Annotated in this window: 51 protein-coding genes; 34 read left to right on the forward strand and 17 right to left on the reverse strand. The window is 63.8% G+C overall.

Annotation, left to right across the window (positions count from 1 at the left end):
• On the forward strand, positions 1-706 hold a 706-nt coding region (locus tag L981_RS00905; RefSeq protein ID WP_043610888.1), incomplete at its 5' end, for a substrate binding domain-containing protein.
• Between the two features lie 4 nt (positions 707-710).
• Here the strand turns inward: L981_RS00905 and L981_RS00910 are convergent.
• Positions 711-1,112 carry a helix-turn-helix domain-containing protein gene (locus tag L981_RS00910; RefSeq protein ID WP_043610890.1) on the reverse strand — a complete coding sequence of 134 codons (402 nt, stop codon included), beginning with the start codon at positions 1,110-1,112 and terminating at the stop codon, positions 711-713.
• Between the two features lie 137 nt (positions 1,113-1,249).
• On the opposite strand from L981_RS00910, the gene gstA reads away from it, so the two are divergent.
• The 5 genes from gstA to L981_RS00935 all read left to right on the forward strand — a co-directional run bounded on the left by gstA (position 1,250) and on the right by L981_RS00935 (position 5,322).
• Entirely contained in the window at positions 1,250-1,864 is a 615-nt protein-coding gene (gene gstA, locus L981_RS00915; protein ID WP_043610892.1) for a glutathione transferase GstA, read from the forward strand.
• Positions 1,861-2,256: a nuclear transport factor 2 family protein gene (locus L981_RS00920; RefSeq protein WP_043610893.1), complete on the forward strand. Its 396-nt coding sequence runs from the start codon at positions 1,861-1,863 to the stop codon at positions 2,254-2,256. The genes gstA and L981_RS00920 overlap by 4 nt, the downstream gene beginning before the upstream one ends.
• A gap of 9 nt (positions 2,257-2,265) precedes the next feature.
• Positions 2,266-2,478: a 4-oxalocrotonate tautomerase family protein gene (locus L981_RS00925; protein WP_043610895.1), complete on the forward strand. Its 213-nt coding sequence runs from the start codon at positions 2,266-2,268 to the stop codon at positions 2,476-2,478.
• 146 nt (positions 2,479-2,624) lie between these two features.
• A complete protein-coding gene (locus tag L981_RS00930) occupies positions 2,625-4,733 on the forward strand; it encodes a S9 family peptidase (protein WP_043610898.1) in 2,109 nt (702 codons plus the stop codon).
• Positions 4,734-4,803: 70 nt separating this feature from the next.
• Positions 4,804-5,322: a DUF1697 domain-containing protein gene (locus L981_RS00935; RefSeq protein WP_043610900.1), complete on the forward strand. Its 519-nt coding sequence runs from the start codon at positions 4,804-4,806 to the stop codon at positions 5,320-5,322.
• Positions 5,323-5,379: 57 nt separating this feature from the next.
• On the opposite strand, the gene L981_RS00940 is transcribed toward L981_RS00935, so the two are convergent.
• Entirely contained in the window at positions 5,380-5,994 is a 615-nt protein-coding gene (locus L981_RS00940) for a TetR/AcrR family transcriptional regulator (protein WP_043610901.1), read from the reverse strand.
• A 238-nt stretch (positions 5,995-6,232) separates the two neighbouring features.
• Here L981_RS00940 and L981_RS00945 point away from each other — a divergent pair, with 238 nt between their 5' ends.
• The 8 genes from L981_RS00945 (at position 6,233) to L981_RS00980 (ending at position 15,158) form a co-directional block, all read left to right on the forward strand.
• Positions 6,233-7,189 carry a homocysteine S-methyltransferase family protein gene (locus tag L981_RS00945; RefSeq protein ID WP_043610904.1) on the forward strand — a complete coding sequence of 319 codons (957 nt, stop codon included), beginning with the start codon at positions 6,233-6,235 and terminating at the stop codon, positions 7,187-7,189.
• Between the two features lie 153 nt (positions 7,190-7,342).
• The gene (locus L981_RS00950; RefSeq protein WP_043610906.1) at positions 7,343-8,848 is read left to right on the forward strand and encodes a YdiU family protein; all 1,506 of its coding nucleotides are present in this window, start codon (positions 7,343-7,345) and stop codon (positions 8,846-8,848) included.
• Positions 8,849-9,297: 449 nt separating this feature from the next.
• Positions 9,298-11,631, forward strand: a complete 2,334-nt coding sequence (locus tag L981_RS00955; protein ID WP_371258811.1) for a glucose/quinate/shikimate family membrane-bound PQQ-dependent dehydrogenase — start codon at positions 9,298-9,300, stop codon at positions 11,629-11,631.
• Between the two features lie 104 nt (positions 11,632-11,735).
• Positions 11,736-12,203 (forward strand): hypothetical protein, encoded by a 468-nt coding sequence (locus L981_RS33150; protein ID WP_052201516.1) that lies wholly within the window; start codon positions 11,736-11,738, stop codon positions 12,201-12,203.
• Positions 12,204-12,429: 226 nt separating this feature from the next.
• Positions 12,430-13,305, forward strand: a complete 876-nt coding sequence (locus L981_RS00965) for an alpha/beta fold hydrolase (protein ID WP_043610908.1) — start codon at positions 12,430-12,432, stop codon at positions 13,303-13,305.
• 123 nt (positions 13,306-13,428) lie between these two features.
• Entirely contained in the window at positions 13,429-13,842 is a 414-nt protein-coding gene (locus tag L981_RS00970) for a helix-turn-helix domain-containing protein (RefSeq protein ID WP_043610910.1), read from the forward strand.
• Between the two features lie 214 nt (positions 13,843-14,056).
• Positions 14,057-14,560 (forward strand): GNAT family N-acetyltransferase, encoded by a 504-nt coding sequence (locus tag L981_RS00975; RefSeq protein WP_043610912.1) that lies wholly within the window; start codon positions 14,057-14,059, stop codon positions 14,558-14,560.
• A gap of 10 nt (positions 14,561-14,570) precedes the next feature.
• Positions 14,571-15,158, forward strand: coding sequence for a DJ-1/PfpI family protein (locus tag L981_RS00980; RefSeq protein ID WP_043610914.1), 588 nt, complete (start codon positions 14,571-14,573; stop codon positions 15,156-15,158).
• A 53-nt stretch (positions 15,159-15,211) separates the two neighbouring features.
• On the opposite strand, the gene L981_RS00985 is transcribed toward L981_RS00980, so the two are convergent.
• From L981_RS00985 to L981_RS01000, 4 genes are all read right to left on the reverse strand, one after another.
• Entirely contained in the window at positions 15,212-15,886 is a 675-nt protein-coding gene (locus tag L981_RS00985) for a nitroreductase family protein (protein WP_043610916.1), read from the reverse strand.
• Positions 15,887-15,945: 59 nt separating this feature from the next.
• Positions 15,946-16,860, reverse strand: coding sequence for a cytochrome c (locus tag L981_RS00990; protein ID WP_043610918.1), 915 nt, complete (start codon positions 16,858-16,860; stop codon positions 15,946-15,948).
• A gap of 105 nt (positions 16,861-16,965) precedes the next feature.
• Positions 16,966-17,412 carry a cytochrome c gene (locus L981_RS00995; RefSeq protein WP_043610920.1) on the reverse strand — a complete coding sequence of 149 codons (447 nt, stop codon included), beginning with the start codon at positions 17,410-17,412 and terminating at the stop codon, positions 16,966-16,968.
• 229 nt (positions 17,413-17,641) lie between these two features.
• The gene (locus L981_RS01000) at positions 17,642-18,277 is read right to left on the reverse strand and encodes a LysE family translocator (protein WP_043610921.1); all 636 of its coding nucleotides are present in this window, start codon (positions 18,275-18,277) and stop codon (positions 17,642-17,644) included.
• Between the two features lie 131 nt (positions 18,278-18,408).
• On the opposite strand from L981_RS01000, the gene L981_RS01005 reads away from it, so the two are divergent.
• Entirely contained in the window at positions 18,409-19,104 is a 696-nt protein-coding gene (locus L981_RS01005; protein WP_043610923.1) for a YafY family protein, read from the forward strand.
• Positions 19,105-19,184: 80 nt separating this feature from the next.
• On the opposite strand, the gene L981_RS01010 is transcribed toward L981_RS01005, so the two are convergent.
• Positions 19,185-19,787, reverse strand: a complete 603-nt coding sequence (locus tag L981_RS01010; protein WP_043610924.1) for a superoxide dismutase — start codon at positions 19,785-19,787, stop codon at positions 19,185-19,187.
• A gap of 218 nt (positions 19,788-20,005) precedes the next feature.
• On the opposite strand from L981_RS01010, the gene L981_RS01015 reads away from it, so the two are divergent.
• The 4 genes from L981_RS01015 to L981_RS01030 all read left to right on the forward strand — a co-directional run bounded on the left by L981_RS01015 (position 20,006) and on the right by L981_RS01030 (position 22,331).
• On the forward strand, positions 20,006-20,344 hold the full coding sequence (locus L981_RS01015) for a hypothetical protein (RefSeq protein WP_043610975.1): 339 nt from the start codon (positions 20,006-20,008) through the stop codon (positions 20,342-20,344).
• A 215-nt stretch (positions 20,345-20,559) separates the two neighbouring features.
• Positions 20,560-20,901, forward strand: a complete 342-nt coding sequence (locus L981_RS01020; protein WP_043610925.1) for a hypothetical protein — start codon at positions 20,560-20,562, stop codon at positions 20,899-20,901.
• A 148-nt stretch (positions 20,902-21,049) separates the two neighbouring features.
• Positions 21,050-21,631, forward strand: coding sequence for a TetR/AcrR family transcriptional regulator (locus L981_RS01025; protein WP_043610927.1), 582 nt, complete (start codon positions 21,050-21,052; stop codon positions 21,629-21,631).
• A gap of 184 nt (positions 21,632-21,815) precedes the next feature.
• Positions 21,816-22,331, forward strand: coding sequence for a hypothetical protein (locus L981_RS01030; protein WP_043610930.1), 516 nt, complete (start codon positions 21,816-21,818; stop codon positions 22,329-22,331).
• Positions 22,332-22,406: 75 nt separating this feature from the next.
• Here the strand turns inward: L981_RS01030 and L981_RS01035 are convergent, their stop codons facing one another.
• Positions 22,407-23,288, reverse strand: coding sequence for a branched-chain amino acid aminotransferase (locus L981_RS01035; RefSeq protein WP_043610932.1), 882 nt, complete (start codon positions 23,286-23,288; stop codon positions 22,407-22,409).
• A 151-nt stretch (positions 23,289-23,439) separates the two neighbouring features.
• Between L981_RS01035 and L981_RS01040 the strand changes: the two genes are divergently transcribed.
• The 6 genes from L981_RS01040 (at position 23,440) to tam (ending at position 28,095) form a co-directional block, all read left to right on the forward strand.
• Positions 23,440-23,973 carry a GNAT family N-acetyltransferase gene (locus L981_RS01040; protein WP_043610933.1) on the forward strand — a complete coding sequence of 178 codons (534 nt, stop codon included), beginning with the start codon at positions 23,440-23,442 and terminating at the stop codon, positions 23,971-23,973.
• Positions 23,970-25,010, forward strand: coding sequence for a zinc-dependent alcohol dehydrogenase family protein (locus L981_RS01045; RefSeq protein ID WP_043610934.1), 1,041 nt, complete (start codon positions 23,970-23,972; stop codon positions 25,008-25,010). Before L981_RS01040 ends, L981_RS01045 begins: the two co-directional genes overlap by 4 nt.
• 96 nt (positions 25,011-25,106) lie before the next feature.
• Positions 25,107-25,790 (forward strand): YoaK family protein, encoded by a 684-nt coding sequence (locus L981_RS01050; RefSeq protein ID WP_043610936.1) that lies wholly within the window; start codon positions 25,107-25,109, stop codon positions 25,788-25,790.
• A gap of 106 nt (positions 25,791-25,896) precedes the next feature.
• Positions 25,897-26,457, forward strand: coding sequence for a phosphatase (locus tag L981_RS01055; protein WP_043610939.1), 561 nt, complete (start codon positions 25,897-25,899; stop codon positions 26,455-26,457).
• Between the two features lie 190 nt (positions 26,458-26,647).
• A complete protein-coding gene (locus tag L981_RS01060) occupies positions 26,648-27,310 on the forward strand; it encodes a haloacid dehalogenase type II (protein WP_034789254.1) in 663 nt (220 codons plus the stop codon).
• Positions 27,311-27,321: 11 nt separating this feature from the next.
• Positions 27,322-28,095 carry a trans-aconitate 2-methyltransferase gene (gene tam, locus L981_RS01065; protein ID WP_043610941.1) on the forward strand — a complete coding sequence of 258 codons (774 nt, stop codon included), beginning with the start codon at positions 27,322-27,324 and terminating at the stop codon, positions 28,093-28,095.
• A gap of 21 nt (positions 28,096-28,116) precedes the next feature.
• Here the strand turns inward: tam and L981_RS01070 are convergent, their stop codons facing one another.
• A complete protein-coding gene (locus L981_RS01070) occupies positions 28,117-29,010 on the reverse strand; it encodes a LysR family transcriptional regulator (RefSeq protein WP_043610943.1) in 894 nt (297 codons plus the stop codon).
• Between the two features lie 138 nt (positions 29,011-29,148).
• Between L981_RS01070 and L981_RS01075 the strand changes: the two genes are divergently transcribed.
• The 3 genes from L981_RS01075 to L981_RS01085 all read left to right on the forward strand — a co-directional run bounded on the left by L981_RS01075 (position 29,149) and on the right by L981_RS01085 (position 32,631).
• Complete coding sequence (locus L981_RS01075) at positions 29,149-30,330, forward strand: MFS transporter (RefSeq protein WP_043610945.1); 1,182 nt, start codon at positions 29,149-29,151, stop codon at positions 30,328-30,330.
• Between the two features lie 104 nt (positions 30,331-30,434).
• Positions 30,435-31,271 carry an aldo/keto reductase gene (locus L981_RS01080; protein ID WP_043610947.1) on the forward strand — a complete coding sequence of 279 codons (837 nt, stop codon included), beginning with the start codon at positions 30,435-30,437 and terminating at the stop codon, positions 31,269-31,271.
• Between the two features lie 199 nt (positions 31,272-31,470).
• Positions 31,471-32,631 carry an MFS transporter gene (locus L981_RS01085; protein WP_043610950.1) on the forward strand — a complete coding sequence of 387 codons (1,161 nt, stop codon included), beginning with the start codon at positions 31,471-31,473 and terminating at the stop codon, positions 32,629-32,631.
• Here L981_RS01085 and L981_RS01090 read toward each other — a convergent pair.
• A complete protein-coding gene (locus L981_RS01090; RefSeq protein WP_043610978.1) occupies positions 32,628-33,539 on the reverse strand; it encodes a LysR family transcriptional regulator in 912 nt (303 codons plus the stop codon). The two genes, L981_RS01085 and L981_RS01090, sit on opposite strands and share 4 nt — an antisense overlap.
• Positions 33,540-33,644: 105 nt before the next feature.
• On the opposite strand from L981_RS01090, the gene wrbA reads away from it, so the two are divergent.
• Together wrbA and L981_RS01100 are read left to right on the forward strand one after the other, a co-directional pair.
• The gene (gene wrbA, locus L981_RS01095) at positions 33,645-34,277 is read left to right on the forward strand and encodes an NAD(P)H:quinone oxidoreductase (RefSeq protein ID WP_043610952.1); all 633 of its coding nucleotides are present in this window, start codon (positions 33,645-33,647) and stop codon (positions 34,275-34,277) included.
• The gene (locus tag L981_RS01100) at positions 34,277-35,479 is read left to right on the forward strand and encodes a CynX/NimT family MFS transporter (RefSeq protein WP_043610955.1); all 1,203 of its coding nucleotides are present in this window, start codon (positions 34,277-34,279) and stop codon (positions 35,477-35,479) included. The genes wrbA and L981_RS01100 overlap by 1 nt, the downstream gene beginning before the upstream one ends.
• A 73-nt stretch (positions 35,480-35,552) precedes the next feature.
• Here L981_RS01100 and L981_RS01105 read toward each other — a convergent pair whose 3' ends face one another.
• A complete protein-coding gene (locus tag L981_RS01105) occupies positions 35,553-35,945 on the reverse strand; it encodes a hypothetical protein (RefSeq protein ID WP_043610956.1) in 393 nt (130 codons plus the stop codon).
• A 250-nt stretch (positions 35,946-36,195) separates the two neighbouring features.
• Between L981_RS01105 and L981_RS01110 the strand changes: the two genes are divergently transcribed.
• On the forward strand, positions 36,196-37,770 hold the full coding sequence (locus L981_RS01110; RefSeq protein WP_043610957.1) for a helicase HerA-like C-terminal domain-containing protein: 1,575 nt from the start codon (positions 36,196-36,198) through the stop codon (positions 37,768-37,770).
• A 149-nt stretch (positions 37,771-37,919) separates the two neighbouring features.
• Here L981_RS01110 and L981_RS01115 read toward each other — a convergent pair whose 3' ends face one another.
• Positions 37,920-38,162 carry a hypothetical protein gene (locus L981_RS01115; RefSeq protein WP_043610959.1) on the reverse strand — a complete coding sequence of 81 codons (243 nt, stop codon included), beginning with the start codon at positions 38,160-38,162 and terminating at the stop codon, positions 37,920-37,922.
• A 147-nt stretch (positions 38,163-38,309) separates the two neighbouring features.
• Between L981_RS01115 and L981_RS01120 the strand changes: the two genes are divergently transcribed.
• Positions 38,310-38,597 (forward strand): DUF1236 domain-containing protein, encoded by a 288-nt coding sequence (locus L981_RS01120; protein WP_043610961.1) that lies wholly within the window; start codon positions 38,310-38,312, stop codon positions 38,595-38,597.
• Positions 38,598-38,676: 79 nt separating this feature from the next.
• On the opposite strand, the gene L981_RS01125 is transcribed toward L981_RS01120, so the two are convergent.
• Complete coding sequence (locus L981_RS01125; RefSeq protein ID WP_043610962.1) at positions 38,677-39,099, reverse strand: organic hydroperoxide resistance protein; 423 nt, start codon at positions 39,097-39,099, stop codon at positions 38,677-38,679.
• 116 nt (positions 39,100-39,215) lie between these two features.
• On the opposite strand from L981_RS01125, the gene L981_RS01130 reads away from it, so the two are divergent.
• Positions 39,216-39,692, forward strand: coding sequence for a MarR family winged helix-turn-helix transcriptional regulator (locus tag L981_RS01130; RefSeq protein ID WP_043610964.1), 477 nt, complete (start codon positions 39,216-39,218; stop codon positions 39,690-39,692).
• Positions 39,693-39,765: 73 nt separating this feature from the next.
• Here the strand turns inward: L981_RS01130 and L981_RS01135 are convergent, their stop codons facing one another.
• The 4 genes from L981_RS01135 to L981_RS33155 all read right to left on the reverse strand — a co-directional run bounded on the left by L981_RS01135 (position 39,766) and on the right by L981_RS33155 (position 45,063).
• Entirely contained in the window at positions 39,766-40,554 is a 789-nt protein-coding gene (locus L981_RS01135; RefSeq protein ID WP_043610966.1) for a L,D-transpeptidase family protein, read from the reverse strand.
• A gap of 137 nt (positions 40,555-40,691) precedes the next feature.
• A complete protein-coding gene (locus L981_RS01140) occupies positions 40,692-43,025 on the reverse strand; it encodes a bifunctional diguanylate cyclase/phosphodiesterase (RefSeq protein ID WP_043610967.1) in 2,334 nt (777 codons plus the stop codon).
• Between the two features lie 174 nt (positions 43,026-43,199).
• A complete protein-coding gene (locus L981_RS01145) occupies positions 43,200-44,570 on the reverse strand; it encodes a PepSY domain-containing protein (protein ID WP_052201517.1) in 1,371 nt (456 codons plus the stop codon).
• Between the two features lie 124 nt (positions 44,571-44,694).
• Complete coding sequence (locus tag L981_RS33155; protein WP_156133936.1) at positions 44,695-45,063, reverse strand: hypothetical protein; 369 nt, start codon at positions 45,061-45,063, stop codon at positions 44,695-44,697.
• Between the two features lie 197 nt (positions 45,064-45,260).
• Here L981_RS33155 and L981_RS01155 point away from each other — a divergent pair.
• On the forward strand, positions 45,261-45,548 hold a 288-nt coding region (locus L981_RS01155; RefSeq protein WP_043610968.1), incomplete at its 3' end, for a glutathione S-transferase N-terminal domain-containing protein.

A 45,548-nucleotide genomic window follows, 5' to 3' on the forward strand; every position in this document is an offset into this window, starting at 1 on the left:
CGTACATGAGCTGGAGCTTGCCGCCGCCGCCGTATCGGCACTCAGCGCCGAGCCGCGCGGGCCGCTGAAGATCGCCTCGTCCGTCGCCTTCGGCCGGCATGTGGTTGCGCCGCTCGTTCCCTCCTTCGCCGCCAGGTACCCGGATGTCTCGATCGAGCTCGTCGTCACCGACCGGGAGATCGACCATATCGGCGAAGGCATCGACATCAGTGTGCGCTTCGGCCTGCAGCTCGAACAGGGGCTGATTGCCCGCAAGCTGGCCTCCGTGCCGATGATCATTTGTGCCGCCCCCACTTATCTGGAGCGGCGCGGCCGCCCGCAGCGGCCTGAAGATCTCGTGCACCACGATTGCCTCGTCTACCGCTATGCCGGGCATGGCCGGATCTTTCGCTGGGCGTTTACCCGCGACGGCCTGCGCTTCGAGCCGGAGCTGAAGGCGACGATCGTCAGCAACGATATCGACACGCTCGCCGAGATGGCGATCGCCGGCGCCGGCATCACCCGGCTCGGCGCCTTCATCGCAGCGCCCTTGATCGAGCGCGGGCTGGTGGTGCCGCTCTTCGGCGAACTGCCGCAGGAGGGATTGGCCAGCACCGACCACGAGCCCTTCGACTTCTACGCCTGTTTTGCCGACCGCCAGGCGCAAACGCCGAAGGTGCGCGCGTTCATCGAGCATGCGGTGCAGAGCCTGAAGGGGCGCTGGTAGGTCTTTATCCACCGGTGGCCGGGACCGGAGCGGCAGGCGTTTCCTTGCGCACGACCTCGACGCCTCGCCGCTGCTTCAGCCGATAGCCGACCTCGACGATGGCGTGGATGGCCGGGATGAACTCCGCGCCGAGCTCACTGAGGCTGTATTCCACGGAAGGCGGCGACGTCGGCATGATCCGCCGCTCGACAGCGCCCTTCTCCTCAAGCTCCTTCAACCGCGTGCTCAGCACCTTTGCCGAAATACCGGGTACGTCGATCCTCAGTTCGCTGAAACGGCGCGGGCCGGCGCTCAAGGACCAGAGAATGTTCGGCGTCCATGCGCCACCGAGCAGCACCATGCACTCGCCGACCGGGCAGTTCGGCGGCAAGGCCGCAGCCCGATTTTTCCGAATTTTCAAGCTCATGGGCAAAACTTTCCAGTTACCGCCGGGAAACCGGAAAGGGAGGTAACATAAGGTTATCTGATATACAAAGGTTATCGCTTCGGCTTAGGTTCCGCCGTCCTCGACAAACGGGCAATCATTTCAGAAGGAACCAGATCATGAAGCTCTATTACGCCCCCGGCGCCTGCTCGCTTTCCCCCCATATCAGCCTGCACGAGGCCGGCGCCGACTTCGAGATCGTCCGGGTCGATACCAAGACGCATCGCACCGAGACCGGTGCGGATTACAAGGCGGTCAACCCCAAGGGCTATGTGCCGGCGCTGGTGCTGGAAGGCGGCGAAGTCGTTACCGAAGGTGCTGCCGTGGTGCAGTACATCGCCGATCGCTTCCCGGCGGCTAAGCTTGCGCCTGAAAACGGCACGCTGGCGCGCACCCGCCTGCAGGAACAGTTGAACTTCATCGCATCGGAACTGCACAAGGCCTTCTCGCCGCTGTTCAACCCGAACGCATCCGCCGAGGCAAAGGAGGCAGCCACGCTGCAGGTGGCGAAACGCTTCAGCCATGTCGAAAGCCTGCTTGCGGACGGACGCCTTTACCTGCTCGGGGAGGCCTTCTCGGTCGCCGACGCCTATCTCTTCACGGTCGTCAACTGGAGCGGCGGCACCGGGATCCCGCTCACGCAATGGCCGCATCTCACCGCCTACATGCAACGGATCGGCGCACGTCCTGCCGTGCGCGCCGCAATGCAGGCCGAAGGCCTGGTCGCGGCATGAGTGCGTCACCGAAGGATCCGCAGTTTACAGCCGTCATCGACGTCCTCCAACGCTACTTCGACGGGCTCTATCGCAGCGACACCGACATTCTCAGGCAGGTCTTCCACCCGAAGGCGCTCTATGCCACCGCGACGGACGGAACCCTGCTCGAACTCGACATGGACAGGTACTTTCCGATCGTCGAAAAACGTCCCTCGCCCGAAAGCCGAGGCGAAGCGCGCATCGACCGTATTCTTTCGATCGAATTCGCCGGCCCCGTAACCGCGTTTGCCAAGGTGCAATGCGCCATCGGCGAGAAGGCCTTCACCGACTTTTTGTCCCTGGTCTTTCTTGACGGCCGCTGGCAGATCATCGCCAAGGTCTTCCACTACGACATCGCATCAGCGCAATAGGAGAAGCTTGTGCCCTACGTAAACATCAAGATCACCCGCGAGGGTGCAACCGCCGAGCAGAAAGCAGCCCTGATCAAGGGTGTCACCGATCTGCTTCACACCGTGCTCAACAAGGATCCGGCCACCACCTTCGTTGTCATCGACGAAGTGGCGCTCGAAGACTGGGGCGTCGGTGGATTGCCGGTTGATGCGTACCGGCGAAAGGTCGGCGAAAAATCGTAGCAACACGCTGCCCCTCCCACCACGATGGAAGGGGCAGCAGCCCACCCGATGCCGCGGTGATCCGCGCGTAGCTCGATTGCGCTTGATCGCTTTCGACATGGTCTCTATCTCATTGTCTCCCGCCGCATTGATCCCGGAGACGTATCTTGTCCGTATTCAGCAACCTCCCCAAAGCTCCCGTCGCCGCAAAGAAGCCGGTCAGCGACACGCGCCACGGCATTACCCGCACCGACGACTATGCCTGGCTGCGCGCGGACAATTGGCAGGCGATGTTCAAGGATCCCTCGATCCTCGATCCTGATATCCGCAAGCATCTGGAGGCCGAAAACGCCTACATGAACGCGGCGATGGACGACACGAAGGCGCTGCAGAAGACGCTGTTTTCCGAGATGCGCGGCCGCATCAAGGAGGACGACAGCTCGATCCCGGTCAAGGACGGTCCGTTCGCCTATGGTCATGCCTATGTCACCGGCGGCGAACAGCCGCGCTACTTCCGCATTCCCCGTGACGGCGACCACAAGGACGAGGCAATCCGGCAGTTGCTGCTCGATGGCGACAAGGAAGCGGAAGGCAAGGCCTATTTCCGCCTCGGCGGCCTCGACCATTCGACCGACCACAGCCTCGGCATCTGGGGCTATGACGACAAGGGTTCGGAGTATTTCACGCTCCGGGTGCGCGACCTCGCAACGGGCGAGGACCTGGCCGACGTGATCGAGAACACCGGTGGCGGCGGCGCCTGGGCGCCGGATGGCAAGAGCTTCTTCTACACGGTGCTCGACGACAATCACCGCCCGTCGAAGATCTTCCATCATATCCTCGGCACCGCCCAGGCTGACGACCGGCTGGTTTTCGAGGAGACCGATCCGGGCTTCTTCATGTCGGTCGGCGGCTCGCTGCTCGACGACTTCATCTACATCGACATCCACGATCACGAGACCAGCGAGTACCGGCTGCTCTCGACCAAGGATCTTCTGGCTGAGCCGAAGCTCGTCGCCGAGCGCGTTACCGGCCTCGAATATGCAATGACCGAAGGCGGCGACGTCTTCTACATCCTCACCAATGCCGGTGGCGCCAAGGACTTCAAGATCGTCGAAGCGCCAGTTGACGCACCGGCCAAGGAGAATTGGCGCGAGGTGGTGCCGCACAAGCCGGGCACGCTGGTCCTCAGCCACATGGCCTATGCCCGCCATCTCGTCTGGCTGCAGCGCCGCGAAGGCCTGCCGGAGATCGTCATCCGCGACCGCAAGACCGGCGAGGAACATGCGATCGCCTTTGACGAAGAGGCCTATTCGCTCGGCCTTTCGGGCGCTGCCGAATACGACACCGACGTCATCCGCTTCTCCTATTCCTCGATGACCACGCCGTCGCAGCTCTTCGACTACAACATGGCGACACGCGCCCGCACGCTCCTGAAGACCCAGGAAGTGCCTTCGGGCCACAACCCGGACGACTATGTCACCCGCCGCGTCTTCGCCCCCTCCTGGGATGGCACCGAAGTGCCGGTGACGCTGCTTTACCGCAAGGACACGCCGCTCGACGGTTCGGCGCCCTGCCTGCTCTATGGCTACGGCGCCTATGGCATCACCATTCCGGCCGGTTTCAACACCAATTGCCTGTCGCTGGCCGATCGCGGCTTCGTCTATGCCATCGCCCATATCCGCGGCGGCAAGGATCGCGGCTTTGCCTGGTACGAAGACGGCAAGATGGCCAAGAAGACCAATACCTTCAAGGATTTCATCGCTGCCGCTGACTATCTGAATCAACAGAAGTTCACGTCCTACGCGAAGATCGTCGCAGAAGGCGGCTCGGCCGGCGGCATGCTGATGGGCGCGATCGCCAACATGGCGCCGGAGAAGTTCACCGGCGTTATCGCGGCCGTCCCCTTCGTCGACGTGCTCAACACGATGCTCGACGACACCCTGCCGCTGACCCCGCCGGAATGGCCGGAATGGGGCAACCCAATCGAGAGCCGCGAGTTCTACGACATCATCGCCGGCTACTCGCCCTACGACAATGTCGAGGCGAAGTCCTACCCGGCGATCCTGGCGCTCGGCGGCCTCACCGATCCGCGCGTCACCTATTGGGAACCGGCGAAGTGGGTCGCGCGGCTGCGCGAGAAGACGACCGGCAGCGCGCCAATCCTGTTGAAGACCAACATGGATGCCGGCCACGGCGGCGCTTCGGGACGCTTCCAGCGGCTCGAGGAGATCGCCTTCGAATACGCCTTCGCCATCAAGGTCGCCGGCAAGATCTAATCGGATCGGGATGAGGAAACGCGTTTGCGGTTTCCTCATCCCTTTCTCACCTGATCCCGGAGGTCCCGCCATGTCCGTCCACGTCGCCCTGCTGCGTGCCGTCAATGTCGGCGGTACGGGATCACTTCCAATGGCCGACCTCAAGGCGATCTGCGAGGGGCTCGGCTTTGCCGACGTCAAGACCTACATTCAGAGCGGCAACGTGCTGTTCCGCACTGATCTGCCGGCGGCAGAAGCAGCCGCAATGCTGGACAGCGCCCTTCAGGAAAAGCTCGGTAAGGCGCCGGGCGTAATGAGCAGGAGCGGCGCGCAATTGCAGGCGATCGCCGATCAGGCACCCTTCCCGAACGCCAAGCCCAATCTGCTGCTTGTCGTTTTCCTGCGCGAGCCGGCACCATCAGACGCGCTCGACAAGCTTGTGGCACCCGATGGCGAAGAAGCCCAGGTTGCCGGAACTGAGATCTATATCCACTTCCCGAACGGCTCCGGCCGGTCGAAGTTCAAGCTGCCGGCGGCCAAGTCCGGCACGGCGCGCAACCTCAATACGGTGCGCAAGCTTGCTGCGATGGCGCTTGAGATGGAAGGCTGACGCTCCTCAAAGGCGTCGTTCCGAACGGAAGACCGCTTCACACTTTTCTGGAAGTGCTCATGCCGCCGGCTGGAACAGCAGCCGGACAAAGGAGCGGAGCACCAGCAGTTGCTGTGGCAGGCTTTCAGGCTGCTTCAGCGCCTTCGACAGGATGATCCCGCCTTCAACCACGGTCGAGACCATGTCGGCAAGCTGGTCGACGTCAAGCGGTTCGCGTGGCCGGTAGACCTGCATGATCGCCTCGAACATCGTGCCAAAGCGCCGACGCCACTTCAGCGCCGCCTGCCGGTTGATCTCCTGGATCTCGCGATCGAAAGCACGCTCCTGCGTGCACATGACAGCGACCAGGCAGCCGGGATGGCCGTTCGGCAGGTCGGCGAGAATTTCCGACAGCATCTTCAGTCCCAGGAGAAACGCCTGCAGCGGGTCGTCGGACAGTTGATGGGCGCGGCCGAAGATCTCGTCGTAGATGCGCTCGTCGTTCTCGATGTAGCGCTCGAGCAGAGCCCGCGCGAGCTCGTTCTTGTCACGAAAATGGTAGAAGAATCCGCTCTTGGTGATGCCGGTTTCGGCGATCAACTCGTCGATCGACGTCGCGCCGAACCCCTTGGCAAGCACCGCCGCCTCGGCAACGTCGAGGATTCTGGCGCGCGTTTCCTCACCCTTTCGCATTAGCTGCTCCCTACCATTGGTACGGTTTCCAGCAATTACTCGGCGGCCAGCCCCTAGCGCAGCGACGGCAACAGGACAGTAAGTCACTGATTTTACGACAGTAATTCAGTATATTAGCAATAGTATACCGCAAGTCGTCTAGTTTAGAAGATGATCATAAGGCAGAAATTTACTTGGCTCTGCGGTGTTGGAGGCATCCGCGGGCCCTTCAGCCAAGACTGAACCGGTGGAGACCGATATGGCCAAATACAGACGCAGCCTGCCGCTCTTGAAGGGTGGACTGTTCCTGAGTGACGGCGGCATCGAAACGACGCTGATCTTTCATGAAGGCATCTCCCTCCCGCATTTCGCCGCTTTCGTGCTCATTTCGACGGCGGACGGGCGGCGACGCTTGCTCGACTACTACAAGCGATACCTCGCGATCGCCCAGCAGCACGGCACCGGCTTCGTGCTCGACACGCCCACCTGGCGCGCCAGCGCCGACTGGGGCATGAAGCTCGGCTATGACGCCTCGGCCCTCGCCGAGGTCAACCAGAACGCCATCTACATGTTGGCGGAACTGCGCACCGAGTACGAACGTCCGCAAGCACCGATCGTGCTGAGCGGCGCCATCGGGCCGCGCGGAGACGGCTATCGCCTGGGCCGCATGAGCGCGGACGAGGCCGAGGATTATCACGGGCCACAGATCTCGGCCTTTGCCGCCAGCGACGCCGATATCGTCGGCGCCTATACGCTGACCAGCATCGACGAGGCGACCGGCATTGCCCGGGCGGCCCAAAGCCATGGCATGCCCTGCTCGATCGCCTTCACGGTGGAAACCAACGGCCAGCTCCCAGACGGCCGTACCCTTCAGGCCGCGATCGAAACGGTGGATGCAGAAACCGGCGGCTATCCCCACTACTACATGGTCAATTGCGCCCATCCCGATCATTTCGAGACCAGCCTTGATACGGGGAGTGCCTGGGCGCAGCGCATTGCCGGTATCCGCGCCAACGCCTCCAGGATGAGCCATGCCGAGCTCGACAACAGCGAGACCCTGGATGCCGGGGATCCCCTCGACCTCGGCCAGCGTTATCGGACACTGACGACCCATTTGCCACGACTGCGCATCCTTGGCGGTTGCTGCGGCACCGACCATCGCCACATCGCGGCAATCTGCGAGGCCTGCCTTCCACCGACGGCGCTCAGCGCCTGAGGCGCGAGGCCTCGCCCTCCCCGGCCCTCTCGCAAGCAATTGCGGGAGGGCGCCCTCTCGTCGCCACCCTCGCGAAAGCGATAGCGGTCGTGTAGACTTGGGCGGAAAGGACGGCAGCCGGACATCCCGGCAAGAGCCGTTGACCGCATCGTCATGAATTACGCTCCCCCGTCGCCGACCGGAAATGCCGAAGCCTTTGCCTTCGACAACAGCTACGCGCGCCTGCCGCAGCAGTTTTTCGCGCGCGTCGCGCCCACTCCGGTGGCGGAGCCCTGGCTGATCAAGCTCAACAAGCCATTGGCCGAGGAGCTCGGTCTCGACGTGGCGACGCTCGAACGCGAGGGCGCCGAGATCTTTTCGGGCAACCGACTTCCCGCCGGTGCCGATCCGCTTGCCATGGCCTATGCCGGCCACCAGTTCGGCACCTTCGTGCCGCAGCTCGGCGATGGCCGGGCGATCCTCCTTGGCGAGGTGATCGACCGCAACGGAAAGCGGCGCGACATCCAGCTCAAAGGACCGGGCCAGACGCCCTTCTCACGGCGCGGCGACGGGCGCGCGGCACTTGGCCCCGTGTTGCGCGAGTATATCGTCAGCGAGGCGATGTACGCACTCGGCATTCCGACGACACGGGCGCTTGCCGCCGTCGTCACCGGACAACCGGTCTACCGCGAGCAGATCCTGCCGGGCGCAATCGTCACGCGGGTTGCGGCAAGCCATATGCGCGTCGGCACCTTCCAATTCTTCGCAGCGCGCGGCGACATGGAATCGGTGAAGGTGCTTGCCGACTACGCGATCGATCGCCACTACCCCGAGGTCAAGGACGCTGAACGACCCTATCTGGCCTTCTACAAAGCGGTGACCGCGCGCCAGGCGGAACTGATCGCACGCTGGCTGCATGTCGGCTTCATCCATGGCGTGATGAACACCGACAACATGACGATCTCGGGCGAGACGATCGACTTCGGCCCCTGCGCCTTCCTCGACGCCTACGATCCGAAGAAGGTGTTTTCCTCGATCGACCAGGTCGGTCGCTACGCCTATGCGAGCCAGCCGGCGATCGGGCAATGGAATCTGGCGCGGCTGGCCGAAACGTTGGTGCCGCTGTTCGACGACAACCAGGATACGGCGGTGGAACTGGCCAACGATGCGCTCGGCGAATACGGCGCGATCTTCCAGCGCCACTGGCTGGACGGCATGCGGCGCAAGATCGGATTGGCCATGAGCGAAGAGGGAGACCTTGACCTGTTGCAGGCGCTGCTGACGGCGATGCATCAGGGAGAGGCGGATTTCACCCTCACCTTCCGGCGGCTGTGCGACAGCGCTAGCGACCCGGCCGCCGACGCCGTGCTCACCTCGACCTTTGCCTCGGCCGAGGCAATCGGCCCGTGGCTGCAGGACTGGCGTCAGCGTCTCAGCCGCGAGCAGGCGACGCCGGATGAACGCGCGACCGCCATGAGGGCGGTCAACCCGGCCTATATTCCGCGCAACCACCGGATCGAAGAGGCGATCGCTGCCGCGACCGAGGATGCGGACTTTTCGCTGTTCGAGACCCTGGTCGAGGTGACCGCCAACCCCTATGCCGACCAGCCGCAGTTTGCCCGCTACCAGGCTCCGCCGAGCCCGCAAGAGGAAGTCCAGCGCACCTTCTGCGGCACATAGGCGCCATGTGGGGGCGCCATACGGGGGCGCCGTGCGGGAATGCGGCACCCCCATGCCTGTGTTCCCGCAGTCCCTGGGCATCCGCTGCCAGACAGATTCACCCAATCGCTCTATGTCGCTGTTTTTACGCGATGACCTTCGGCCGATCGCTCTCGGGCGACGCGCTATCCGCAGCGGTTCAACGCGCGTGGCTCACGCTCGGCCGGCCCTCGCTTGAGCGCAAGTTTATTGCGGACCTGCGAAAATTTCCGCGTTGCGGAATGTGGCTATTGAAAGGCAGAGGTGGCGCGTTAGGTGCTAGAAGGACAGGCGCTCTGCGCCTTGCCTGACCGGGCGGCCGCGACATGCGCGACCGCCGCCTCAAAGCCCACCTGTCTCACGCGGTCCGGCGAGGACCGCCGCAATGGAAAGGTGCCACGGCACCGTTCTTCGATGCGGGAGTTCCCATCATGCTCGTACTGACGGCCATCGTCTTTGCTCTCATCGGCCTCGCGCTTGGCGGCGGCGGCGCCAAGCTGCTGATCCTTGGCGGCAGCCCCTATTACCTCGCAATCGGTATCGGCTTCCTGCTGACGGCAGTGCTGTTGTTCACGCGGAAGTCGGCGGCGATCTGGCTTTATGCGTTCATGATCCTGGGCTCGCTCGGCTGGGCGATCTCGGAGGTCGGGTTCGACTGGTGGCAGCTCGGGCCCCGTGGCGGCGTGATCGTCCTTCTGGGGCTCTGGCTGCTGTTACCGGCCGTGCGCCGGCCGCTCGGCTTCGAAAGCCCGACAGGCGAGCGTTATGCCGTGAGTGCCTGGCCGCTGGCCTTTGCGGTGCTGGTGTCGGTCGGTGTCGCCGGATACGCGATCATGCAGGACCCGCACGACATCCGCGGCGACCTGCCAAGCGATGTCGTCGCGGAAAATCCGCCGCTCGGCGGCTCGGTACCGCCAGACGAATGGCACCAGTACGGGCGCACCGCCTACGGCCAGCGCTATTCGCCGCTCGATCAGATCACGCCTGACAATGTCGCGGGGCTGAGGGTCGCCTGGCAGTACCAGACCGGCGACGTCAAACGCCCCGACGACGTGGGCGAAACCACCTATCAGGTAACGCCGCTCAAGATCAAAGACACGCTCTATGCCTGCACGCCGCACAACTGGGCGATCGCGCTCGATGCGGCAACCGGCGAAGAGAAGTGGAAATATGACAGCAACTCCGGCATGAACCCGGACCGCCAGCACCAGACCTGCCGGGGCGTCACCTATTGGGCCGACCCAGCTGCGACCCCGGGCAGCCCCTGCGCCGAACGCGTGTATCTCCCAACTTCGGATGCGCGCCTGATTGCGCTCGATGCCGCGACGGGCTCGGTCTGCACCAGCTTTGCCGACAACGGCGTGCTGCATCTCGAAACGGGGATGAAATACAATCCGGCCGGCTACTATTATTCGACATCGCCGCCGGTTGCCGTCGGCGGCAAGCTCATCATCGGCGGTGCGGTCAACGACAATTATTCCACCCAGGAACAGTCCGGCGTCATCCGCGCTTTCGACATCAACACGGGTGCGCTGATCTGGAACTGGGACAGCGGCAATCCTGACGTGACGACACCGCTTCCAGAGGGGCAAACCTACACGACCAACTCGCCGAACAGCTGGTCGGTGATGAGTTATGACGAGGGCCTTAGCCTCGTCTACGTTCCCATGGGCAACCAGGTGCCCGATCAGCTCGGCATGGGCCGCAGCGAGCACGTCGAAAAGTATTCGTCCTCGATCGTCGCGCTCGACATCAATTCCGGCGCGGTGCGCTGGGTGCGCCAGACCGTGCATCACGATCTCTGGGACATGGACGTGCCGGCCCAGCCGGCGCTGCTCGACATCACCAAGGAAGACGGCACCGTCGTGCCGGCGCTGGTCGGCCCGACGAAACAGGGCGACATCTACGTGCTCGACCGCAGGAGCGGCGAGCCGATTATCCCGGTCGAAGAGGTCCAGGCGCCGGGCGGCGCGATCCCGGAGGACTTCACCGCCCCGACCCAGCCGGTCTCCGGCCTCACCTTCATGCCAGCGCCGCTGCAGGAAAAGGACATGTGGGGCGTCACGCTGTTTGACCAGCTCGCCTGCCGTATCGCGTTCCGATCGCTGAAATACGAGGGCCGCTATACGCCGCCGTCAATCGAGGGCACGCTCGTCTATCCCGGCAACTTCGGCACCTTCAACTGGGGCTCCGTGGCGATCGATCCGGAACGGCAGGTGATGTTCGGCATGCCGACCTATCTCGCCTTCACCTCGCGGCTCGTGCCCCGCGACCAGGTGCCGCCAAAGGGTCAGGACGAAAAGGGCTCGGAACAGGGCCTCAACCGCAACGACGGCGCGCCTTACGGCGTGTTCATGGGGCCGTTCCTCGGGCCGCTCGGCATTCCCTGCCAGGCGCCGCCATGGGGTTACGTCGCTGGCGCCGATCTCAGGACCGGCAAGATCGCCTACAAGCACAAGAACGGCACGGTCGAGGACATGACGCCACTGCCGCTGCCGTTCAAGGTGGGCGTTCCCGGCATCGGCGGGCCGATGATCACCAAGGGCGGCGTGGCCTTCCTGGGTGCCGCGGTCGATGATTACCTGCGCGCCTATGACCTGACGACCGGCCGCCAGCTCTGGGAGGCGCGTCTCCCCGCCGGCGGCCAATCGACACCGATGAGCTATGCGGTCGGCGACAAGCAGTATGTGCTGATCGTTGCCGGCGGCCACGGCTCGGTCGGCACCAGGCCGGGTGACTACATCATCGCCTACACCCTGCCCTGAGGCGCGCGAGATATCCCTAATTCTCGCTAGAGGGTTGCAAAAGCAAGCTCCGCGCAAGCCCGCGACAGCAGCTTCCCCCGGACGACAGATTCCGGGGGATTCCCATGAAGATCGATAACAGCATCTCGAGCTACTACTTCTCCCAGCGCCGCCAGCAGGGGGGCACCATCGCGCCGATCGAAGAGAGCGGCAGTGATGCGCGCCCACGCCAGGCACCCACGATCGCGCCGCCTTCGACATCGAACGCGCTTTCCAACGCGCTGTGGATGACGGCGACCCGGGACGGTGAGAGCACGGCTTCGATTTCCGCCAAGGAAGGCCCGGCGGCTCCGGACGGTTCGGTCGGCGACGAGTTTCTGAACGAAGCGAAGAAGAGCCTCGTCGAGAGAATCCGCGAACAGGTCCTCAAGGCAATGGGCCTGACCGAAGCGGATCTCAAGGAGATGCCGCCTGAGCAGCGGCAGGCCGCCGAGGAAGAAATCCGCAAGGCCGTCGAGCGCGCCATGGGTGTGGAGCAGCAGCGCGACACGGCGACCGCCGATATCGCCAATGGCGGTAGCGACATCCTCTGACTGGGCCGCTTGTGCCGATCGGCTTGTCTCGTTCGGACAATCGATGATATCCAGCGATCTCCAGAGAGGACCAAGTTCCATGCGCCTGATCCGTTAGCGACGTTCACCGGCAGAAAACAACCGACGCCACGGCCGCCTTTCGGCGGTTTTTGGCATGGCTTTTTCCGGCCGCCTGAACGCCTGACATGGATATGACCGTTCACCGGCCATCGCTAGGATCATCCTCATGACCACCAAAGACGGATTTGTTTCCGAAGCCGGCAGCCTTCGCGCCGGCCCCTTCGACCTCAGCTATCGGATCGAAGGCAGCGGCATGCCGCTGCTCGTCATCGGCAGCGCCACCTACTACCCGCGCACCTTCTCCCAAGCGCTTCGCGAGAGGTTGCAGCTGGTCTTCATCGACCATCGCGGCTTCGCGCCGGCGCGGACCGACTATGCCGCCGTCGACATCGGTTTCGAGACGGTGCTCGACGACATTGAGCGGATGCGCGCGCATCTGGGTCTAGAGCGCTTCCCCATTCTCGGCCATTCCGGCCATGGCTACATGGCGCTCGAATATGCCAAGCGGCATCCGGAGAAGGTCAGCCACGTGATCATGGTCGGCACCGGCCCGAGCCATTCGGCCCGCCACATGGCGCTCTCCGATCGGATCTGGGAAGAAACCGTGTCGCCTGCGCGCAAGGCGATCTTCGAAAAGGAGATGGCCAAGCTTGGCGACGACATCGCCGCACGGCCTGAGGCGCGCTTCAAAGCCCTGCTGATCCGGCTCGGCGCGAAAAGCTGGCATCAACCGGATTTCGACGCAGCACCGCTTTGGCGCGATGTGACCATCAACAATGCGGTGTTCGATCATCTCTGGGGCGAGGTCTTTCGCGACATCGATATCCGCAAGAGTTTGAACAGCCTCGCAGCGCCGGTGCTGCTTGCGCTCGGCCGCTCAGACTATCTCGTCGCTCCTGCCTTCAGCTGGGACGAATACCGGGCGGACTTCAGAGACCTGACGGTGCGGCTCTTCGAGGAGAGCGGGCATACGCCGCAGCTGGAAGAAAGCGATCTCTTCGACGAAGCCCTGCTCTCGTTCCTCGAAAACCATCGCGGCTAGGCCACCCGGCTCGCAGTGTCCAGCATTCGGAGGGGTCGAGACCGGCCCCTCCCCCTCCCAACCATTGACACTTGATCGCGCCCAACTATCTAATGCTCCAGAAGCTATAGGTTTGAGGCGAACATGTATTCCATCGGCGATCTTTCCCGGCGCACTGGCGTCAAAATCCCGACGATCCGCTATTACGAGCAGATGGGGCTGATCGCGGCACCGGAGCGTTCCGAAGGCAACCAGCGGCGCTACGAGAAAAGCGAGCTTGAGCGGCTGGCCTTCATCCGCCATGCGCGCGACCTCGGCCTGTCGATCGATTCGATCAAGGATCTGCTCGCCCTCAGCCAACATCCGGAGCGCCCCTGCGGCGAAGCCGACCGCATCGCCAGCGAGCACCTCACGACGGTCCGCGAGAAGATCGCGCGGCTGAAGAAGCTGGAGCAGGAACTGGAACGCATCGTCGCCTGCGACGGCAACCATACCGTCGGCGACTGCTACGTGATCCGGGCGCTCGCCGACCATTCGATGTGCGAGAGCGAGCACTGAGGCGGCAGCTTAATTAGCCGCCTTGAAAAATCCCCGTTGACAAAAGTGCGAAAACAAACAATCTAGCGCCCATGATCAAGAACGCACCCATTTGCCGCGTGTATTTTTGGCTGTTCCGATAGGAGCGGCCTGCTGATCATATTCAACAAGGCCGCCATCAGGCGGCTTTTGTTTTTCCGGCTCCTGATGGCGAGAAAACTCGAGGAGCCGAGACATGCTACAGACCGCCATCCCTACCCTTCATGCGACCCCGGCGACACGCCCGCCGATGGTGACGATCCGCTCAGCCAAGCAGCGCGACCTGCCGGAGCTGCGCGACATGATCGCGGAGCTTTCCGCCCATCACGGCGACGCCGCCCCGATCACGCCGGAACAGCTTGAGCGCGATCTCTTCGGTCGCATGCCGTGGATCACGGCGCTCGTCGCCGAGGCCGGCAACCGGCTGATCGGCTACGCGATCCTGGTACCGATCTACCGGGCAGCCGAAGGCGCGCGCGGCATGGAACTGCATCACCTCTTCGTTCGCCCGGAAAACCGCGGCACCGGCATCGGCCGCCACCTGGTTGCCAAGGCGCGCGAGCAGGCGAAGATGGCCGGCTGCGACTTCCTTTCGGTCAGCGCCGCCACGGGTAACTTCCAGGCACACCATTTCTACGAATCCGAACGCTTCGTCCCTCGCCCGGTGACCGGCATGCGCTATATGCAGAAGCTTGGCTGAGGAGCTGCCGATGCGTCTTGCAATCGTCCTGTGCGAGGGTTTCGCCGATTGGGAATGTGCGCTGTTGATGGCGGCGGCACGCACCCATCTCGGCGTCGATATCGAGGTTGCCACCGTCGATGGCGCGCGCGTCACCTCCATGGGTGGCCTCGACGTTTCGGCGCATCTCTCGGTCGATGCCCTCGATCCGGCCGGCTTCGACGGGCTGGTGATCTGCGGCGGCGCCATCTGGGACACGAACGAGGCGCCCGATCTCTCCTCGACGATCCGCGCCTTCGATCGCAACAAGCGTGTGGTCGCAGCCATTTGCGGCGGCGTCCATGCTCTTGCGACATGCGGCCTTCTCGACCGCATCGAGCACACCGGCAACAGCGCCGAAGGCCTTGCGGCGCTGACCGGCTATCATGGTGCTTCGCACTATCGCGATCAGCCGCAGGCGATGCGTAGCGGCCATGTCGTCACCGCCGCCGGCACGGCGCCGATCAGCTTTACCGGCGAGATCCTGCATGGCCTTGGCCTCGGCTCACCCGAGCTCGACGGCTTTCTCGCACTTTACGGGCGGGAGCATCGGCCCGACGACAGCGGCAGCATCGGGTAAGCCGCTTTCCGTTTCGGGGCGGAAAGCAGCCTCCCCTCTGTTTGAAAACAGGCCTAGAGCCAGTTGGAGATCTGATCGAGCGGCTTCTTCACCTTGCCGGCGACCGGTACGGTCGCATCCGGGGCGGGATAGCCCACCACCAGGATCAGGAACGGTTTTTCACTGTCCGGCCGGCCGCAGATCTCGTTGAGGAAGTTCATCGGCGCCGGCGTATGGGTGAGTGTCGCAACGCCCGCGTGATGCAGCGCCGTGATCAGGATGCCGGTGGCGATGCCGACGCTTTCGTTGATGTAGTAGTTCTTCTTCAGGTCGCCCGGATTGGGGCCGCCGCGCTTCTGCGAGAAGACGACGATCAGGTAGGGAGCGGTCTCAAGGAAGGGTTTGTCTTCGTCGGTGCCGAGCGGCGCCAGCGCATCGAGCCACTCCTGCGGAGCCTTGTCCCGATAGAAGATGCGCTCCTCCTCTTCCGCCGCGTGGCGCACCTCTGCCTTGATCCGGGCGCTCTCGATGACGGTGAAATGCCAGGGCTGATGGTTGGCGCCGCTCGGTGCCGTGCCGGCCGCCTTCAGACAGGTTTCGATGACCTCGCGCGGCACCGGGCGATCGCTGAAGTAGCGCGTGGTGCGGCGGCGGTTGACCTCCTCATAGAAGTCCGCGGCGCGCGCCACCATCTCCTCGGGGCTGCGTTCGATCCACTGGTCGTAGGGCGCGGTTTCATGTGGGCGCATTCAGTCTCCTCCTCGTTGCGAAGCGGAGTTGAGCGCGCCTTGCCTCTCAGATCAAGGCCTTAGAGCGACGGTACCACCTTCAGATAGGCGGCGATCGCCTCGCGATCGGCTGGCGTCAGTTTCGCCATGTTCTTCTGCACTTCCACCATGGAGCCACCGACGGAATCGAACTCCGGCGTGAAGCCCGTCTCCAGATAGGAGGCGATATCCGAGGCGCTCCAGCTGCCAATGCTCTTGGAGCCGGGCGTGATATCGGGGATACGGCCCTCGCCTTCCGGGTTCGGCGCGCCGGCGAGCCACTGGTCCGGCTCGAAACCGCCGAGCGCATTCCTCGGCGTGTGGCACTCGCCGCAATGGCCGGGCCCCTCGACGAGGTATTGCCCACGGGCGAGCTTCGGGTCGTTCGCGTCCACCGCGGCGCGTGGCTTGTCGGTCAGGAACAGCAACTTCCAACCACCCAACGCGATCCGCATGTTGTAGGGGAATGGCAGTTCGTGCGGCGGCGCAACCTCCGTGCTCTTCGGCAGCGTCTTCATGAAGCCCCAGAGGTCGTTGACGTCCTTGGCCGTCATGCGCGCATAGGAACCATAGGGAAACGACGGATAGAGATGCTCGCCGTTGCGCCCCACCCCGCGGGTCATCGCGTTGCCGAACTCCGCCAGCGTCCAGGCGCCGATGCCGGCGGTTTCGTCCGACGAGATGTTCGGCGCGTGGAAGGTGCCGAACGGGCTCTTCAGCGGTGCGCCACCGGAAAGCACCAGACGCGCGTCGCCTTCCGCACCCTTGCTGGCATGACAGCTGACGCAGCCGCCGGCCCAGAAGACCTGTTCGCCATTGGCAAGATCCGGCTCGCCCAGGCCCTCCCAATGGGAGGCACTCCAAGGTGCCGGCTTCGTCAGCCACCAGAAGGCGGCACCGCCGACGACGCCCAGCACAACAAGACCCGAAACCAGCTTTCTCGCCCGACGACCCATAGTTCCCCTCATGCCCTGCCGAAAACAGCGTGCTCAATACGAATGGAGGCACGCGGCGGGACGTCGCGTGCCTCCTCATTCAGCCGGATAGGACGTTGTCGCCTATCAATTCTTCTTCAGGCGGTAGCTCTCATGACAGCTGCCGCAGTCCTTGCCGATGCCGCCGAGGGCCGCGCCAACGGCTGCCTGGTCGGCCGGAAGCTGTGCCAGCACCGCTCCAGCATCCGTGCCGAGCTTGGCGGCCTTGGCCTTGAAGTCGTCCATGTTTTCCCAGATCTTCGGGCTTGCCTCGGTCTCATGGCCCGTTTCCGAGCCGGCCGGGAAATGGTCCGGGAAGGTCTTCATCGTTTCGCTGATCGTCGTCAGCGACGCTTTGACCACCTCGGCGTCATAGGGCTTTTCGCCCTTGGCGATGCCGGCAAGGGCGCCGGTCGCGGCACCCACCTTCTTCATCGCCTGCTGGCGAACCACCTGCGGCTCGTCGGCTGCGGTCACGGCAGTAACACCCAGGCCCGCGAGAGCGGCAGCCAACATGAGTGCGCGTATTTTCATCAGGATCTCCCGGTCAATGAAATCTATTCGGCGAATCTGCCTGCCTGGCCTTCATGCCCAATGCGCCGGCATGATGTCATTTTGAGTATTCGACGGAAGTAACATTTATTTGATGCTCTTGTTAGGACAAAGGAATTTCCGTCGATCGGCGCAATTCCGGGATCTCCACGAGCGCGCCAATAACATGACTTTAATATTCATGTTTATACTTGCAGAAACCGGGGCGGCATCACCGCGCCGACCAACCCTGCCATACGGTGAAGGCGGCGACCAGAACGAGCACGGCCCCGGCGGCCCGGCCGATCCACACGGTCGTCTCGGGGCTGCCGACCAGAAAGTCCCGACCGCGGCCTGCAGCAAGGGCAAGACCGCCATAGACGGCGAGCTGCGTCGCAGCGATCATCGCCGCCATGACGAGGGCCTGCGACCAGATCGGCCCGAACTGCGGCTTGAGGAACTGCGGATAGACCGCCAGCATGAAGAGATAGGCCTTGGGGTTCATCAGGCTCGTCAGCGCGCCCTGTCGGAAGCTTGCCCAGCGCGAGAGCTTGCCTGAGCCTTCGATGCCACCGATGGTGATCGAGCTTTTGACCAGGGAAAAGCCGATCCAGGCGATGTAGACGGCACCGGCGACGAGCAGCACGTTGAAGAGGCCGGGCACCAGATGCAGGATGACGCTGACGCCGAGTGCTGCATAAAGCGTATGCAGCACGCCGCCCGCCATGATGCCGGCGGTCGCCGACAGGCCGGAGGCCCGGCCGCCCGTCAGCGAGTTGGCCAGGACGAAAACCATGTCCATGCCCGGCACGATGATGATGCCGAAGAGAAGGGTGAAAAAGAGCCAGAGATTTTCCGCGTAGGTCATGTCAGTTGTCCGTCGTCCTGGTTTTGATTTCTCAAGACGAATTGCTGTTTTTTCAATTCGTTGGCTGATGGTATAAATTCTGGCAACTGACAAGGTAGTGTCAGGAGCGTTGACGACGGGAGCGGTTTTCGATGCGCAAGGCGGCACGGCTTTTCGAGATCATCCAGATCCTCAGGCTTGCGCGAAAGCCCGTTACGGGCGCGCAGATGGCCGAGACGCTGGAGGTGGCGGTCCGCTCGATCTACCGCGACATCGCCGCACTCCAGGCGATGCGCGTGCCGATCGAGGGCGGCCGCGGCATCGGCTACATCCTTCGGCCCGGCTTCGACCTGCCGCCGCTGATGTTTTCGATCGAGGAAACGGAAGCGATCGCCCTGGCGCTGGCGTTGCTGGCGCGAACCGGCGACGAGGAGCTGAAGGCGGCCGCCGGTCGCGTCAACCAGAAGATAACCGCCGCCGTGCCCGAGCCGCTCAGATTGGCCTTCCGCTCGCAGGCGCTGCATGCCTGGGGAACGATCGCCCCCTCGCCCGCCGGCATCGATCTCGCTCTGGTGCGTCGGGCGATCCGCGATGAGCAGAAGCTCGAGCTCGACTATCGCGACGAAATGGGCCGCGCCACGGAACGCACGATCCGGCCGGTCGCGCTGATCTACTATTCGGAAACCGCCAACATCGTCGGCTGGTGCGAATTGCGCCAGGCGATCCGCAACTTTCGCGCCGACCGCGTCGAGCATTGCCAGACGGCGGACGCCTATTTTCCGGGCGAAGGAGACCGTCTCAGGGACCTCTGGGTCAGCGGCTGGAAGACACCGCCCGCGGCTGCCTGAGCCTGGCCCCACCCGCATTCAGCACAAAAAGACCCGGCGCAAGCGCCGGGTCCAAACGTCATGCATCGAAGACGGGCAGCTTACTTGGAAGCCGCTTCGTACATTTCGAGCACGTAGTCCCAGTTGATCAGGCTGTCGACGAAGGCTTCGAGGTACTTCGGACGGGCATTGCGGTAGTCGATGTAGTAGGAGTGTTCCCAGACATCGACGCCGAGGATCGGCGAGGCGCCGTGAACGAGCGGGTTTTCGCCGTTCGGGGTCTTGGAGATTTCGAGCTTGCCGTTCTTGACCGAGAGCCAAGCCCAGCCCGAGCCGAACTGGCCGGTGCCGGCGGCGATGAAGTCGGCGCGGAACTTGTCGTAGCCGCCGAGGTCGGACTTGATGGCCGCTTCGAGCTTGGCCGGCAGGCTGGTGCCGCCGCCGCCCTTCTTCATCCACTTCCAGAAGTGGACGTGGTTGTAGTGCTGGCCGGCATTGTTGAACAGCGGCTGGTTGGTGCCGTAGGACTTCTTGACGATCTCCTCGAGCGACAGGTCGGCAAGGCCGGCCTCTTCGGCAAGCTTGTTGCCGTTGGTCACGTAAGCGAGGTGATGCTTGTCGTGGTGGTACTCGAGCGTCTCGCGCGACATGTAGGGCGCCAGCGCATCGTAGTCATAGGGAAGGTTCGGCAATTCGAAAGCCATGTGGGCATCTCCTCTTGGCATGGAATTTCGTCGGGAAATCCGTGAGCGGGAACATAGGCACCGACCCCCATGGAGGCAACCGATGCAATGCCAATTTTTCCTCAACCCACGGAATATACTTTCAACATCATTTTGAAAGCATGACACTTTCGAGCACATTCATGCCACGGTTCGCGTGCAGCTTCGCGATCGTTGCAACCATGCATAAAGGACAGTCCATGCCGCAGCGTCTCATCCCCGCCTTCGCCCTCGCCGCCGCCACAACGTTCATTGCGTCCACGGCCGCCGCCTCCTCCGGCGATGCATGGGAAAGTTTCCGGGCAGAGGTCTCGGAAAAGTGCCTGGCGGCCGCCGCGTCGCTTGAAAAGGCAAGCGCGGTCGTCGACCCCTTCGGCTCGGAAAGCTTCGGCCTGGCGCTGGTGATCGGCACGCCCAAGGGATCCGACACCGCCGTGACCCAGATCTGCGTTTTCGACAAGCAGAGGAAGACGGTGGAGCTCGGCGGCGAACTGACACCCGATACGGTCAACATTGCCGTTCCGGCGAAGGCACAGTAGATCAATGAGCGAGGGTCGCGGGCGACAGCTATCGCGGCCCGGCCGGCTATGCCTGACTGGGCCACGAGGCGCGGGCACTCGACGTCGTAAGCCGGTCGCAGCGGCGACGGTCCGTGGTGCGATCTCCAGCTCGTCACAACCTGCCACCGTCGGCCACAATGAGTTGCGAATCGATACACATGCAATTACCGGGACAACACCAACCGGAGATTGTCATGAAGTCCCTGCGCATCGCCTCACTTGTTGTTGCCCTCACGACCCTTGCCGCCTGCGCACCATCACAGGACGAATATGCCCGCCTGCAGACCGCGGTCCAGGGCAGCCCGGCCATGCAAAAGGCGCTGCACAAGGATTGCGTCAGCAAGAAGTGGTCGAAAGCCGATCGCGACTACGGCGCCTTGCTGATCAGCGTCCCGCCGGGCAAGGTTCAGGCTGTCGTATGCAAGCGCATCGTTAACGCCATGGCGTCCGGCCGGCTCAAATATGCCGACGTCCGGCAGCTCACGAGCAACCAAGGTCCAACGGTGAACCTCATCAAGATCCTGCAGGGCCGATAGGCCAGCGGCCGCGTCGGCGACCATCGGCGTCCAGCCGGTCAGGCAGACCGGCTGGATGTGGCTGACCCCTTCGACGACCGCGACACAGCCGCCTTGCGGACATGGCTTGTCGCTTGAGCTTCAACAGCGCCGTTGATAGATCTTGGTCATGGTAAGCGATACCCACGAGAGAATCCTGGACGCAGCCGAGCGCCTCATGGTGTCGAGGGGCTACAATGCGTTCAGCTATGCCGACATCTCCTCCGAACTGGGCCTCGGCAAGGCAACCATCCATCATCACTTCCCGACAAAGGCCGACCTCGCAACCGCCGTGCTTGCCCGCTATCGCAAGAACAATCGCCGCAACGTCGAGGGACTGTTTGCCGCCGTCAGCGATCCGGTCGCCCGGCTCGAAGCCTATGTCGGCTACTGGGAAGACTGTATCGCCAAGCAGCATACGCCCTTCTGCATCGGCGCCCTTCTCGCCTCGGAGATCCCCGCCCTTCCCGACAGTGTCGTCGCGCAGGTGCGCGGCCATTTTGCCGATCTTTCCGGATGGCTCGGTGCGGCGATCGAAGACGGAGTGACCAGCGGCCACCTGAAGGCTGCGCATGGACCGAAGGCCGAGGCCGAGACCCTCATGGCCACCGTTCACGGCGCGATGCTCGCCGCACGCGTTGCTGGCTCCGATCCGACGGTGTTTTCCGCAATCGCCCGGCCGGCACTGGATCGTCTGGTGGTCGGGCCGTGACGGGGGATCAAAAGCCGTGACGACAAAATGGGCATTGGCAGCACGGTGTTCCCGTGGGAACGGCAGGCTTGAGCCGCCGGCGTTAGAAATTGAGGCAACGGACGCGATGGCAAAGAGACCATTGCGTTTTCTTTTGACAACCGCGCCGACCAACTAGTCGGTCGAGATTTGAAGGAGCAAGTTCATGGCAAGTCCACTTTCCACGCTCGGCATCATCCATACCGCAATCAGTCTCGCCCCTGTCGCTGCCGGCCTCTACGGCTTTGGACGCTACGGCGCGATTGTCCCTTCCACCCGATCCGGCAAGATCTATCTCGCCACGCTCATTCTTGCGGTTCTGACCTCTGCCGGGCTTTCAAGCACCGGGGGGTTCAACGCGGGGCATGCGCTGGGACTCGTCACGCTGGCAGTGGTCGCCGGAAGCCTGGCGGTCGACAGGCTCGCCTTCGTCGGACGCCTGAAGCCGTACCTCACGACGCTAGGTCTCTCGTTCAGCTACTTCCTGCTGATCGTACCGGCGATCGCTGAAACGCTGAAGCGCCTGCCCGCCTCGCAACCGCTTGCCAGCGGGCCGGAATCGCCGATCGTACAAACAACACTGCTTGTCTGGCTGGTGATTTTCCTGTCCGGTCTTTCCGTGCAGGCCTACCTGATCCACAGGCGCGCCGCAGCCACGGCGCGCGCTCCGCGCACGCATTGATGTCCGATAAGGACGGTTGGCCGCCTTCACCGGCGTAGCGCCCCCGGCCGCACGCTGATGAAGGCCCCGGCTGCGTCAGATGTCGCGGGCCGCGTGCGCCCAGTCCATGTAGAGATCGCGCGCCTTGGCGGCGACCGGGCCTGCCTGCAGGTCGCGGCTTTCAAGACGTGTCACCGGCAGAACCTTGGAGTAGTTGCCGGACGTGAAGATCTCGTCGGCCGCTTCGAAGTCGGCCATCGTCAGCGTTGCCTCGACCACTTCGAAGCCGGCTTCGCGCAGCAGCGTCATCACGCGGAAGCGGGTGATGCCGGCAAGGAAGGTGCGGTTGGCAGCCGGCGTAAAGACGACGCCGTCCTTGACCAGGAAGACGTTGGAAGAGCCGGTCTCGGCAATGTTGCCGAGCATGTCGCGCACCAGCGCATTGTCGAAGCCGCGCGAACGGGCCTCGGTCAGGATGCGCGCATTGTTCGGATAGAGGCAACCTGCCTTGGCGTCGGTCGGCATCGATTCCAGCGTCGGCCGACGGAAGGGCGACAGCGTCAGCGACGAGCCGCCATGGCCGTTGCCCATCGGCGCCTCGAACAGGCAAAGCGCAAAACGGGTCGAATCCGGATCGATGGCGACGACGCCGGCTGCGCCATGCTCGGCCCAGTACATCGGCTTCACGTAAAGTGCTGTCTTGCCGTCGAATTTCTTGGCGCCTTCCCAGGTCAGCGCCTCGATCTCTTCCGCCGCCATCGTCGGCTTCAGGCCAAGCGCGGTCGCCGAGCGGTTGACGCGCTGGCAATGCAGGTCGAGGTCGGGGGCGACACCGTCGAAGACGCGGGCGCCGTCGAACACCGTCGAGCCCAGCCACATCGCGTGCGAGGTCGGGCCGATCAGCGGCGGATTGCCCGAGAGCCATTCACCATCGACATAGGTCCAGGTCACTGAGCGGGGGGATGTATCGACGGCCATCTGCGTCTCCTTGAGGTTTTTATTCTAGTCTTTCCGCATACCCCGAAAAAACAGCATCGGGGTGAATGGGTCTATCAAAAAATGTCATGGCGGCCGTTCTGGTACCGCGACGGCCTCTCGCTTAGTCTCCTCGGCAAAGAAAGGGAAAGCCGTGCGCATCAAGCATCTCGACGCAGACGACGTGGATATCTTCCGCCGCATCAGGCTGGAAGCGCTCAACCGCGACCCCGATGCCTTCGCCTCGACGGCGGCCGACTGGGAGCGGCTTTCAACGGAAGAATGGCGGACGCGGCTGACCGCCAACGCCGTATTCGTGGCCTTCGACGGCGATGAACCGGTCGGCATCATGGGGCTGATGCGCGAGCGCGCGAGCCGGCTGGCGCACCGGGGCACGATCATCATGGTCTATGTCTGCAACGCTGCACGCGGATCCGGCGTGGCGCAGCAGCTTCTCCAGCAATTGACCGACCACGCACGCTCGGCCGGCATCCGGCTGCTCGAGCTCGTGGTGCGTGCCGACAATCCGGCGGCGATCCGCTTTTATGAACGCGCAGGTTTCTACAAGATCGGGCACGTTCCCGGCGGCATGCGCGACGGCGACCGGGAGGTCGACGAATTTCTGATGGCGCGCCACATCGACGGCCGCGCCGCACCCATTCAGCCATTGCAAGGAGCGCCCCGATGAAAGCCATGTATTACGACGCCTTCGAGAAGATGCCGGAAATCCGCACCCTTCCGGATCCGACACCGACGGAGAACGGTGTCGTCATCAAGGTCGAGGCAACAGGGCTTTGCCGGTCGGACTGGCACGGCTGGATGGGCCATGATGCCGATATCCGCCTGCCGCATGTGCCCGGCCACGAACTGGCGGGCGTGGTGACCGCTGCCGGCCGCGGCGTCATGCGCTACAAGGTCGGCGACCGGGTCACCGTGCCCTTCGTTTCCGGCTGCGGCCGCTGCGGCGAATGCCGTTCCGGCAACCAGCAGGTCTGCGAGGCGCAGTTCCAGCCGGGCTTCACCCATTGGGGCTCGTTTGCCGAATATGTGGCGCTCGACTTTGCCGACCAGAATCTCGTGCACCTGCCTGAAAGCATGGATTTCGCCACGGCTGCGAGCCTCGGCTGCCGCTTCGCCACCTCTTTCCGCGCCATCGCCGACCAGGCGAAAGTCAAGGGCGGCGAGTGGGTGGCGGTGCATGGCTGCGGTGGCGTCGGCCTCTCGGCGATCATGATCGCGGCCGCCCTCGGCGCCCAGCCGATCGCGATCGACATTGCCGAAGACAAGCTCGCCTTCGCCAGGAAACTCGGCGCGGTCGCAGTCATCAATGGTCGCGAGGTTGAGGACGTGGCAGCGGCAGTGAAAGACATCACCGGTGGCGGCGCCCATGTCTCGATCGACGCGCTCGGCAATCCCATAACCTGCTTCAACTCGATCAAGAACCTGCGCCGGCGCGGCCGCCACGTCCAGGTCGGGCTGATGCTCGGCGACCAGGCGACGCCACAGATCCCGATGGCGCAGGTAATCGGCCACGAACTCGAAATCTATGGCAGCCACGGCATGCAGGCCTGGCGCTATGACGCCATGCTGGCGATGATCGCCGACGGCAAGCTCAGGCCGCAGCAACTGATCGGCCGGGAAATCTCGCTCGAAGAGGCCATCCCTGCCCTCGTCGCCATGGACCGCGCCACCGATCTCGGCATCAGCGTCATCACGCGTTTCTGATAGCAGGCCGGAAACGTCGGCAGGCAATATGACACGCGCCCATTCCGACTCACCGTCCGCATGCGCTAGCCTTGCGCCCAATCGGGGGCAAGGCAGATGACCATTGCGAGACGGCGAAGACTGATCAAGCGACAGCGCACCGGCACGGCGCTGGCCGTCGCCGCGACGATCTCGTTTCTCGCCGGCATGACCGACGCGATCGGGCTCTTGAGCATCGGCGACTTCGTTTCGTTCATGAGCGGCAACACGACCCGGGCGGCGATCGCACTCGGCGACGGCGATTTTATCGGCGCCCTGCTGCTGGTCGGCGCGCTCGGGGCGTTCATCCTCGGCAACGCGCTCGGCGTGATCGCAGCCGCACGCCTAGGCGTCGTCGGCGTCCTCTCGATGGTCAGTCTGGTGCTGATTCTCTGCGCCGGCTTCGGGATCTCGATGCCACGCCACTTCTATTTCTACGGCATCGTGCTTGCCATGGGCCTGGTCAACGCCGCCGTCGAACACATCGAGGGTCTGCCGATCGGGCTTACCTACGTGACCGGCGCCCTTTCCCGTTTCGGGCGCGGCCTCGGACGCTGGCTGCTCGGCAACACCAACCGCCAATGGCTCATGCAGATCGTGCCCTGGCTCGGCATGTTCTCAGGCGCCGTCGCCGGCGCCGTGCTGCAGCGGCACTTCGGCCCGGCGTCGCTCTGGGCCTCCTTCGCGCTCAGCACCGGGCTCACGCTGGCCACCATTCTCGTGCCGTCGCGCTGGTCGAAGCGCTACACCCATCCGGGCTGATCCTGCTCCGGCCACAGCTTTTCGCCTCTCGCCAAGTTTTTGCCCTTAAGCCCGGACGGGTTTCAGGGCAAAATCCGCGCTGAAGAATCACGAGCGAGGTCCTGTCATGGCGCTTGCGGCAGCCGTTACTGCGGATGAACTTTACCATCCCATCCTCAAGGCCAATCCGGCGCATCCGTCCGGCTGGCCGATCCGGGTCATCGTCAGCTCGCAGACCGAAGCGCGGCACAATCGCGCGCTCTGGGCGCCGACGCACCTGATCTCCATCCGCGCACCCGGCAGCCGGCTTCTGTCGATGATCGAGCTGCCGCCGGAAAATCACCTGGAACTGTTTTTCGGCGACACGACCGATCCGGACGAGCCGGATGCGGCGCGCCCGCAGGCGGTCGAGGCCGCTTTCGCTTTCGTCGACCGGCTGCCCGAAGACGCGCATCTGCTCGTCCATTGCCTGCGCGGCATCGGCCGCGCGACGGCGCTGACGCTCGGAATTCTGGCGCGCTACATGCCGCCGGAAGACGCGGCCGCAGCCCTGCATGCGTTGCGACCGGAGGCCAAGCCGAACCGGCATGTGGTCAACCTTTGCGACACGGCGCTCGGGCTCAAGGGCAAGCTCGCCAAGCAGGCGCTGCGCTTTCCGGCGAAAGTCTGGAAACCGGCCAAGGGCTGAGGCAGCAAACCTGCCTTCGAGCGGCCGACCGTTGTGCGATGCACAAATATTTGACATGATCCGCGTAAAGAACGGTGACAGCATGCTGCCCGATCGGGCATGATGCTGTAAGCCTTTGTTTTCGGATGGGCTTTGACGCGGCATGTGTGCCCTGTCGGCCAGCGCCGAAGACAGCAGACGGGAGGAAACGATGTCCCACGCGGCCTATGTGTTTGACGCCTACGGCACGCTCTTCGACGTGCATGCGGCCGTCAGGCGCCACGCTGAGGAGATCGGTCCGGACGGGCAGGCTTTTTCCGAACTCTGGCGCGCCAAGCAGCTCGAATATTCCTGGGTGCGCTCGCTGATGGGCAGCTACCAGGATTTCTGGAAGCTGACCGAACAGGCGCTCGACTTTGCCTTCGCTCGCTTTCCCTCCGCCGACCCGAAGCTGCGCAAGCGGTTGCTCGACGCCTACTGGACGCTCGACTGCTACCCGGAAGTGCCGGCAGTTCTGAAAGGTCTCAAGGAGCGCGGGGCGCGGATCGCCATCCTCTCCAACGGTTCGCCGGCCATGCTCGCGTCAGCCGTGCGCAACGCCGCACTCGATATCGTCATCGACGACGTCTTTTCGGTCGATGCGGTCAAGGCGTTCAAGACGGCACCTGCCGTCTACGATCTCGTTACCACCAGCTACAGGCTCTACCCGCACGCCGTGTCGTTCCAGTCGTCGAACCGCTGGGACATTGCCGGGGCAACGAAGTTCGGCTTCCGCACCGTGTGGATCAATAGGGCGGACATGCCGGACGAATATCGCGATCACGGTCCGGCGTTGATCCTGCCCTCTCTCGAAAGTCTGCAATTCGGTATCTGAAGGAGTTCCCGATGGCCTGGTCGCCCGCGCAGTATCTGAAGTTCGAAGACGAACGTACTCGACCAGCCAGAGACCTTCTCGCCCAAGTGCCCGACCTGCCGGAAGGCCTCGCCTTCGATCTCGGCTGCGGCCCGGGAAACTCCACCGAACTCATCCGCGACCGTTTTCCCTGGAGCACACTTTCCGGCCTCGACAGCGACGAGAACATGCTCGTTGCCGCCGCCAAGCGGTTGCCCGGAGTATCCTTCGAAAAGGCGGATCTTGCGACCTGGGTTCCTCCCACCGGCGCTTCGCTTTTTTACGGCAACGCCGTCTTCCAATGGCTTCCGAACCATCTCATGATCTTTGAAAGGCTGATGAAGGCGCTCGCCTCCTGCGGCACGCTCGCGGTGCAGATGCCGGACAATCTCGCAGAGCCGACCCACGTGCTGATGGAAGAGACCGCGCGCAGCCCGGCTTTCGCTGAGGCCTTTGCCGGCAAGACCATCCGCCGCAACCCGATGCCGCCGCCGGCAACCTATGTCGAATGCCTGGCGCCATGGGCAGCGCGTATCGAGGTCTGGCACACGATCTACTATCATCGCCTCGCCAATGCGGAAGCGATCGTCGAATGGGTGAAAGGGACCGGCCTTAGACCCTATCTCGACGCCCTGCCCGAGGGCCGGCGGAGCGGCTTTCTCGCCGACTACACCGACAGGATACGCGCAGCCTATCCGGCGACGAGCGACGGCAAGGTGCTCCTGCGTTTTCCGCGGTTCTTCATCCTGGCGGTCAAGGCGGCCTGATTTCGTCTGCACGCCGGGCGCTTACATGCGCTCGGCGAGAAAATCGATGAAGGCGCGGATGCGGGCCGCGAGATGCTCGTGGCCCGCATAGACTGCATAGACCGTCTCGATATCACCCGACTGATAGTCCTCGAGCAGCGGCACCAGCGTTGCGGCCTCGAAATCCGGCTCGACATGAAACCGGCCGATCCGGCCGATGCCGACCCCGGCAAGGCAGAGCTGGCGGACGATCGAGCCGCTCGAAACCTGCATGTTGCCGGAGACCGTTCGGTGCTCGATCTGAGACTGGCCGGGCATGCGAAACGCCCATTCGTCGACGCTGCGGCGGAAATTGAAACGAATGCAGTTGTGGCCGTCGAGATCGTCAGGGGTTTTCGGGATCCCGTGCTTTTCCAGATAGGCGGGCGAAGCGATCACCACCGGCCGGGTTTCCATTAGCTTGCGCGCCTTCAGGGATGAGTCGCGCAGCGGTCCGGTGCGGATCGCCACGTCCGTGCGTTCGCCGACCACATCGATCATGCTATCGGTCAATGTCAGGTCGAGGTGGACTTCCGGGTATCGCGCCAGGAACTCCGGCGCGAGCGGCATGATGTAGCGCTCGCCGAAACCGACGGCGGCGTTCACCCGCAAGAGCCCGCGCGGCGCCATGCGTCCGCCGGCGGCAACGACATGCTCGGTCTCGGCGATGTCTCCGAGGATCCGTTGCGCCCGCTGGAAATAGACTTCGCCCTCCGGTGTGAGTTGCAAGGTGCGGGTCGAGCGCACGAGAAGGCGCGTGCCGAGCCGATCCTCGATGCGGGTCACCAGCTTGCTGACCGCCGACGGCGACAGTTTCAGACGCCGCGCCGCAGCAGAGAAGCTGCGGGTCTCCGACACGGCGACAAAAACCTCCATCTCACCCGCCCGGTTGTCCATGCTCGTCCTTTGAACTGAATTCACAAACGTTTGTCTGATTATGCGTATTATCGTGAGGAGTGCAAAGGCTCATATTCCCCCCGACTTCAACAACAGCCACACGCCCGGTGCTCCCAGCCGGGTGGGAAAGGTCTCGTCGTGCCTATTGCCATACTTGCGCTGACGATCGCGGCCTATGCGATCGGAACCACAGAATTCGTGATCGTCGGCCTGCTGCCGACGGTCGCCACCGACCTCAATGTCACCCTGCCGCTCGCCGGCCTGATCGTCAGCGTCTACGCGCTCGGCGTCACCTTCGGCGCACCTGTTCTAACTGCGCTCACCGGCCGGATCGAGCGCAAGCCTCTGCTGATCGGCCTGATGGCGCTGTTCATCGTCGGCAATGCCGCCGCAGCATTGTCGCCGAGCTATGAACCGCTGCTCGTCGCCCGCGTCATTTCCGCCTTTGCCCATGGCGTATTCTTCTCGGTCGGTTCGACCATTGCCGCCGACCTGGTACCGGAAGATCGCCGCGCCTCGGCCATTGCCATGATGTTCATGGGCCTCACCGTCGCGATCGTCACCGGCGTGCCGCTCGGCACCTGGATCGGTCAGACCTTCGGCTGGCGCGCCACCTTCTGGGCCGTCACCGGTCTCGGCGTCGTCGCCCTTGTCGCGATCGCCGCCCTGTTGCCGAACACGCTCTCCAAGGCCCCGCCGGCAAAGCTCATCGACCAGGTCCGAGTGCTCGGCTCCGGCCGCCTGCTGATCGTCTTTGCCATGACCGCGCTCGGTTACGGCGGCACCTTCGTCGCCTTCACCTTCCTCGCGCCGATCCTGCAGGACATCACCGGCTTTTCGGAAAGCGCCGTCAGCCTGATCCTGGTGCTCTACGGGATCGCGATCGCCATCGGCAACATTGCCGGCGGCAAGATCGCCAACCGCGACCCGGTGAAGGCGCTGATCGGACTCTTCCTGGCGCAGGCGGCCGTGCTCGTGCTCTTCACCTTCACCGCCCCCTTGCCGGTGCTGACGCTGGTCACCCTTGCCGCACTCGGCTTCCTGTCCTTCGCCAATGTGCCGGGCTTGCAGCTCTATGTGGTGCAGCTTGCCAAGCAACACCGTCCCGGCGCCGTCGATGTCGCCTCCGCGCTCAACATCGCGGCCTTCAACCTCGGCATCGCCGTCGGCGCCTGGCTCGGTGGCGTCATCGTCGCCTCGCCGCTCGGCCTCGGCATGACGCCCGTCATCGGTGCCTTGCTCGTCGCCGCCGCCCTGCTGCTGACGCTGCTCAGCGGTGCCCTTGATCGTCGCACCGGGGCGGCCTACCAAACGGCTTGAACCGCCGTTCCCGAGGACCACCTATAGCCTCATTCCTTTTTCGCCCGGCCAAGTGGCCGGGCGCGCATCAAGCATAACATGCCAAGTACAAGGAGTTACCCACCATGCATTCCGTCAATTCCAACGGCGCCAACATTCCGGCGCTCGGCTTCGGCACTTTCCGCATGCCCGGCGCCGACGTGCTGCGCGTTCTGCCGGAAGCCTTGAAGCTCGGCTTCCACCACGTGGACACCGCACAGATCTACGGCAACGAGGCCGAAGTCGGCGAAGCGATCCAGAATTCCGGTGTCTCCCGTGCCGACATCTTCCTCACCACCAAGGTCTGGGTCGACAAATATGCCCATCGCGACTTCCTCGTTTCGGTCGACGAAAGCCTGAAGAAGCTGCGGACCGACCATGTCGATCTGCTGCTCCTGCACTGGCCGGGCGGCAGTGACGTGCCGATGGCCGAGCGCATCGGCGCCCTCAACGAAGTTCAGAAGGCCGGCAAGGTCCGCCATATCGGCATCAGCAACTTCAACACGGCGCAGATGGAAGAGGCCGTGAAGCTCAGCGACGCGCCTGTTGCCACCAACCAGGTCGAATACCACCCCTATCTCGACCAGACCAAGGTGCTTCAGACCGCCCGCAAGCACGGCATGTCGATCACCGCCTATTACGCCATGGCAAACGGCAAGGTGCCGAACGATCCGCTCCTGAAGGAGATCGGCGCCCGCCACGGCAAGACCGCCGCTCAAGTCGCGTTGCGCTGGCTGGTGCAGCAGAAGGACGTGATCACGCTTTCGAAGACCGCGACGATCGATCGCCTGAAGGAAAACTTCGCGATCTTCGACTTCGCGCTCGGCGACGGCGAAATGGCCGAGATCCACACGCTTGCGCGTGCGGACGGCCGCATCGTCAACCCGGAAGGCCTCGCACCGGTCTGGGACAAGGCCGCCTGATCTTAGGTTGGGCGGGATGCGGGTGGAAACCGCATCCACTTTTCCTCATCCCGCCTCTTGGATTGGGGCGGGATGCCGGCGGAAAACCGCGCACACTTTTCCTCATCCCGCTCGGTCATTTCGCCGCCGGCCAATTCCCTGCCGGCGGCGGATACGATATGGACATCGCCTTGAAGACACCGATCAGAGGGAGGGGGCGATGTCGTTGCATGAGGCGCAGGCGAGCGATTTTGCTCCCGACTGGCCGGCGATCATCGCCGTCGTTCTCGGCGTCACCGCCTTCTCGGTGGCGCAGGGGCTCACCTATCCACTGATCTCGCTTTCGCTTGAGAGCCGCGGCGTCTCGGCCGGCATGATCGGCCTTAACGCCATGGGCTTTGCCGCCGGTCTCGGCGTTGCGACCCTCATTCTCGGCCGGCTGACGCGGCTCGCCTCCGCCGACAAGCTGATCATCGCCAGCCTGATCGGCTGTTCTATCTGTCTCGCGACGCTGGCCTCGACGTCGGAACTCGTCATCTGGTTTGTCGCCCGCTTTGCGCTCGGCTTTTTCGTCAGCATGGTCTTCATGCTCGGTGAAGCGTGGCTGAACACCGCCTGCCCGGACCGGCTGCGCGGCCGCGTCTCCGGCCTCTATGGTGCCGGCATGTGCGGCGGCTTTGCCGCGGGTCCGCTGGCGATCCCCCTGCTTGGCACCAGCGGCGGTCTCGGCTTTGCCCTCCTGGCGATCTACATCGCGCTGGTCGCGTTCCTCACCGGGCTTCTGACCATGGGCGCCCGCACCCGGCCAGAGCCCACTTCAACGCGTGACCTCTTTGCCTTTTTCAAGAAGGCGCCAATCCTGATCCTCATGGTGCTGATGTTCGGTTTTGCCGATATCGCGGCGATCTCGGCCATGCCTGTCTATTTCGTCAAGACGGGCCACAGCCAGGCCTTTGCCGCGCTCAGCGTCACGGCCCTGGCGATACCGACGGCACTCGCGCAGCCTTTCATCGGTGTGTTGCTCGACCGGCTGCCGCGCCGCCGGGTGGCGATCTCGGCTGCCGCGATCGCTGCCACCGGCTATCTTCTCGTGCCGTTCCTCTCGTCCGACGTGGCGCTGCTTTTGACCTTCGCCTTCATCGGCGCGGCGAGCTTCGCGCTCTATACGGCAGCACTCACCATGCTCGGGGAAGAGTACCGCGGCAGCATGCTCGTTGCCGGCAGCGCCGCCTTTTCGCTTGCCTATGCCGCCGGCAGTGCCGCTGGCTCCGGCGCGACCGGCGCGCTGATGAACTTCATCAATCCGGTCGCCGGCCCGCTCGGCGTGGGCCTCGTGCTCGTAGTCTTCACGCTTGCCTTCGCGTTCAACGGCCGACGCTAGCCCTCGGCGCAGATCCGGGCGAGAGCCTCGCTGAAAACACGGGCGGCGGGTCCGAGCGGCTCGTCGATCCGGTGAACGAGATAGGCCTCGGCCCCCACCTGGCTGTTGCGGCCGAGGGCGGCCGTCGGCATGCGCACGAGCAGGCCTTCGGCAAGGTCGCGCTCCACCTGCCAGAACGGCAGCCGACCCCAGCCGAGGCCCGAACGGATCATCGCATGTTTCGTGTCCTGGCTGCTGACGCGGCAGGTTTGCGGCGAGAGCACGCCGAAGTCGCGCCCGACCGTACGCTGCGACGGATCCGACAGGACGATCTGCAGATGGTCCGCAAGCTCGGCAGTGTCGAGCACATCTCCCCCTGCGCGCAGGCCCAAGGGATGATTTGCAGCAACGACCGCGACGAGTTCGACCGTCGCAAGCGCCCGGCGGGCGATCGCCGGATCGCGGAAATCCTCGCCGACGGTGATGCCGAGCGTGAAGCGGCGATCGACCAGGCCATCGAGCGGCCCGCCGAGCGGCAGGACCGCAAGCCGGATGGACACATCCGGATAGGCGCCCCGCATCTCCTTCAGCGCCAGGCCGACGGTCTCGATCGGAAACAGCGTGTCGACGACCAGCGATAGCTCAAGCTCGATGCCTTCGCCGAGCCCGCGTGCCCGGGCGCGCATCGCGTCCACCCTGAGCAGGATGTCGCGGGCATTGGCGAGCAGCGCCTGCCCCTCCGCGGTCAGGGCCGGTCGGTGGCCTGAGCGGTCGAACAGGGCGACGCCCAGCTCGGCCTCCATGTTGGCAATGGCGTGACTGACGGCCGACTGCACCCGTGAGAGCCTGGCGGCACCGGCGCGGAAGCTTCCGCTTTCGGCGACGGTCACGAAGGTCCGCATCTGATCGAGAGTGAGCGCATCCAGCATGATCGATTCCATAGATCATCTTGATGAAAATTATATCACTCCAAGAGATCAAGAAAAGCACCCATCTTTTCCTTGAACAGAGATGCTCTCCAGAAAGGACAGCGGATGACCAAGGTGCTCGTACTTTACTATTCCTCCTACGGCCATATCGAAACCATGGCGAAGGCGGTGGCCGAGGGCGCCCGCGCCGCCGGCGCCGACGTCGCGTTGAAGCGTGTGCCGGAGATCGTTCCCGAGGCGGTCGCAATCAAGGCAGGCTACAAGCGCGACCAGGAGGCGCCTGTCGCCACGGTCGCGGAACTTCCCGACTACGATGCGATCATCATCGGCACGCCGACCCGGTTCGGCAGCATGGCGGCGCAGATGAAGAATTTTCTCGACCAGGCGGGCGGCATCTGGGCACAGGACGCGCTGGTGGGGCGCGTCGGCGGGGTCTTCACCTCGAGCGGCAGCCAGCATGGCGGCCAGGAAGCGACGATCCTTGCCACCCATACGGTTCTCTTGCATCTGGGCATGGTGATCGTCGGCCTGCCCTATACATTCAAGGACCAGATGCGCATGGACGAAATCACCGGCGGCTCTCCCTATGGCGCCACCACGCTGGCCGACAACGGTCGTGGCGGCGACCGCCAACCGAGCGCCAACGAACTGAACGGCGCGCGCTTCCAGGGTCGCCACATCGCGCAGCTCACGGCCGCCCTCGTGGCTGGCCGTGCGCGCGTGCCGGAGCCCGCGTGATGACCGCCACGGCAATCCTCATCCGGGACAGAACCGACTGGACCGGCGTGACAACAGTGGTTGCGGCCGGTGTGGTCGCCGCCATGCAGGTGGGCAAGGGCTTGATTGCCGGGCCGCTGCTGCAGTCCGATCTGGGGCTTGACCTCTCCGCCCTCGGCTGGATCACCTCCGTCTTCGCCATCGTCGGCGTCGTCGGGGGCATGGCCGCCGGCGCATTCGTCACGGCGGCGGGCGACCGTTGTCTGCTTGGCATCGGCATGGCGCTGCTGGCGCTCGGTTCCTTTGCCGGCGCCGCGAGCCCGGCATTCACGCTGCTTCTGGTGTCGCGCATCGTCGAAGGCTTCGGCTTTCTGCTGGTCGTCGTCGCCGGCCCCGCCATCCTCATGCGGCTGGTGACGCAGGAGCGCCGCGATGTCGTCTTTGCGCTCTGGAGCTGTTTCATGCCCGCGGGCATGGCGATCGCCATGCTGACGGGCCCTGCCTTTGCCGACTGGCAGGCGATCTGGTGGAGCAACGGCTTGCTCACGCTTGCAAGCCTCGCCTCCATCTTCCTCGCCGTTTCGCCGTCCCGACAAGCATCGCGTGTCTCCACCCGCTTCAGGGACGATGCCGCGGAAACGCTGACGAGCCGCGGCCCCGTGCTGCTCTTCGTGCTCTTTTCGCTCTACAGCCTGATGAGCTTCACGCTTTCCAGCTTTCTGCCGATCCTGCTGATCGAGCGCCTGCAGGTCTCGCTTGGAACCGTTGGCCTCCTGAGCGCCGTCATCACCCTGGTGAACGTCTTCGGCAATCTGGCCGCCGGCCATCTTCTGTCCCGCGGCTTTGCCCGCGGCAGGCTGGTCGCGAGTGCCGCACTCTTGACCGGCGTGTCCGGCCTTTGGATTTTCCTGAGCCCGTCAGGCGGACATCTGATCCTGGCGCTCTGCATCCTGTTTTCCGCGATCGGCGGGCTCATCCCAGCGACGCTGATCTCTTCCGTGCCGCTCCTGTCGCCGCGTCCGGCGCTTGCGCCAATGACGATGGGCCTGCTGATGCAGGGCAGCAACTTCGGGCAGCTCGTCGGCCCTGTTGCGGTCGGAACCGCAATCGAACACTACGGATGGGCTTCAGGGGCGGTCTTCATCGGCGCCGGCGCCGTTCTTTGCATCGCGCTGGCGCCCACACTCGAACGGACGCTACGGGAAAGCAGATCCGAACGTTGACACCAGCCGCAGCCAACAAAAAACCCACCGGCAGATGCCGGTGGGTTTCGTTTTTGCAGTCGAGACGCCCGTATCAGACGAACTGGCTGAGACCCGGAACCGAAGCGACGACTTCGTCGACCACGTCGGCGCCAGCCTTCTCCTTGGCGAATGCGATGGTTTCCTTGGCAAGCCCGGTGATTTCACCCATGCCGAGGCCCTGGCTCATCAGCTGCTGGCCGAGCGCCATGACGCCGCCGCCACCGATCGCCGACATCAGACCGCCGAGCAGGCCGCCGCCGCCGGTGCCTTCGCCGTTGTACTGCGCGATCAGCTCGGACGCGCCCGGGATCGCTTCGATCATCTGGGCAACCGGACCGTCGGCGGCTTCGCGCTGCAGGAAGCCAAGAATCATGCCGACAGCCTTTTCGGCCATTGCCGGCTCGATGCCGACATTTTCAGCAACGCGCGTGACCAGTTCATTCATGGAGAAACTCCCTCATTTTGGATTTTTGACGTTGACGTCAAGGTAAATGATCGCTCACCAAATAACAAGCCGTGAGCCGTGACTATCGACCCGTCTATATCGCCGCTTTCCGGTCGCGGATGGGCACAGCCTTGTTGCCGGGCGCAAGCGCACCACCTATAACAGAAATCCAGGCACATTTCGATGACGGCGCGCCACCGCGACACTGCGAACCGCCCGCTTTCATTGATGAAACGGAGATGAAGCCCACATGTTGGAAGAAGGCAAGCTCTTTATCGGCACCAGCCGCAAGCCTGATGATTCGATCAACAAGGGCGAGTATCTGGAGCTCAAGTTCGGCAATCGCCACGGCCTGGTCACCGGCGCCACCGGCACCGGCAAGACGATCACCCTGCAGGTGCTTGCAGAAGGCTTTTCCAACGCCGGCGTCCCGGTCTTCTGCGCCGACGTCAAGGGCGACCTCTCCGGCATCGGCGCGATCGGCGAAGCCAAGGATTTCATCTTGAAGCGTGCCGAACAGATCGGCCTGCCGACGAACCCATACGAGTTTCAAGAGTTCCCGGTCATCTTCTGGGATCTCTACGGTGAAAAGGGCCATCGTGTCCGCACCACCATGTCGGAGATGGGCCCGCTGCTCCTGTCGCGGCTGATGAATGCGACCGACGCGCAGGAAGGCGTGCTCAACATCGCCTTCAAGATCGCCGACGAGGGCGGACTGCCGCTGCTCGACCTCAAGGATCTGCAGGCGCTGCTCAACTACATGGGCGACAATGCGAGCGCACTCTCCAACCAGTTCGGTTTCATTTCCAAGTCCTCGGTCGGCTCGATCCAGCGCGAGCTGCTGATCCTCGAACAGCAGGGTGCCGAACATTTCTTCGGCGAGCCGGCACTGAAGATCTCCGACATCATGCGCACCACCAATGACGGTCGCGGCGCGATCTCGGTGCTTGCCGCCGACAAGCTGATGATGAACCCGCGGCTCTACGCCACCTTCCTGCTCTGGCTGCTGTCGGAACTGTTCGAGGAACTGCCGGAAGTGGGCGACCCGGACAAGCCGAAGCTCGTGTTCTTCTTCGACGAGGCGCACCTGCTCTTCAACGACGCGCCGAAGGCACTGATCGAGCGCGTCGAACAGGTCGTGCGCCTGATCCGCTCCAAGGGCGTCGGCGTCTATTTCGTCACCCAGAACCCGCTCGACGTTCCGGACACGGTTCTCGGACAGCTCGGCAATCGCGTCCAGCATGCGCTGCGCGCCTATACGCCACGCGACCAGAAGGCGGTGAAGACCGCCGCCGACACCTTCCGCCCGAACCCGGATTTCGACTGCGCCACCGTGATCACCAATCTCGGCACCGGCGAAGCTCTGGTCTCCACGCTCGAAGGCAAGGGCGCACCCTCGATGGTCGAGCGCACGCTGGTGCGCCCGCCGCAGTCGCGCGTCGGCCCGCTGACGGAGGCCGAGCGAAAGAAGGTCATGGACGTCAGCCCGGTCCGCGGTCTTTACGACGAGGATTTCGACCGTGAATCGGCCTACGAGATCCTGGCAGCACGCGCCAAGAAGGCATCCGACGCGCAGGCCGAGGCCCAGGCTCAGGCCAGCCAGCAGACGAGCGAGGCCAGCACCGGCGGCAGCCGCTGGACGCTGCCCGGCTTTGGCGACGACGATCAGGCGGCACCGGCCGGCAAGCAGGCGCGTCCGCGCAGCTCGGGCTACCAGCGCGAGACGGTCGTCGAAGCGGCAATGAAATCGGTCGCCCGGACGGTCGCGACCCAGGTTGGCCGCGCCCTGGTGCGCGGCATCCTCGGCAGCCTCAGCCGGCGCTAACCACGGCCGGCCGACGCGGCCCATGCATTCCCACGCGCCCTGCCCCCATCAGGGCGCGTCGTCGCACCGAATTTCTGAAGAAAGCTTAAGTCCAACGCGGAGTGCCGGAACGGCATCGCGAAATTGCCCGACGGCCTGCCGTGCCGCCATCAATGCCGCGTCTTGGGGACGGTGACTGCGCTCAGGCGCCGTCCGCTCACTGCAACGGCGGCCCGCTGGGTGGCCGCGTATTCGTCCGTCAGCTCCAGCAGGGCCAGAGCGATCTCGTCCCAATGCCACCCTGCGCGCTCGGCGAAATCCGTCAGCAGTTCGAACTCCTCGCGCAACGCGGTTGCGCATTCGAGCTCGCGCTGCGCGAGTGTGCAGGTTCTGGATTTCGGCCTGGCGATCATCCTATTTTACCTCCTGCTCATCAACGCCCAGCCGGACCATAGGTTCCAGCAACGCCCAGCCGAAGTCTCGGTTCAAGCACCGCTCAACGCCCTCCAAGGGGAACCAATCGGTCGCCGGGCCGTTGGCTAGGGACAGGAGGTACTGTCATGAAGAAAATCATCCTAGCCAGTTTTGTAGCGAGCCTTGCCTTTTCCGGCGTCGCCCTGGCTCAGACCACGACGGTCGTCGTTCCCGGCGAGGTCAAAACCTACGTCCTTCAGCAAACCAGCCCATCGGTAACCTATGACGGCACCGTCGTGGTGGGCGAGCCCCTGCCCGACACGGTCGAGGTCTACCCGATCCCGCAGCAGCCAACCTACGGCTATGTCGTCGTCAACCAGCAAAGAGTGCTGGTCGATCCGCAAACCAGGCGGGTCATCGAGGTTCTGCAGTAGACCGGCACACAGCATGCCGGAAATAGAAGAAGCCCGACGGAGACCGCCGGGCTTCTTTCAATAGGGTATCTGAGGAAACTCAGGCGACGGTGAGCTTCACGTCGATGTTGCCCTTGGTCGCATGGCTGTAAGGGCAAACGATATGCGCCTTCTGGACGAGATCTTCGAGCACGGCCTTGTCGACGCCCGGCGAGGAGATTTCGAGTGCGGCGTCGATGCCGAAGCCGGTGCCATCTTCGCGCGGACCGATGCCGACAGTTCCCGTCACCGTGGTGTCTTCCGGAAGTTTTACCTTCTCCTTGCCGGCCACGAATTTCAGCGCGCCAAGGAAGCAGGCCGAGTAGCCGGCTGCAAAGAGCTGCTCGGGATTGGTGCCGCGGGCGCCGTCACCGCCGAGTTCCTTCGGAACGGTGAGCGTGACGTCGAGCACGCCGTCGGCGCTCTTGGCCTGGCCGGCGCGGCCACCGGTTGCAGATGCTGTGGTGCGGTAAAGAATGGGCATTGGCGGGGTCTCCTTTGCGTTTCCTGAGTGAATGCGATTTAGATAGCGCAAAATTCAATTGTACGCAAATTAATTTTGCAAATTGCATTTCGGACGTCTTTTTGCGACAATGGTGCATGGCGAACAAGGCGGCACATAGCGACACCATTCCCGAGGAAGCACTCGCGCTCGGCAAGCAGCTGTGTTTTGCGGTCTATTCTGCGGCGCACGCATTCAACCGCGCCTACAAGCCGTTGCTCGATCGTTTCGGCCTCACCTATCCCCAATATCTCGTGCTCCTGGCGCTCTGGCAACAGGACGAGATGACCGTCAAGCGGATCGGCGAGGAGATCGGGCTGGATTCAGGAACGTTGTCTCCGCTTCTCAAACGCCTCGAGGCAGCCGGGTATGTCGGCCGCCAGCGCGATCCGAGCGACGAACGACAGGTGATCGTGCGGCTGACGGACAAGGGCCAGGACCTGAAGAACGAGGCCTTCGGCATCCTTGTGGGCATCAGCAAGGCTTCGGGATGCAGCCTGAAGCAAGCGGAAGACATTCGCGAGACGCTGCATCAGCTGACGCGACAGCTCAATGCCGGCCCGGGCGAAGAGTGACCGGCCTGCCTTCCGCTCGACGTAAGGGTGCCGCGCATTAATGTGAGGGGCGGATATCCGCCCCTGCCCGTCATCAGATGACGAGGATCGGCGCCTTGCCGCGGACGCGATCGTAGAGATCCATCACATCCTGGTTGAGCATGCGCACGCAGCCGGACGAGACCGCCTTGCCGATCGACTTCCATTCGGGCGTGCCGTGGACGCGGTAGAGCGTGTCCTGGCCGTTCTGGAAGATGTAGAGCGCCCGCGAACCGAGCGGGTTGTTGAGGCCCGGAGCCATACCGCCGTTCTTGGCCGAATAGGGTTTCAGCTGCGGCTGACGCGCGACCATGCTGTCGGGCGGGGTCCAGCGCGGCCACTTCTGTTTCCATTGGATGACGCCGCGGCCGGACCAGGCGAAACCCTCGCGACCGAGGCCGACGCCGTAACGCAGCGCCCGGCCGCCCGGCTGGATCAGGTAGAGGTAACGGTCGCCGGTATCGACGACGATCGTGCCCGGCTGCTCGCCGAAGGGGTCGCTGACCTCCTGGCGATAGAAGCGCGCGTCGATCTGACGGAACGGCACCTCCGGCACCTGATAGCCGCTGTCGCTCACCGAGGCATAGATGTCCGAGACATAGAGGCCCTGCGGCGGCAGACCGGTCGGAACCGGCCCTGGGCCATCCTGCCTTTCATAGATGCCTTCGGCGCGCGGATCGGTAAAACGTCCCTCGACCGCTGGATTGCGGAACACCGGGGCCGTCTCATAGCGAAAGACATCCGTGTTCATCGACGAAGTGCAGCTTGCAAGACCGGCGGAGGCGAGTGCCACGCCGGACGTGCGAAGAAACTGGCGACGGGAGAAAAGGACTGAAGAGGACATCGAACTCTGGGGGCTTGAGTGCGGCATGAGGAGTGCTGCATGAATTTGCTTAACGAAATGCTACGCACAGCCCCCACGGATTGGGGCGATGCTTGCATTTACGGCTGGAACGAGGCTTGCGTCGCGGGCGGCAGGGCTCAAACGCTGTGGATACTGAACCGGGGCTGAAGCATGAGCGCCTCGAAATCCGGAGCCGAGAGCGGCCGGCTGAAGAAGTAGCCCTGGATCTCGTCGCAACCGCTCTGGCGGAGAAATTCGACCTGGGCCTGGTTTTCCACACCCTCTGCGATGACACGCAGGCCGAGGTTCCGGGCGAGCGAAATGATCGCGGCGGTGATGGCGTTGTCGTCGAGATCCGTCGGGATGTCAGCGACGAAGGACCGGTCGATCTTCAGGCGGCGCACCGGAAAGCGCTTCAGCGCGCTGAGGCTCGAATAGCCGGTGCCGAAATCATCGATCGCCAGATGCACTCCGATCGCCTGCAGCTCGTGCATGGTGGCGATCGCGCCCGGGACGTCCTGCATGATCAGGCTCTCGGTCAGTTCCAGTTCGAGGCAGAACGGGTCAAGCCCGGTCTCTGCGAGAATTGCAGCCACGTGGGCGGCCCAGTTGCGCTCGCGGAACTGGCGCGCCGAAACGTTGACGCTGATGATCAACTGCGGCAGGCCGGCATCCTGCCAGGCCCTGGCCTGACGACAGGCGGCGCGCAGCACCCAGTCACCGATCGGAACGATCAGCCCGGTTTCCTCGGCGAGCGGAATGAAGGCCGCCGGCGAGACCGTGCCACGCTCGGGGTGACGCCAGCGCAGCAAGGCTTCGGCGGCGAACACGCGGCCATTCGCCAGATTCATCTGCGGCTGGAACTGCAGGAAAAACTCTTCCCGCGCGAGCGCCTGGCGCAGTTCTTCCTGCTGCTTGAGCTTCTCATGGGCCTTGGCGGCCATCTCTTCGGTAAAGACCTGCAGGTTGTTGCGGCCGAGCTCCTTGGCCCGGTACATCGCCATGTCGGCATTGGCGAGTAGTTCGCCGACCGTCTTGCCCTGATTGGGAAAACAGGCGACCCCCATGCTGCAGGTGACCTGCAGGCTGCGGCCCTCGATCTGCATCGGCGCTGCGATCGCCCGCCGGATATCCTCGAGCCGAGCCAGCACGATGTCGCGTTCGCAGGGAAGCCCGTTCAAAAGCAGGATGAACTCATCGCCGCCGACCCGCACGACCATGTCGGACTTGCGCACAGAAGCCCGCATGCGCGACGCCGTGACCTTCAGGAGTTCGTCGCCGGCGGCATGGCCGAGCGTGTCGTTGACCAGCTTGAAATTGTCGAGATCGAGGAAGGCCAGCACGGCCCACTGGCCGCTGCCGCGCAAGGCTTCCAGCGCCTCGGCGACCTGCTCCTCGAACAGCGCACGGTTCGGCAGACCGGTCAGCGCGTCGTGGTGCGCCATGAAGCTGATGCGATCTTCCGCCTGCTTGCGCTCGATCGCGATGCCGGCGAGATGCGCCGCCATTGCGATCAGCTCCTTTTGCCCGTCGTCGGGCACGCCGACCGATTCGGAGTACAGCGCAAAGGTGCCGAGCACCTTGCGTTCGCGCGAATGGATCGGGGTCGACCAGCAGGCGCGGAAACCGTACGGAACCACCAGTTCGCGATAATCGTCCCAGAGCGGATCGATCATAATATCCGAGACGATCACCTGCTCGCCGCGCCAGGCGGCCGTGCCGCAGGAGCCCATGCGCGGACCGATCTCGACGCCGTGGATGGTCGCGCAATAGGCCTCGTCGAGGCTTGGCGCTGCGCCGTGGAAGAGATAGCGGCCATCGGCCGACAGCAGCAGCACCGAGCCCTTGATGCCCGGCATCAGGGCTTCGATCAACAGGATCATGTCGCGGAAGAAGGCGTCGAGCGGCCGGCCATTGGCGATCATTTCCAGCAGGCGCGCCTGCCCTTCCAGCAGCCGCTCGGCCGCCTTGCGGTCGGAGATGTCACGCGAGACGCCGACGATGCCGACGATCTTGCCGCTCTTGTTGCGCAGCGGCACCTTGGAGGTCATCAGCCAGCGATCGCGGCCCTTGCTGACGATGGCCCGCTCCTCGATGCCGAAGATCGGCTCGCCGGTTTCGATGACTCGACGCTCGATGTCGGCGATCGCCTTGGCCATCTGCGGCGGATGGAGATCGAAATCGGTCTTGCCGACGATATCCTTCAAGGCTTCGAGCCCGTTGTCGGCAACCGTCACCTGGTTGGCGATCAGGAACCGCCCCTCTACATCCTTGGCGTAGATGTAGTCGGGCACATGGTTGATCATCGTCTCCAACCAGTAGTGGCGGTCGGCGATGTCGGGTTCGCTCGGAAAGATGCGCGCGACCTCTTCGGCCAGCCGATTGCTGGCATCGATCAGGCGGCGCGTTTCCTCGTTGCCGCCAGCATTGAGAGCGGCATATCGCGGATTGCGGGACGTGTTCTTCGCCAAGCAAGGCCTCCCGACGCTCTTCGTCGCGTCGCTGGTCGATCTTTCCCCACTTCACGTTAGACGAGCAAGAGTTAGCCCTTCCTAAATAACTGTAGAAAAATCGTGTAGAGGTTGCAACGACCAAGTTGCAGCGGGCGATAGAAGGGGCGGACGACGCCACCCCTTGCTGTTCGTTCAGGACAGCCGCCGGCGCACCGTCGCAACGCGCATCAGCAATTGATCGGCGATCACCATGACGACGATCGCAATGCCGGTCAACGGAAACGCCAACCCGAAAGCAATCGCCATGAGCCACAATCCCACATAGACGCTGCGCTGCGGCGGCATCGGGGGCACGCCGATGCGTCCTGCCGGGCGGCGCTTCCACCACATGACGACGGCGGAAAGGGAAACCAGCACGATGGAAATGCAGGCGGCCAGCATCAGCAGCTGGTTGAAACGTCCCCATTCCTGCCCCTTGTGCACGTTGATGCTCCACTCGATCGCCTTGCCGAGCGCCGGGTAATCGCCAAAGGAGATGTCGACGAGCGGCTTGCCGGAATATTGATCGATATGGATCGTGCGCTCCCGGGCAAGGTCGGCGGGAAAGATCGCCGCCGTATAGACGCCGGTCTCGTCGAGCGGGATCGCCAGTTCGTAGCCGGGCAGCATGCCGGCAGCATCCGCGATGGCGACGGCGCGATCGATCCCGACCGGCTCACCCGTACCACCGCTGGAGGCCGGAACCGGCGCGTTCTCCATCAGCCAATTGGCCTTGGGCAGCACGTCGGTCGACACCTTGCTGGAGGTCGGAACCTCATCCCACAGCGCTGCCGGATAACCGAGCCCCATCGCCGTCAGCTTGCCGTTGACCGTCGCCCCCCAATAGCCCGACCACAAAAGCCCCGAAAAGGCGAGAAAGACGATCAGCAGGCCGGCCCCGATACCGGTCACGGCATGGAGATCGCGCCAGAAGACGCGGCGCGCCGGTGTGCCGCGCACGGTCAGAACACCGCCGGTCTGCTGGCGCGGCCACCAGAGATAGATGCCGGTGAAGACCAACAGGATGGCAAAGCCCGCGACAATCTCGATTATCGTTTCGACCGACTTGCCGAAATAGTCGAGGCTGTGCAGGTCCTCGACCACCTGGTTGAATTCCTCCGATGGCGCGACCCGGTCGAGAATGGCGCCGGTATAGGGGTCGACGAAGACCAGCATGCGGGCCTTGCCGATGCCGACTGTGACCCGTGCGGAACGATCCGCACCCGCCGGTGTGCGATAGGAGACGGGCGCGCTGCCGGGCACGGACTCGACGGCGGTGGCGACGACTGCGGAGGGTGACATCCGCTCCGTGCCCGTGGGCACGACGTTGCGATAGGCAAAGACGGTATCGTCGATCTCGTCGTTGAAGAGATAAAGCCCACCGGTCAGCGCCAGGCTGATCATGAAGGGGATGACGAGCAGGCCGGCAAAGAAGTGCCAGCGCCAGATGGCACGGTAGAGCGAGATGCCGCGCTCTGTGGCCGCGGGGCTTTCCACGGCACTGGTGAAGGATGCGGTTGTCATGGTTTTCTCCGGGAAGGACCGTTTGCACGGCTTCGCCTCTTGGTGATCGGTACGACTGCCGATCATGGCAACGCGCGTCGAAGAGTGACGCCCATGGGCCGATCAGCTGTCGTTCAAGCGCGTATCAGGCGGAGAAAACCGTTGGTGGCGCCCTTGGCCCGGCTCCGGTCAATAGCACCGAGCGAACGAAGCCGAAATCGCTGGCCGGAGCGGAAAGTGGAGCCGTCCGGGCTTGTGACGGCAAGGCGACCGGGTAAGGCGCAGGCAGGTCGGCGGGCGCAACCAGGCAGCAGGACTGGCATCCATGCCCCTTCGCGCCGCCTTTTCCATCGGGGTCGTCGTGGCCCGAGAGGCAAAGATCGGCAAGGCTGCCATCGGGGAGCACGTAGGCAATTGCATCCGGCGACCGCGGCATGGCGGCGGCCGGCTGCTGGATCAAGGCCGAAACGACGAGAACCAGCGCGCAAAGCATGCGCGCCGCCAAGTTCGTCAACCGATCCCCCAAAAAACCTGTCAAATCTATCCCCAAACCGACCAGCGACAGCTAAAGATCCGCGGCCGCAAAGGCAAGCCGGCAAAGCGCCGCACGGCGAATCAAAAGATTTCATGTGTGCTATCAGCGCCGCCCGCTTCCGTCGCCCCCGGCGCTTGCCTAAGACAGACGACAACGCAGGACGGGAGGAAATCGACATGCTGACGATCTATGGGGTCTATCGCTCGCGCGCATCGCGCAACTACTGGATGGCGCGGGAGCTCGGCATCCCTTTCCAATCGGTGCCGGTCATCCAGGCGCGCCGTGTCGCCGATCCTCTGGCTACCGATGCGCCGATCAACACCAAGTCGCCCGCTTTCCTTGCCGTCAACCCGATGGGGCTGATCCCCGCGATCGAGGATGACGGCGTGGTGCTGACGGAATCGCTTGCCAACAATCTCTATCTCGCGCGCAAGTATGGCGGGCCACTGGCGCCTGCCGATATC

The organism is Ensifer sp. ZNC0028, from assembly GCF_000799055.1.
In the GTDB taxonomy this organism is placed as follows: Bacteria; Pseudomonadota; Alphaproteobacteria; order Rhizobiales; family Rhizobiaceae; genus Ensifer.

What these genes read in the sequence shown, in the direction of transcription:
- L981_RS00910 (WP_043610890.1), bottom strand. Translation starts at nt 1,112, where the DNA reads ATGAGCTTGAAAATTCGGAAAAATCGGGCTGCGGCCTTGCCGCCGAAC.
- gstA (WP_043610892.1), top strand. Translation starts at nt 1,250, where the DNA reads ATGAAGCTCTATTACGCCCCCGGCGCCTGCTCGCTTTCCCCCCATATC.
- L981_RS00920 (WP_043610893.1), top strand. Translation starts at nt 1,861, where the DNA reads ATGAGTGCGTCACCGAAGGATCCGCAGTTTACAGCCGTCATCGACGTC.
- L981_RS00935 (WP_043610900.1), top strand. Translation starts at nt 4,804, where the DNA reads ATGTCCGTCCACGTCGCCCTGCTGCGTGCCGTCAATGTCGGCGGTACG.
- L981_RS00940 (WP_043610901.1), bottom strand. Translation starts at nt 5,994, where the DNA reads ATGCGAAAGGGTGAGGAAACGCGCGCCAGAATCCTCGACGTTGCCGAG.
- L981_RS00945 (WP_043610904.1), top strand. Translation starts at nt 6,233, where the DNA reads ATGGCCAAATACAGACGCAGCCTGCCGCTCTTGAAGGGTGGACTGTTC.
- L981_RS00950 (WP_043610906.1), top strand. Translation starts at nt 7,343, where the DNA reads ATGAATTACGCTCCCCCGTCGCCGACCGGAAATGCCGAAGCCTTTGCC.
- L981_RS00955 (WP_371258811.1), top strand. Translation starts at nt 9,298, where the DNA reads ATGCTCGTACTGACGGCCATCGTCTTTGCTCTCATCGGCCTCGCGCTT.
- L981_RS33150 (WP_052201516.1), top strand. Translation starts at nt 11,736, where the DNA reads ATGAAGATCGATAACAGCATCTCGAGCTACTACTTCTCCCAGCGCCGC.
- L981_RS00965 (WP_043610908.1), top strand. Translation starts at nt 12,430, where the DNA reads ATGACCACCAAAGACGGATTTGTTTCCGAAGCCGGCAGCCTTCGCGCC.
- L981_RS00970 (WP_043610910.1), top strand. Translation starts at nt 13,429, where the DNA reads ATGTATTCCATCGGCGATCTTTCCCGGCGCACTGGCGTCAAAATCCCG.
- L981_RS00975 (WP_043610912.1), top strand. Translation starts at nt 14,057, where the DNA reads ATGCTACAGACCGCCATCCCTACCCTTCATGCGACCCCGGCGACACGC.
- L981_RS00980 (WP_043610914.1), top strand. Translation starts at nt 14,571, where the DNA reads ATGCGTCTTGCAATCGTCCTGTGCGAGGGTTTCGCCGATTGGGAATGT.
- L981_RS00985 (WP_043610916.1), bottom strand. Translation starts at nt 15,886, where the DNA reads ATGCGCCCACATGAAACCGCGCCCTACGACCAGTGGATCGAACGCAGC.
- L981_RS00990 (WP_043610918.1), bottom strand. Translation starts at nt 16,860, where the DNA reads ATGGGTCGTCGGGCGAGAAAGCTGGTTTCGGGTCTTGTTGTGCTGGGC.
- L981_RS00995 (WP_043610920.1), bottom strand. Translation starts at nt 17,412, where the DNA reads ATGAAAATACGCGCACTCATGTTGGCTGCCGCTCTCGCGGGCCTGGGT.
- L981_RS01000 (WP_043610921.1), bottom strand. Translation starts at nt 18,277, where the DNA reads ATGACCTACGCGGAAAATCTCTGGCTCTTTTTCACCCTTCTCTTCGGC.
- L981_RS01005 (WP_043610923.1), top strand. Translation starts at nt 18,409, where the DNA reads ATGCGCAAGGCGGCACGGCTTTTCGAGATCATCCAGATCCTCAGGCTT.
- L981_RS01010 (WP_043610924.1), bottom strand. Translation starts at nt 19,787, where the DNA reads ATGGCTTTCGAATTGCCGAACCTTCCCTATGACTACGATGCGCTGGCG.
- L981_RS01015 (WP_043610975.1), top strand. Translation starts at nt 20,006, where the DNA reads ATGCCGCAGCGTCTCATCCCCGCCTTCGCCCTCGCCGCCGCCACAACG.
- L981_RS01020 (WP_043610925.1), top strand. Translation starts at nt 20,560, where the DNA reads ATGAAGTCCCTGCGCATCGCCTCACTTGTTGTTGCCCTCACGACCCTT.
- L981_RS01025 (WP_043610927.1), top strand. Translation starts at nt 21,050, where the DNA reads ATGGTAAGCGATACCCACGAGAGAATCCTGGACGCAGCCGAGCGCCTC.
- L981_RS01030 (WP_043610930.1), top strand. Translation starts at nt 21,816, where the DNA reads ATGGCAAGTCCACTTTCCACGCTCGGCATCATCCATACCGCAATCAGT.
- L981_RS01035 (WP_043610932.1), bottom strand. Translation starts at nt 23,288, where the DNA reads ATGGCCGTCGATACATCCCCCCGCTCAGTGACCTGGACCTATGTCGAT.
- L981_RS01045 (WP_043610934.1), top strand. Translation starts at nt 23,970, where the DNA reads ATGAAAGCCATGTATTACGACGCCTTCGAGAAGATGCCGGAAATCCGC.
- L981_RS01050 (WP_043610936.1), top strand. Translation starts at nt 25,107, where the DNA reads ATGACCATTGCGAGACGGCGAAGACTGATCAAGCGACAGCGCACCGGC.
- L981_RS01055 (WP_043610939.1), top strand. Translation starts at nt 25,897, where the DNA reads ATGGCGCTTGCGGCAGCCGTTACTGCGGATGAACTTTACCATCCCATC.
- L981_RS01060 (WP_034789254.1), top strand. Translation starts at nt 26,648, where the DNA reads ATGTCCCACGCGGCCTATGTGTTTGACGCCTACGGCACGCTCTTCGAC.
- tam (WP_043610941.1), top strand. Translation starts at nt 27,322, where the DNA reads ATGGCCTGGTCGCCCGCGCAGTATCTGAAGTTCGAAGACGAACGTACT.
- L981_RS01070 (WP_043610943.1), bottom strand. Translation starts at nt 29,010, where the DNA reads ATGGACAACCGGGCGGGTGAGATGGAGGTTTTTGTCGCCGTGTCGGAG.
- L981_RS01080 (WP_043610947.1), top strand. Translation starts at nt 30,435, where the DNA reads ATGCATTCCGTCAATTCCAACGGCGCCAACATTCCGGCGCTCGGCTTC.
- L981_RS01085 (WP_043610950.1), top strand. Translation starts at nt 31,471, where the DNA reads ATGTCGTTGCATGAGGCGCAGGCGAGCGATTTTGCTCCCGACTGGCCG.
- L981_RS01090 (WP_043610978.1), bottom strand. Translation starts at nt 33,539, where the DNA reads ATGCTGGATGCGCTCACTCTCGATCAGATGCGGACCTTCGTGACCGTC.
- wrbA (WP_043610952.1), top strand. Translation starts at nt 33,645, where the DNA reads ATGACCAAGGTGCTCGTACTTTACTATTCCTCCTACGGCCATATCGAA.
- L981_RS01100 (WP_043610955.1), top strand. Translation starts at nt 34,277, where the DNA reads ATGACCGCCACGGCAATCCTCATCCGGGACAGAACCGACTGGACCGGC.
- L981_RS01105 (WP_043610956.1), bottom strand. Translation starts at nt 35,945, where the DNA reads ATGAATGAACTGGTCACGCGCGTTGCTGAAAATGTCGGCATCGAGCCG.
- L981_RS01110 (WP_043610957.1), top strand. Translation starts at nt 36,196, where the DNA reads ATGTTGGAAGAAGGCAAGCTCTTTATCGGCACCAGCCGCAAGCCTGAT.
- L981_RS01115 (WP_043610959.1), bottom strand. Translation starts at nt 38,162, where the DNA reads ATGATCGCCAGGCCGAAATCCAGAACCTGCACACTCGCGCAGCGCGAG.
- L981_RS01120 (WP_043610961.1), top strand. Translation starts at nt 38,310, where the DNA reads ATGAAGAAAATCATCCTAGCCAGTTTTGTAGCGAGCCTTGCCTTTTCC.
- L981_RS01125 (WP_043610962.1), bottom strand. Translation starts at nt 39,099, where the DNA reads ATGCCCATTCTTTACCGCACCACAGCATCTGCAACCGGTGGCCGCGCC.
- L981_RS01130 (WP_043610964.1), top strand. Translation starts at nt 39,216, where the DNA reads ATGGCGAACAAGGCGGCACATAGCGACACCATTCCCGAGGAAGCACTC.
- L981_RS01135 (WP_043610966.1), bottom strand. Translation starts at nt 40,554, where the DNA reads ATGTCCTCTTCAGTCCTTTTCTCCCGTCGCCAGTTTCTTCGCACGTCC.
- L981_RS01145 (WP_052201517.1), bottom strand. Translation starts at nt 44,570, where the DNA reads ATGACAACCGCATCCTTCACCAGTGCCGTGGAAAGCCCCGCGGCCACA.